The 57,671-nt window shown below is 36.1% G+C and carries 53 protein-coding genes (2 of these 53 cut by a window edge); 33 read left to right on the top strand and 20 right to left on the bottom strand.

Going from position 1 to position 57,671, the window contains the following annotated elements; genetic code table 11:
- The 3 genes from dacB to ruvA form a co-directional block, all read left to right on the top strand.
- Positions 1 to 1,265: the 3' portion of a D-alanyl-D-alanine carboxypeptidase/D-alanyl-D-alanine-endopeptidase gene (gene dacB / locus G5B32_RS02890; RefSeq protein ID WP_165290054.1), read on the top strand. Its footprint begins 157 nt before the window's first position; the window shows 1,265 of its 1,422 coding nt (coding positions 158–1,422); its start codon lies off the left edge, out of view; it ends in the stop codon at positions 1,263 to 1,265.
- A 73-nt stretch (positions 1,266 to 1,338) separates the two neighbouring features.
- Positions 1,339 to 3,612 carry an NADP-dependent malic enzyme gene (locus G5B32_RS02885; RefSeq protein WP_165290053.1) on the top strand — a complete coding sequence of 758 codons (2,274 nt, stop codon included), beginning with the start codon at positions 1,339 to 1,341 and terminating at the stop codon, positions 3,610 to 3,612.
- A gap of 2 nt (positions 3,613 to 3,614) precedes the next feature.
- Positions 3,615 to 4,199 carry a Holliday junction branch migration protein RuvA gene (ruvA, locus tag G5B32_RS02880; RefSeq protein WP_165290052.1) on the top strand — a complete coding sequence of 195 codons (585 nt, stop codon included), beginning with the start codon at positions 3,615 to 3,617 and terminating at the stop codon, positions 4,197 to 4,199.
- 57 nt (positions 4,200 to 4,256) lie between these two features.
- On the opposite strand, the gene G5B32_RS17595 is transcribed toward ruvA, so the two are convergent.
- Positions 4,257 to 4,598, bottom strand: coding sequence for an RICIN domain-containing protein (locus tag G5B32_RS17595; RefSeq protein ID WP_410528456.1), 342 nt, complete (start codon positions 4,596 to 4,598; stop codon positions 4,257 to 4,259).
- On the bottom strand, positions 4,598 to 5,188 hold the full coding sequence (locus tag G5B32_RS02870) for a hypothetical protein (protein ID WP_165290051.1): 591 nt from the start codon (positions 5,186 to 5,188) through the stop codon (positions 4,598 to 4,600). The genes G5B32_RS17595 and G5B32_RS02870 overlap by 1 nt, the downstream gene beginning before the upstream one ends.
- A 307-nt stretch (positions 5,189 to 5,495) precedes the next feature.
- Between G5B32_RS02870 and sprA the strand changes: the two genes are divergently transcribed.
- The 3 genes from sprA (at position 5,496) to G5B32_RS02855 (ending at position 13,858) form a co-directional block, all read left to right on the top strand.
- On the top strand, positions 5,496 to 12,470 hold the full coding sequence (gene sprA / locus G5B32_RS02865; RefSeq protein ID WP_317166076.1) for a cell surface protein SprA: 6,975 nt from the start codon (positions 5,496 to 5,498) through the stop codon (positions 12,468 to 12,470).
- 66 nt (positions 12,471 to 12,536) lie between these two features.
- Positions 12,537 to 13,007 (top strand): GAF domain-containing protein, encoded by a 471-nt coding sequence (locus tag G5B32_RS02860; RefSeq protein ID WP_165290049.1) that lies wholly within the window; start codon positions 12,537 to 12,539, stop codon positions 13,005 to 13,007.
- Positions 13,008 to 13,042: 35 nt separating this feature from the next.
- On the top strand, positions 13,043 to 13,858 hold the full coding sequence (locus G5B32_RS02855; protein ID WP_165290048.1) for a hypothetical protein: 816 nt from the start codon (positions 13,043 to 13,045) through the stop codon (positions 13,856 to 13,858).
- Here the strand turns inward: G5B32_RS02855 and G5B32_RS02850 are convergent.
- From G5B32_RS02850 to G5B32_RS02800, 11 genes are all read right to left on the bottom strand, one after another.
- Positions 13,855 to 14,754 carry a WD40 repeat domain-containing protein gene (locus G5B32_RS02850; protein ID WP_165290047.1) on the bottom strand — a complete coding sequence of 300 codons (900 nt, stop codon included), beginning with the start codon at positions 14,752 to 14,754 and terminating at the stop codon, positions 13,855 to 13,857. The genes G5B32_RS02855 and G5B32_RS02850 overlap by 4 nt on opposite strands.
- Before the next feature lie 67 nt (positions 14,755 to 14,821).
- A complete protein-coding gene (gene hisIE, locus G5B32_RS02845; RefSeq protein WP_165290046.1) occupies positions 14,822 to 15,406 on the bottom strand; it encodes a bifunctional phosphoribosyl-AMP cyclohydrolase/phosphoribosyl-ATP diphosphatase HisIE in 585 nt (194 codons plus the stop codon).
- 122 nt (positions 15,407 to 15,528) lie between these two features.
- Positions 15,529 to 16,281, bottom strand: coding sequence for an imidazole glycerol phosphate synthase subunit HisF (hisF, locus tag G5B32_RS02840; protein ID WP_165290045.1), 753 nt, complete (start codon positions 16,279 to 16,281; stop codon positions 15,529 to 15,531).
- Position 16,282: 1 nt separating this feature from the next.
- A complete protein-coding gene (locus tag G5B32_RS02835) occupies positions 16,283 to 17,035 on the bottom strand; it encodes a HisA/HisF-related TIM barrel protein (RefSeq protein WP_165290044.1) in 753 nt (250 codons plus the stop codon).
- Positions 17,036 to 17,053: 18 nt separating this feature from the next.
- Positions 17,054 to 17,644, bottom strand: a complete 591-nt coding sequence (gene hisH / locus G5B32_RS02830) for an imidazole glycerol phosphate synthase subunit HisH (RefSeq protein WP_165290043.1) — start codon at positions 17,642 to 17,644, stop codon at positions 17,054 to 17,056.
- Between the two features lie 83 nt (positions 17,645 to 17,727).
- Positions 17,728 to 18,867 carry a bifunctional histidinol-phosphatase/imidazoleglycerol-phosphate dehydratase HisB gene (gene hisB, locus G5B32_RS02825; RefSeq protein WP_165290042.1) on the bottom strand — a complete coding sequence of 380 codons (1,140 nt, stop codon included), beginning with the start codon at positions 18,865 to 18,867 and terminating at the stop codon, positions 17,728 to 17,730.
- A gap of 6 nt (positions 18,868 to 18,873) precedes the next feature.
- Positions 18,874 to 19,926, bottom strand: a complete 1,053-nt coding sequence (gene hisC / locus G5B32_RS02820) for a histidinol-phosphate transaminase (protein ID WP_165290041.1) — start codon at positions 19,924 to 19,926, stop codon at positions 18,874 to 18,876.
- A 54-nt stretch (positions 19,927 to 19,980) separates the two neighbouring features.
- Positions 19,981 to 20,892, bottom strand: a complete 912-nt coding sequence (locus tag G5B32_RS02815; RefSeq protein ID WP_165290040.1) for a ribonuclease Z — start codon at positions 20,890 to 20,892, stop codon at positions 19,981 to 19,983.
- Between the two features lie 7 nt (positions 20,893 to 20,899).
- The gene (locus G5B32_RS02810) at positions 20,900 to 21,271 is read right to left on the bottom strand and encodes an STAS domain-containing protein (protein ID WP_165290039.1); all 372 of its coding nucleotides are present in this window, start codon (positions 21,269 to 21,271) and stop codon (positions 20,900 to 20,902) included.
- Positions 21,272 to 21,289: 18 nt separating this feature from the next.
- Positions 21,290 to 22,234 (bottom strand): phosphoribosylaminoimidazolesuccinocarboxamide synthase, encoded by a 945-nt coding sequence (locus tag G5B32_RS02805; protein ID WP_165290038.1) that lies wholly within the window; start codon positions 22,232 to 22,234, stop codon positions 21,290 to 21,292.
- Positions 22,235 to 22,270: 36 nt separating this feature from the next.
- Positions 22,271 to 23,248 (bottom strand): PhoH family protein, encoded by a 978-nt coding sequence (locus tag G5B32_RS02800; RefSeq protein WP_165290037.1) that lies wholly within the window; start codon positions 23,246 to 23,248, stop codon positions 22,271 to 22,273.
- Between the two features lie 251 nt (positions 23,249 to 23,499).
- Here G5B32_RS02800 and G5B32_RS02795 point away from each other — a divergent pair, with 251 nt between their 5' ends.
- Positions 23,500 to 24,282, top strand: coding sequence for an S-adenosyl-l-methionine hydroxide adenosyltransferase family protein (locus tag G5B32_RS02795; RefSeq protein ID WP_165290036.1), 783 nt, complete (start codon positions 23,500 to 23,502; stop codon positions 24,280 to 24,282).
- Here the strand turns inward: G5B32_RS02795 and G5B32_RS02790 are convergent, their stop codons facing one another.
- On the bottom strand, positions 24,283 to 24,909 hold the full coding sequence (locus tag G5B32_RS02790; RefSeq protein ID WP_165290035.1) for a hypothetical protein: 627 nt from the start codon (positions 24,907 to 24,909) through the stop codon (positions 24,283 to 24,285).
- Between the two features lies 1 nt (position 24,910).
- On the bottom strand, positions 24,911 to 26,158 hold the full coding sequence (locus tag G5B32_RS02785) for an LVIVD repeat-containing protein (RefSeq protein WP_165290034.1): 1,248 nt from the start codon (positions 26,156 to 26,158) through the stop codon (positions 24,911 to 24,913).
- Positions 26,159 to 26,276: 118 nt separating this feature from the next.
- On the opposite strand from G5B32_RS02785, the gene G5B32_RS02780 reads away from it, so the two are divergent.
- The 15 genes from G5B32_RS02780 (at position 26,277) to G5B32_RS02710 (ending at position 40,206) form a co-directional block, all read left to right on the top strand.
- Positions 26,277 to 26,822 carry a hypothetical protein gene (locus tag G5B32_RS02780; RefSeq protein WP_165290033.1) on the top strand — a complete coding sequence of 182 codons (546 nt, stop codon included), beginning with the start codon at positions 26,277 to 26,279 and terminating at the stop codon, positions 26,820 to 26,822.
- 61 nt (positions 26,823 to 26,883) lie between these two features.
- The gene (locus tag G5B32_RS02775; protein WP_165290032.1) at positions 26,884 to 28,722 is read left to right on the top strand and encodes an ABC transporter ATP-binding protein; all 1,839 of its coding nucleotides are present in this window, start codon (positions 26,884 to 26,886) and stop codon (positions 28,720 to 28,722) included.
- A 101-nt stretch (positions 28,723 to 28,823) separates the two neighbouring features.
- Positions 28,824 to 29,198, top strand: coding sequence for a YtxH domain-containing protein (locus G5B32_RS02770; RefSeq protein WP_165290031.1), 375 nt, complete (start codon positions 28,824 to 28,826; stop codon positions 29,196 to 29,198).
- Between the two features lie 48 nt (positions 29,199 to 29,246).
- Positions 29,247 to 29,909 carry a heme exporter protein CcmB gene (locus tag G5B32_RS02765; protein ID WP_165290030.1) on the top strand — a complete coding sequence of 221 codons (663 nt, stop codon included), beginning with the start codon at positions 29,247 to 29,249 and terminating at the stop codon, positions 29,907 to 29,909.
- A gap of 15 nt (positions 29,910 to 29,924) precedes the next feature.
- Entirely contained in the window at positions 29,925 to 30,590 is a 666-nt protein-coding gene (gene ccsA / locus G5B32_RS02760) for a cytochrome c biogenesis protein (protein WP_165290029.1), read from the top strand.
- An 8-nt stretch (positions 30,591 to 30,598) separates the two neighbouring features.
- Positions 30,599 to 30,802 carry a CcmD family protein gene (locus tag G5B32_RS02755; protein ID WP_165290028.1) on the top strand — a complete coding sequence of 68 codons (204 nt, stop codon included), beginning with the start codon at positions 30,599 to 30,601 and terminating at the stop codon, positions 30,800 to 30,802.
- A gap of 29 nt (positions 30,803 to 30,831) precedes the next feature.
- Positions 30,832 to 31,815 (top strand): DUF6427 family protein, encoded by a 984-nt coding sequence (locus G5B32_RS02750; RefSeq protein WP_165290027.1) that lies wholly within the window; start codon positions 30,832 to 30,834, stop codon positions 31,813 to 31,815.
- A gap of 197 nt (positions 31,816 to 32,012) precedes the next feature.
- A complete protein-coding gene (locus G5B32_RS02745; RefSeq protein WP_190301256.1) occupies positions 32,013 to 33,290 on the top strand; it encodes a hypothetical protein in 1,278 nt (425 codons plus the stop codon).
- The gene (gene lptC, locus G5B32_RS02740) at positions 33,283 to 33,894 is read left to right on the top strand and encodes an LPS export ABC transporter periplasmic protein LptC (protein WP_165290025.1); all 612 of its coding nucleotides are present in this window, start codon (positions 33,283 to 33,285) and stop codon (positions 33,892 to 33,894) included. Before G5B32_RS02745 ends, lptC begins: the two co-directional genes overlap by 8 nt.
- Before the next feature lie 151 nt (positions 33,895 to 34,045).
- Positions 34,046 to 36,148: a SurA N-terminal domain-containing protein gene (locus G5B32_RS02735; protein WP_165290024.1), complete on the top strand. Its 2,103-nt coding sequence runs from the start codon at positions 34,046 to 34,048 to the stop codon at positions 36,146 to 36,148.
- 63 nt (positions 36,149 to 36,211) lie between these two features.
- On the top strand, positions 36,212 to 36,730 hold the full coding sequence (locus G5B32_RS02730) for a DUF2480 family protein (RefSeq protein WP_165290023.1): 519 nt from the start codon (positions 36,212 to 36,214) through the stop codon (positions 36,728 to 36,730).
- Between the two features lie 30 nt (positions 36,731 to 36,760).
- Positions 36,761 to 37,552 (top strand): DUF3108 domain-containing protein, encoded by a 792-nt coding sequence (locus tag G5B32_RS02725; RefSeq protein ID WP_165290022.1) that lies wholly within the window; start codon positions 36,761 to 36,763, stop codon positions 37,550 to 37,552.
- Between the two features lie 8 nt (positions 37,553 to 37,560).
- Complete coding sequence (locus G5B32_RS02720) at positions 37,561 to 38,124, top strand: DUF3109 family protein (RefSeq protein WP_165290021.1); 564 nt, start codon at positions 37,561 to 37,563, stop codon at positions 38,122 to 38,124.
- 58 nt (positions 38,125 to 38,182) lie between these two features.
- A complete protein-coding gene (locus tag G5B32_RS02715; RefSeq protein WP_165290020.1) occupies positions 38,183 to 39,154 on the top strand; it encodes a polyprenyl synthetase family protein in 972 nt (323 codons plus the stop codon).
- A gap of 2 nt (positions 39,155 to 39,156) precedes the next feature.
- The gene (locus tag G5B32_RS02710) at positions 39,157 to 40,206 is read left to right on the top strand and encodes a TerC/Alx family metal homeostasis membrane protein (RefSeq protein ID WP_165290019.1); all 1,050 of its coding nucleotides are present in this window, start codon (positions 39,157 to 39,159) and stop codon (positions 40,204 to 40,206) included.
- 249 nt (positions 40,207 to 40,455) lie between these two features.
- Here the strand turns inward: G5B32_RS02710 and G5B32_RS02705 are convergent, their stop codons facing one another.
- The 3 genes from G5B32_RS02705 to tpx all read right to left on the bottom strand — a co-directional run bounded on the left by G5B32_RS02705 (position 40,456) and on the right by tpx (position 43,043).
- Positions 40,456 to 41,397: a hypothetical protein gene (locus G5B32_RS02705; protein ID WP_165290018.1), complete on the bottom strand. Its 942-nt coding sequence runs from the start codon at positions 41,395 to 41,397 to the stop codon at positions 40,456 to 40,458.
- 160 nt (positions 41,398 to 41,557) lie between these two features.
- On the bottom strand, positions 41,558 to 42,451 hold the full coding sequence (locus tag G5B32_RS02700; protein ID WP_165290017.1) for a hypothetical protein: 894 nt from the start codon (positions 42,449 to 42,451) through the stop codon (positions 41,558 to 41,560).
- A gap of 94 nt (positions 42,452 to 42,545) precedes the next feature.
- Complete coding sequence (gene tpx / locus G5B32_RS02695) at positions 42,546 to 43,043, bottom strand: thiol peroxidase (RefSeq protein ID WP_165290016.1); 498 nt, start codon at positions 43,041 to 43,043, stop codon at positions 42,546 to 42,548.
- Positions 43,044 to 43,173: 130 nt separating this feature from the next.
- Here tpx and G5B32_RS02690 point away from each other — a divergent pair, with 130 nt between their 5' ends.
- From G5B32_RS02690 to G5B32_RS02680, 3 genes are all read left to right on the top strand, one after another.
- Positions 43,174 to 44,394 (top strand): OmpP1/FadL family transporter, encoded by a 1,221-nt coding sequence (locus tag G5B32_RS02690; protein ID WP_165290015.1) that lies wholly within the window; start codon positions 43,174 to 43,176, stop codon positions 44,392 to 44,394.
- Positions 44,395 to 44,400: 6 nt separating this feature from the next.
- On the top strand, positions 44,401 to 45,711 hold the full coding sequence (locus tag G5B32_RS02685) for an SGNH/GDSL hydrolase family protein (RefSeq protein ID WP_165290014.1): 1,311 nt from the start codon (positions 44,401 to 44,403) through the stop codon (positions 45,709 to 45,711).
- 83 nt (positions 45,712 to 45,794) lie between these two features.
- Positions 45,795 to 46,211, top strand: coding sequence for an OsmC family protein (locus tag G5B32_RS02680; RefSeq protein ID WP_165290013.1), 417 nt, complete (start codon positions 45,795 to 45,797; stop codon positions 46,209 to 46,211).
- A gap of 13 nt (positions 46,212 to 46,224) precedes the next feature.
- On the opposite strand, the gene G5B32_RS02675 is transcribed toward G5B32_RS02680, so the two are convergent.
- Positions 46,225 to 47,277, bottom strand: coding sequence for a DUF2157 domain-containing protein (locus G5B32_RS02675; protein ID WP_165290012.1), 1,053 nt, complete (start codon positions 47,275 to 47,277; stop codon positions 46,225 to 46,227).
- A 142-nt stretch (positions 47,278 to 47,419) separates the two neighbouring features.
- On the opposite strand from G5B32_RS02675, the gene uvrA reads away from it, so the two are divergent.
- Positions 47,420 to 50,263, top strand: coding sequence for an excinuclease ABC subunit UvrA (uvrA, locus tag G5B32_RS02670; RefSeq protein WP_165290011.1), 2,844 nt, complete (start codon positions 47,420 to 47,422; stop codon positions 50,261 to 50,263).
- 39 nt (positions 50,264 to 50,302) lie between these two features.
- Here uvrA and G5B32_RS02665 read toward each other — a convergent pair whose 3' ends face one another.
- Positions 50,303 to 50,956, bottom strand: a complete 654-nt coding sequence (locus G5B32_RS02665) for a helix-turn-helix domain-containing protein (protein ID WP_165290010.1) — start codon at positions 50,954 to 50,956, stop codon at positions 50,303 to 50,305.
- Positions 50,957 to 51,049: 93 nt separating this feature from the next.
- Here G5B32_RS02665 and G5B32_RS02660 point away from each other — a divergent pair, with 93 nt between their 5' ends.
- The 7 genes from G5B32_RS02660 to G5B32_RS02630 all read left to right on the top strand — a co-directional run.
- Positions 51,050 to 51,439 carry a YbjN domain-containing protein gene (locus tag G5B32_RS02660; protein WP_165290009.1) on the top strand — a complete coding sequence of 130 codons (390 nt, stop codon included), beginning with the start codon at positions 51,050 to 51,052 and terminating at the stop codon, positions 51,437 to 51,439.
- A 9-nt stretch (positions 51,440 to 51,448) separates the two neighbouring features.
- Positions 51,449 to 52,141, top strand: a complete 693-nt coding sequence (locus G5B32_RS02655; RefSeq protein ID WP_165290008.1) for a PspA/IM30 family protein — start codon at positions 51,449 to 51,451, stop codon at positions 52,139 to 52,141.
- 4 nt (positions 52,142 to 52,145) lie between these two features.
- On the top strand, positions 52,146 to 52,397 hold the full coding sequence (locus G5B32_RS02650; protein WP_165290007.1) for a PLDc N-terminal domain-containing protein: 252 nt from the start codon (positions 52,146 to 52,148) through the stop codon (positions 52,395 to 52,397).
- A complete protein-coding gene (locus tag G5B32_RS02645; protein ID WP_165290006.1) occupies positions 52,394 to 52,588 on the top strand; it encodes a DUF4177 domain-containing protein in 195 nt (64 codons plus the stop codon). The genes G5B32_RS02650 and G5B32_RS02645 overlap by 4 nt, the downstream gene beginning before the upstream one ends.
- 12 nt (positions 52,589 to 52,600) lie before the next feature.
- A complete protein-coding gene (locus tag G5B32_RS02640) occupies positions 52,601 to 53,284 on the top strand; it encodes an OB-fold-containig protein (RefSeq protein WP_165290005.1) in 684 nt (227 codons plus the stop codon).
- Positions 53,285 to 53,307: 23 nt separating this feature from the next.
- Positions 53,308 to 55,425 carry a flotillin family protein gene (locus G5B32_RS02635; RefSeq protein WP_165290004.1) on the top strand — a complete coding sequence of 706 codons (2,118 nt, stop codon included), beginning with the start codon at positions 53,308 to 53,310 and terminating at the stop codon, positions 55,423 to 55,425.
- Between the two features lie 72 nt (positions 55,426 to 55,497).
- On the top strand, positions 55,498 to 57,671 hold the beginning of the coding sequence (locus tag G5B32_RS02630; protein WP_165290003.1) for a DNA repair ATPase. 2,671 nt of this gene lie beyond the right edge of the window; only the first 2,174 of its 4,845 coding nucleotides appear in the window; the start codon lies at positions 55,498 to 55,500; the stop codon falls past the right edge of the window.

Here is a 57,671-nt window from a genome sequence, read left to right as displayed (position 1 = left end):
ATAGCGAAACAGGGGAAACGCTTTTTGAAAAAAACACGACCGTAGGACTTCCAACAGCTTCGACCTTGAAAGTCATTACTTCTATTACGGCCTTAGATATTTTAGGAAAAGATTACACGTATAAAACGAAGCTGTATTATACTGGAGAAATTGATTCTGTCGGCATCTTGCATGGAGATATTGTAGTGCATGGTGAAGGAGATCCCACTTTAGGTAGTCATCGATATGCACACACCAAAGAAGATGTGATTTTAGCCAAATGGAAGAAAGCAATTATCGATGTTGGTATTACATCCGTTGATGGGCGTATTATAGCAGATGATAGTATGTACCAAGGCATAGATGTTCCAGGAGGGTGGATTTGGACAGATATGGGCAATTATTACGGTGCTGGTATTTCTTCGTTGAATTGGCGTGAAAATAGCAGCGGAATTAATTTTCAAGCGGGAAGAATTCAAGATGATGCCCCTATTTCGAATACCACATCGGATTTAAGTTATTTGAAACTGGTAAATCAAGTTAAAGTAGGCCGTCCCGGCTCAGGCGATAATGTATATGCTTATTCTGCACCATACAGTGAGAAAATTGTCATTAAAGGAACTTATGGTCAAAATTTGAAAAAAACAATTGAGATTTCTTTACCTGATCCAGCTTATGATTTAGCTTTTAATTTTCAAAAAGTTTTGGCAACGGATAGCATTGAAATCCTGCAAGGAATCACTACAGGCCAACGTATGGCTGAAGAAGGACAAAAAGTACCACAAGCTTCTAAAGAATTGGATACTCATGTATCGCCTCCTTTGCACGAAATAGTACATTGGTTCAATCAACGCAGTATCAACTTATATGGAGAAGCTTTATTAAGAAGCATTGCATTTATTAGCGGAGGCAAAACATCAACTTATGATGGCGCACAGTATGTAAAAAAATATTGGGAGCAAAAATTGAATCTCAAATCCAGTGAATTGGATATTGTGGATGGCTCCGGATTGTCTCCTCAAAACAATGTGACTACTAATGCTATGAACCAAATTATGCAATATGCACTCAAAAGACCTTGGTTTAGTGAATTCCAAAAAAGTCTGCCAACTTATAATGAAATGACCATGAAAAGTGGAACTATCAATGGAACTTTAGGCTATACTGGCTATCATACTGCTAAAGACGGCAAGAAATACACTTTTTCCTTATTAGTTTACAACTATGATGGTGGAGCTTCGCAAATGCGTCAACGCATGTTTACACTACTAAATACATTAAAATAATAGTGAATATTTTTCGTCCATATTAATATATAATAATACTTTTGTGGATTAAGTAGATTACAAAAAATAAATTATGAGCAATATTAACAGAAAAAAGGATGCCCTAAATTATCATGCAATGGGTCGTCCTGGGAAAATTGCAGTCGTTCCAACAAAACCGTACAACTCACAGAGAGACTTATCATTAGCGTATTCACCAGGTGTGGCAGAGCCTTGTTTGGCTATTGCAGCCAACCCCGAAGATGCATACAAATATACCACTAAGGGAAATCTTGTGGCAGTAATCAGTAATGGTACTGCTGTTTTAGGACTTGGGGATATCGGCGCACAAGCCGGAAAACCTGTAATGGAAGGAAAAGGTCTTTTATTTAAAATTTTTGCGGACATTGATGTTTTTGATATTGAATTAGACACAAAAAATGTGGATGAATTTGTCAATATCGTCAAAGCATTAGAACCGACTTTTGGTGGTATCAATTTAGAAGATATTAAAGCACCAGAATGTTTCGAGATTGAAAGACGTCTGAAAGCTGAAATGAATATTCCTGTTATGCACGATGACCAACATGGTACAGCTATTATTTCAGGTGCAGCATTGATAAACGCTTGTGAATTGCAAGGCAAAAATATCGCTGACGTGAAAATCGTTGTTAACGGTGCTGGTGCTGCGGCTATTTCCTGTACAGCGATGTACGTGGCAGTAGGCGCACGCAAAGAAAATATCGTCATGTTGGATAGTAAAGGTGTAATCCGAAAGGATAGAGAAAATCTTGATCCAACAAAAGCAGAATGGGCTACAGATAGAGATATTTATACTTTAGCGGATGCCGTAAACAATGCTGACGTATTTATAGGTTTATCCGCTGCGGATGTTCTGACACCTGAAATGTTGAAAACAATGGCACCAAAACCTATAGTATTAGCGATGGCTAATCCAAACCCAGAAATTGCGTATGATTTGGCCGTTGCGACTCGTGACGATATCATTATGGGTACAGGACGTTCAGATTATCCAAACCAAGTAAATAACGTATTAGGGTTCCCATACATCTTCCGTGGAGCATTAGATGTCCGTGCAACAGCTATCAACGAGGAAATGAAAATTGCTGCGGTGAAAGCCATAGCTGAATTAGCAAAAGAACCTGTTCCTGAAGAGGTAAATCAAGCGTACAACACTAGCAATTTACGTTTCGGCACGGACTACGTTATACCAAAACCTACAGACCCTCGCTTGATTACGGAAGTTTCTATGGCCGTTGCCAAGGCTGCTGTAGAATCAGGTGTAGCACGCAAAACCATTGAAAACTGGAATGTCTATAAAGATGAATTACGTAAACGTCTAGGAAAGGATGATGGTATTATGCGTCATCTTTCTGCAGTAGCAAAAAACAATCCTAAACGTGTGGTTTTTGCAGAAGCAGATAATTACAAAACTCTCCGTGCTGCTCAGATCGTGAAAGAAGAAGGCATCGCTATTCCTATTTTGTTGGGAAATAAAGAAAAAATCACTTCTTTGATTGAAGAATATGCCTTCGAATTAGACAACGTTACCATCATTGATCCACGTAAAGAAGTAGATAGTCCTCGTTTCAACGAATATGTGGAAAACCTGTATAAAAAACGTCAACGTCGTGGTTTATCCAAATTTGATGCTACACATCTTATCACAAACCGCAACTATTATGCAGCAAGTATGGTGGAATTTGGTGATGCGGACACATTGATTTCAGGTTTGACACGCAACTATGCTTCTACAATTAAACCAGCTTTACAAGTTATTGGTGCAAAACCGGGTAGTCGTATTGCTGGTATGTATATGATGTTGACTGAAAAAGGACCTTTATTCTTTGGTGATACTACCGTGAATGAAAACCCAACAGCTGAAGAGTTAGCAGATATTACGGTTTTAATTGAGAAAACGGTACGTCGTTTCAACGTGAAACCTCGTGTGGCCTTATTGTCGTATTCTAACTTTGGATCAAACGATGGCCCTACTTCAATCAAAACTCGTGAAGCGGTAAAATTATTACACCAAAATCATCCTGACTTAGTAGTAGATGGCGAGTTGCAAGCGAACTTTGCATTGAATAGTGAATTGTTGAAATCTAACTTCCCTTTCAGCACATTGAATGGACAAGCGGCGAATACACTTATTTTCCCGAATCTAGAATCAGGTAACATTGCTTATAAAATGTTGCAAGAAGTGGGTAATGCAGAAGCTGTCGGTCCTATTTTATTGGGAATGAACAAGCCAGTACACGTATTGCAATTAGACAGCTCGGTACGCGAAATTGTGAATATGGTAACAATCGCTGTTGTGGATGCGCAATCACACGAAAAACAATAAAAATGTACGATTATTTTAACGGTAAATTGGTATTCAAAGCCCCTACGCATGTTATTCTTGAAGTAGGAGGAATTGGATACCATATACATATTTCATTAACAACGTATTCGCTGATCAAAGATCAGGAGAACTCCAAGTTGTTTATTTCTTTTCAAGTAAGAGAAGATTCGCATACATTATATGGCTTTGCGACAGAAGGTGAACGTCATTTGTTTAACCATTTGATTTCCGTTTCTGGAATTGGTCCGAATACGGGGCGGATGATGCTTTCTTCGAGTACTCCGGAAGAGATACAATCTGCAATCGTTAATGGTCAGGTGGCTATGATCCAAAAAATCAAAGGTATTGGCCCCAAGACAGCACAACGTGTTATCCTGGAACTTCAGGATAAATTGAAAAAACAAGGTGATGATGCTTTATTGCCTTTACCAATTGCAAAACAATCTGTGCCAGAAGAAGCTTTAACAGCTTTAGTTATGCTTGGCTTTGCCAAAAATCAAGTCGAAAAAGTATTGGCTTCTATTGTTCAAACTAGCGAATCACTTTCCGTAGAACAAATTATCAAATTGGCTTTGAAAAAGCTATAAAATACAAAAGGGGGAAATTTTCCCCCTTTCTTTTCACACACCTGATACAAACTTAAATTATAGTTTGACTAATCTCCATTTTTGTGCATTACCCGTATTGGCATTATAAATTTGAATTTTAGTACCATCTGTAAAAGCTCCTTGGTTGACATCCAAATTGGAAGTTAATTTATGCGCTGGGCTTAACGTATAATACCCATTTCCTACATTGGTTATTTTCCATTTTTGTGCATTTGTACCGTTATCGCTATATATCTGTACTTGCGTACCATTGGCTGTTCCAGCATTCGAGACATCTAAACATTTTGTAGGAGCAACAAGAGGTTGAAGCTTATAAAAACCGTTTCCTACGCTGGTGATTTTCCATCTTTGGGCACTTGAGCCATTCGTAGCGGATATTAATTGATAGGTAGATCCTGATTCGATATCCGTAGTGGGCGTTGGATTGTAGTACCATTATCAAAACTTGTATTTTGTCCATAAAGAATATTTGAGGCACCCGATAAATAAGAAGCAATATTAGTAGAACGCAAATCATAATAAAGAAATACACCGTAGCCATCTGTTTTTGTTCTGTTGGCAAAACTTGTCAGTGTTGAACTAGAGGTGGAATTCACATCAATAGCAGCGGCACCTAACCTTGATTTATCCAGACCAGGAATATTTGGTGCCGAATAAGTACTATAATACGGATTCCAAGCATAATCTACTTTTGGGCCAACTGTTACCCCGTTAAAAGAAAGGCGAGAAGCTGATGGACCAATATTATAAAACGAAATGATTTTGTCTGGCATTAAATCCCTTAATGCGGTAACCAAATACACAAAAGAAGAAGAATTAGGTTGATCAGTACCATTTGCACCATAGTTAGCATATTCATTATCTAAGTCTACCCCATCCAAATCCTTCTGACAGCCTACTTGGATAATAGTGGCTAAAGCGACTCCAAAAATTGCAGTCCATCTTTGAATTGTGCCTCGAACTTTCATAACACATTAATTTGGTTTATAAACTAGATTTATTAAGATAATTTGGTTATCATAAAAAGAAATAAACATCAGTTCCATAATTTCCCATCATAAAACCCAACTAAAACGTTTTATCTGTTTAATCAAACTTAAACAAAAGTTTATTAAGAAACAAATTCTTTGTTAATTATTTTTCTTTAAAGAATATTTTAGATAATCATAAATTAACATAGAAAACTACTAAATCTATTATAACAGATCACTTTGTTATTCTTAAAAGAAATCGTATACTTATAAGTAATTAAAAAATCAATTGTAAAGTCCTTAATTGGCATTAGCCTTGGCGAATCGTAGATTCTATTTTCTTCTCTTATTAGTATGCTTGCTGTGCTTACAAAGCAAGGGGCAAACATTTTTGTCTTTAGGAGATACACTGCGCTATTCTTTACCGCTATCTAAAGTTCATATATTGCCAACCCCTTTTACCTTTTTCAAAAAATCCCAATCTCAAACTCCTTCATATCTAACATACAGTTACAATCCTAAGCATCAGCTTTTTCATATACAAAATAACGCACCATCCATTTTTAGTTACCCACAATACCTTAAACGTATGGAATATAATGCGTTAGCGACTAAAATAGCCATACAGAATTATTGGGCTAGTACCTCTGCCTCTCAAACAAAATCCGATACTTCCTCTGGATTTATCAAACCTATAACTATTAATAGTCCTGCTTTTGAGCGAATTTTTGGGGGCAATAAAATCGAAATCACGCCAAAAGGGAGTGTGGATATTTCATTGATGGCACAACGCAACAAAAATGATAATCCTCTACTCAACGAGCGTCATCGTAAATTATGGGGCTTAGATTTTGACCAAAATTTCAACCTCCATCTGAATGGAAAGATTGGCGAACGTGGAAACGTACTAGCAAATTTTAGTTCAGAAGCTGAATTTGACTTTGAGAATCAAATTAAATTCGATTACATCGGTAAGCCTGATGACATTTTACAAAGATTAGAAATTGGAAATGTAAATTTCATCACGCGCTCTCAATTAATGGGAAATGCAGAAGCACTTTTTGGAATCAAGACGCAATTGCAAGTAGGAAAAGTAAATTTTACGGGAGTACTCTCACAAAAACGTTCGGATAGCCATGAAATCATTATTTCAAACGGGAAAGCTAAGAGAGAATTAAATCTTTCATTAAGCAGATACGATGCAAATCAGCATTATTTTTTAGCCCAGTATTTTAGAGAAAATTACAACAAAAGCTTACAAACTGCACCTATAATTAATTCTCCTGTGCAAATTACAACCATAGAAGTTTGGATAAGTAATCGTACAAATAAAGTGGAAGGCGCAAGAGATATTGTAGCGTTTCTGGATTTGGCGGAGAAAAATCCGTTCAACAATAACATTATGGGGAATGCAAATGCTCTTTTCCCTAACTCTGTTTCGGGAAATCAAAGTGGAACGCCCTTAGCAAACAATCTAACCGAACTTCTAGGAGAAAATGGGCGATATTCAAACAGTTCTTTCTTATCCTCTTTTTTTGGTAATAATGGAGCTACAGATAACTATGCGAGACTTCAAACTGCGCAAAAACTCCTGGAAGGACAAGATTATATAGTCCATCGGCAATTAGGCTATATTTCTTTGAATTTTCCGTTGAATGAGGATCAGGTTTTAGCAGTAGCCTATCGTTTCACAGCGAATGGTAAAGAATATCAAGTTGGAGATTTATCAACAGATATTCCTTTTGATGCTGCGAATCCCAAAGCTTTATATACCAAACTACTAAAGAACGAAGTAGTGAAAACCAATCTTCCCATTTGGGATTTGATGATGAAAAATATTTATTCTTTGGGTGGAAACAACTTCAGCGAACAGGATATACAACTTCAGATTGTTCGTACCGAAACACAGAACAGCACTAAAAACCCACTTCTGCAAGAAGGAAATAGCACGGCAAACAAGTCTTGGCTAGAATTGACAGGATTGGACAAATTAAACAGCAACAATAATTCAGGTCCTGATGGAATATTAGATTTTATTTCAGGAATCACAATAGATAATATACGAGGAAAACTCATATTTCCATCGATAGAACCCTTTGGCAAGGACTTAGAGGATCAATTTTTAGCTTCAGAACAAGCATTAAAACAAAAATATTCCTTTCCAGAATTATATTTACAGACTCAAGCAGATGCCGTACAACTATTTCCAAACAAAGACCGCTATAGTCTTAGAGGTTCAATTCAATCGAACAGTAGTGCAGAATATCAGTTAGGAATTTTTGATATAAGTCCTAATTCCGTCAAGGTATATGCAGGAGGCTTACAGCTACAAGAAAACTCGGATTATGCATTAGACTATGAATCTGGTACTTTGCGCATTTTAAATGAGGCTCTTCTATTAAGCAGTGGTGATTTGCGCGTAAAAATAGAAGACAATGGTATTTTTGGGTCGCAGCAAAAAACTTTTATAGGAGCACGTTTAGAATACAATGTCCATGATAAACTGGCATTGGGAACAACTTTTATGCGATTGAGCGAAAGACCTTATTCCGAAAAAGTACAGATTGGTGCAGAATCTATTGCCAATATGATGATGGGTGCAGATATACATTATGCTACGAGTTCAAAATGGTTAACACGCATTTTGGATAAATTACCTTTTTACAAGACCAATGAAGAATCAACAATTAGTTTGTATGGAGAAATCGCGCATTCCAAACCTGGATATGCCAAAGCGTTGAACGCTGGAAATGAGCGCAAAGGAATAGCCTATTTAGATGATTTTGAGAATAATTTTAGCTTTATAAACATTAAAAATCAACAAGGCTGGCAAATTTCGGCTACTCCCCAATTATTTCAAGAACATGTATTAAGCAATGATTTAGCTTATGGATACAACAGAGCTCATTTAGCTTTTTATAATATCGATCCTATTTTCTATCAATCTTCCTCCTTAAATCCCAATGTGGATGTACAGTTTTTGACAGATCATCGTACGCGTCGCGTCACCGAACAGGAAGTTTTTCCATTCAAGGAAATCAAGACTGGTATAGATGCTTTTCTTCCTACTCTGGATTTGGCTTATTACCCCATGTTGCGTGGTCCTTATAATTATAGTACTTATCTCCTTGATGCAGAAGGAAAATTACTTCAACCGCGTACCCGATGGGCTGGTATATTCAAAAAACTTGAACAAACTGATTTTGAAACCCACAATATTGAATATCTGGATATTTGGATGATGGACCCGACGTTGACTAATCCAAATAAAGACGGAGGTGATTTGTACATCAACTTAGGCAACTTGTCGGAAGATATTCTCAAAGATGGAAGAAAATCGTTAGAAAATGCAATCCCAGCTCATGGAGACAAAACAGGTCTTGATAAAACGGTGTGGGGATATGCAGCACGTTTGCAACCTATCAACTCAGTTTTTGAAAATACGGATGCAAGCAGAAAAACCCAAGATGTAGGTCTCGATGGACTATCCAACGAAGAAGAAGTCCAATTTCATCGTGATTTTTTGAATCAGATGCGAAGTCTTTTAAGCCCACAGGCTTTCGAGAAATTAGCAAAAGATCCTTCGAGTGATGATTATACCTATTATCGTGGCAATCATTTTGATCGAAGCCAGGGTATTTTAGCGCGTTATCAACATATTAACGGCACAGAAGGCAATTCCAAAACGCAAAACCAATCTGTAGAAGCTTATGGCGTAGAAAATGCAGCGCGTACCCTCCTACCTGATGCGGAAGACATCAGTCGTGACAATACGATGAACGAACCCGACAATTATTACGAATATAAAATCTCCTTACGTCCTCAAGATATGTATATAGGAAATAATTATATCGTGGATGAACAAACTTCCCAAACTATTGTCTTAAACAAAAAAATGGATGTAAAATGGTACAAACTAAGAATTCCCATTCGAGATTTTGAAAAGAAATACGGAAATATCAATGATTTTAAATCCATCCGATTTGTGCGGCTTTTTCTCACCAACTTTACCGATACGGCTATAATACGTCTTGCACAAATGCAGTTTGTAAGAAGTGATTGGCGACAATACAATCTTGAAAATACTCCCCAAAGAGTTATCGCTGACCCAAACCTAGGGCTCAATCCTCCTGCTGACCACTCCAAAATAGAAGTTGCACATGTCAATATTGAAGAAAACGGAAAAAGAACACCTATTCCCTATGTGTTACCTCCAACCATTAATCGACAAGTGGATTACAGCAACAACAATTTGGATGTGCAGTTGAACGAACAGTCACTTAGCTTAACCATTAAAAATCTAAAAGATGGCTATGGGCGGGCAACTTTCAAAAATGCTTCTTACGACCTTAGACCTTATGGCAATATAGAATTTTTCGTCCATGCTGAAGGTGAAACTTTACGCGATGACGAGGCCTTCACTTTTATTCGACTGGGCACGGACGACCAACATCATTACTATCAATACGAAGCTCCGCTAAAAGTAACACCAGCTGGAAGCTCCGCTCCGCAAGTTATTTGGCCTTCAGAAAACAATATTATTGTTAATTTAAATAGCCTTCTTGATGCCAAAATGGCTCGAGATAATGCCTTTAAAGATGGAATTCCTTGGCCATTGGATGTTCCTTATGAGTATAATGACGGAGTGAATACAATTACTATCAAAGGCGTACCAGATTTGTCCAAAATTCGTTTTTATATGTTGGGCATTAAAAATCCACTAAAGTCTAAAAACTCTGCTAATCCATTAGACGATGGAAGAGAAATTTCAGGTGAATTTTGGTTCAATGAATTACGGGTAACAGATTTTGAAGATAAAAGTCGTTGGGCTGCAACGGGGCAGTTGCACGTGAAACTAGCCGATTTAGGTAATATTTCCGTATCGGGAACCAAAATGTCGTCAGGCTTCGGGGATATTTCTCAACGCATTTCCGAACAAGATAGAACTGAACGTATTTCCATGGACTTTATGGCGAATGCAGAATTGGGGAAATTCATTCATCCGAAACATGCGATTTCGATTCCGCTCTATTTCAACTTTTCTAAACAAATCGGCACACCAGAATACAACCCATTTCAAGGGGATATTTTACTTAGCAAAAGTTTGGAGAGCCTTTCTGAAAGCAGTAAAGACTCTTTATTACGACGTATTCAAGATTATACACAACGTAAGCATTTTAGTATCATAAATGCAAGAAAGGTTTCTCATCTCGCAGAGAAAACTTTAAAACCATGGAATGTCGAGAATTTTTCGCTTTCCTATTTGTACAATGAATACGCTCATCGTGATTTGTACACCGAATCTAAATTGCAAAAAACCTATAAAGGCTCCTTGGATTATACGTTTAATAATCCCAACAGCACATTTAAAGAACCTTTTAAAAAGAGCAAATTATTCCAATCCTTCAATTATAATTTAATGCCTGCATTGTTGAGTTTTCGAATGGATGTGAATAGAATTTATCATGAAAACACTTTTCGGGACAATGCGAATAACAACGTCTTGCCGACATATTATAACAAAAACTTCAACACCTACCGTATTTATGGTATCAGTTGGGATCTGACCAAATCATTGCGACTGGATTTTAATGCGACGAATTATGCCATTATTGATGAGCCACATGGCCGATTAGACGGAGCGCGCAAAGATACACTTTGGAACAATTTCTGGCGTTTGGGACGAAATATGGATTACAACCATATGCTCAACTTCACTTACACATTGCCAATTCATAAAATTCCTTACCTACAATGGATAAATATCACCACACGGTATGGTACGCAATTCAACTGGCAAAGTGAGCCTTTGAATCTATTGAAAAATGAAAACATCAATTTTGGCAACAGCATCCAAAACAATAGAACCATACAAGTCAATCCATCTCTCAACTTCAACACCCTCTATAGTAAATTCAGATTTTATAGAGATTATACAAAGCCAACAGACCATAGCTTTACATCGTTTCTGGTGAGGATACTCACCGGAATTCGAACTATCAATGCAGCTTATACCAAAATTGAAGGAACTTATTTGCCTGGTTATCTTCCGAATTCCAATATACTAGGTTACAGCTTCCAGCAGAATGCGCCAGGACTAGATTTTATTTTGGGTTCGCAAGTGGATATTTTACGAAGAGCTAAAGACAATCAATGGTTGACTACTGACACGTTACAAAATGGAATATTTACGAAATCATATTCGGAAAATCTATCCGCTATAGCACATACCGAACCTATAAAAGGGTTAAGGATAGATATTACATTTTCGCGTATTTCAAACAGAAATAGTACTCTGCCTTTTCAGTCATTCGATACACAGAACTTTTACGAAACAGGCAGTTATTCCGTCTCGCAAGTAGCTTTCAAAACATCCTTCAAAAATACAGCGATCTTATTTCAAGATTTTGAAAACAATAAATTGACAGTCTCCGAATTATTAGGTACCTACAACCCTAATTCAACGGGTCGAGATGCACAATATTTTTGGGATGGATATAATGAAAATCAACAGGATGTCATTCTTAATGCTTTCTTAAAAACGTATTTGCATAAGGATTTTGTCCTGGATAAAACTAACAAACCAACATTTCCTTTGCAAAATTGGCGAATAAACTATTCGGCTTTAGCTCAACTATTAGGCATTGAAGATATCATTCGTTCTATCAATTTGAATCACCATTACCAATCGCAATACAGTATATCGAATTATTACACGAATCTGCAATATAATCGGGAAGAAAATTTTCCTTATGTGCGAGACAGAAATAATAATTTTATTCCAGCACAACAATACAGCCAAGTGACCTTGACCAACCGCTTCCTGCCTTTGATTGGTGTGGATATGCGTTTTGATAATAATATGAGTATCACGACGGAATACCGCAAATCTAGAGACATCGCGCTGAGCTTAGAAAACAGCCAACTTTCTATGTTGGAAGAAAAATCCTATATCGCTGGACTGGGCTATAGAAAATTAAATACCCGCTTGCCTTTTGGTCTTTTTGCACACCGCAATTGGAAAAACGACATAAACCTCCGAATGGATTTTGCATTGAACGACAGAAAAGTCTTGATGTATCGTACAGGAGTTGATTATGACGAAGTAACTGGTGGAAACAAAAATATCACGTTCAATCCTTCTATTGATTATACCATCAACAGGTTTTACAATGTACGTTTATTTTACAATTCCAACGCTGTGCGCCCTTATACTTCCCAAACTTTTGCCACTTCTTATACGTATTTTGGCTTCACGTTCAAATTATTATTCCAATAATTACGCACAAATTATTTTCTACTACTAAGCTTAGTGTATATTTGTTGCTACTTATAAAAAACATGTATGGCGGAAGACTTAAAAATCATTTCAGGAGATAGAGAAGAACAATACAAAAGTTTAGTACCTCAAATCAAAGCATTATTAACTGGAGAAACGGATTTGATTGCTAATCTTGCAAATATTGCCGCAGCACTAAAAGAGCAGTTTAACTTCTTTTGGGTAGGATTTTATTTAGTGAAGGAAAATGAATTAGTGTTAGGTCCATTTCAAGGGCCTGTTGCTTGTACTCGTATTGCTTACAACAGAGGAGTATGTGGCACTTCATGGGCACAAGAAGAAACACTAATTGTTCCAAATGTAGAGGAATTTCCAGGACATATTGCGTGCAGTTCGCTTTCTAAATCTGAAATAGTTATTCCTTTTTATCTAGGTGAAAATTTAATGGGGGTATTGGATGTGGATAGTGAGTTATTAAATTATTTTGATAAAATAGACGAAAAATATCTTAAAGAAATATTAAATTTACTAAGCTAACTAACTATTGACAGAATAGACGATTATTTACCTAAATGAAAAGTGCGAAACAAATAGCTTTTCTAAACTTATTATTTATTGTTATTAATTGCTTTTGGATTATAATAATAGATGATAAGAAAGTATATGGATTATCCATTTATGAAACCTTTTCGACGAATTGGTCCTACCTTACTCCGCATATTTCGACTTTCAACATTTGGAAGGTGATTACTATTGGCTTGGTTCTGACAGCTGTTTTCTATTGTATTTTATTAAAAAGAGAAAGTGAAGAAGATGCTCCCTTAGCACAACAAATCGAAAAGTCTGGAAATTGGATGATAATAAACCAATTATTCTTGGGTATGAGTATGGTATTTAAAGTGAATAATTATTTGTTAATCGCGTATTTATGCAGTTTAGTGACATATTATTCGCTCGTGAAATTAAATATGATATTCAGAATACGAGATGTTGATAATCCTACGTATATACATATTTTCACCAGAACTTCATTGGGCTTGTATAGCGGATGGTTTGTTTATTTATTAGGATTTAATGGAATCCCCACTTTAAATAAAATTTTAAGATTACCAGCCGACCACGACATCCTATTCTATCTTGCGCTAATTTTTATCCTAACCAGTTTTGGTTTTATTTGGTATAAAGCCATGCTTTGTAAACTACCAGCTATTTTGGTTGGATATACTACAGGTATTTTAGGATCTTATTATTACAATATGCAAAGCGAAACCTCCAACCTTAATCATACCATGATGCGATATACTTTTGTCCTGATATTATTTTGGTCAATTTTTACTGTGGTCTACTTAATCTATAAAAAACGAAAATTCTATTTAATGCAAGATTAGAAAGTAAGTTTCCACACCTTTACCAACTTATCGTCTCCAGCAGTACATAAAAGTTGTAACGAACTATTATATACAGCAGAATTAATGGATAAATGATGAGAATCTATACCTCTATCTCTAGAAATATTTTTCTGCAATTTAAATTCAGTATCCCAAACTTTGATAGTCTTATCACGACTTACTGTAGCAAAAATTGATTCACCTAACGGAATTATTCCATATACTGTAAACATATGCGGCGTCACTTCGGCTACTTTTGATAAATCAGTAACAGAAGTCTTATACATCTTGGCATCACGACCTCCTGAAATCAAGAAACCATCTACAAAAGCTAAACTTGTTACGGATTGCGTATGAATTGGAGCAGAATTAATTTTATGATAATCACGAGTATCAAATAAATGAATATAGCCATTCTTATCACCTACCGCTAGAGTCTGATTCTTTTCATCCAAAGCTAAACTACGAACTGTTGTATTTGATACTTTGAATGAATACAATAATTCAAAATTATCTAAATTCCACACGTAAGCTTTTCCATATTCATCGATTGCTAGCAACTCATTTTTGGTAAGAATAGCTTTAACTACAAAAGCCGCGCCTTTTTCAACTGCTAATTTCGCAACTAATTCAGGTTCAGATTTCCGAATAACCAAGATACCACCTGTTCGTAAAGTTGCGACTAACAAATCTTTCTCTGGAATAAAACATAAGTTATAAACAGAAGATGGTACTGTACACAAAACACGTTTGAACTTCATAGTATTCAAATCCCATTCAACAATTCCCTTATCATTACCTGCTGAATACAACAAACCATTTTGCTCATCAACAGCCAATGTATAAATAGGATTCTGATGTCCAATCAACGTGTTTTCTAATGTAACTTCTACCATATATATAAAATAAAAAGTGCCGTACGAAGATACGGCACTTTTATAAGAATATCATCTTAAGAATGTCTTACTGATGTCTACTTTCTAAATTTTTAGCGACAGTCTCTAACGAAAGACCTTTTGCACGTAATAATACAATTAAGTGAAACAGCAAATCTGACGCTTCATTAATCAAATCAGTTTCTGTTTCAGCTAAAGCAGCAATAACAGTCTCCACACCTTCTTCCCCTACTTTCTGTGCGATCTTATTAAGACCTTTTTTGCGTAAGCGATTTACATAAGAATCTTCCGAAGGAAATTCAAAACGATTGTTCACAATACGTTCTAATTCCAACAAAAAGTTTTGATTATATTCTGTATTAAAACAACTGCGTGAACCGGTATGACAAGTAGGACCTACAGGCTCTGCTTTGATTAAAATAGTGTCTTGGTCACAGTCGATATGATAGCTTTTTACCAATAAAAAGTTACCACTCTCCTCACCTTTTGTCCACAATCTATTCTTCGTTCTGGAGAAATATGTAACTTTCTTTTCTTGTTGTGTCTTTTGCCAAGCCTCTTCATTCATATAGCCTAACATCAACACTTCTAATGTTTGAAAATCTTGGACAATTACTGGAACTAGTCCATTTCCTTTTTCAAAATCTATCATAGCTTTCTTTATTTTGCTGCCCTATATCTAAAAGGACTAAATCTATATCAACGTCATTTCGATAAGGAGAAATCTGTTATTAGATATCTCACTACACTTCGTTTCATTCGAAATAACGAATATTACCTAACAACAATACCGTTTTTACGTAATGTTTCTTTCAAGTCTGGAATCAATATCTCACCGTAGTGGAATACTGAAGCCGCCAAAGCAGCATCCACATTCGCTTGTTGGAATGTATCCACAAAATGTTGTTGATTTCCAGCACCACCTGAAGCAATCAATGGAATGTTAATCGTATCATTGATTTTCTTTAACAAACCATTATCAAAACCATTCTTAGTACCATCATGGTCCATCGAAGTCAATAAGATTTCGCCTGCACCACGACTCTCGGCTTCTTTAATCCAATTTTCTGTTTCGATGTCTGTTTTATCACGACCTCCGCGTAGGTGCACATAATTTTTCCCATCTACCAAGCGTGTATCCACCGCAACAACTACGAATTGTGTTCCGAAAGCTTTTGCCAAATCATCAATCAATTGCGGATTGCGAACTGCAGCCGAATTAATCGAAATTTTATCCGCACCACTATTTAACAAGATTTCAGCATCACGCATTTCGTTGATACCGCCACCAATTGTAAAAGGAATATTAACCTGACGAGCTACTGCTTTGACCAAGTCAATAGTAGTTTTACGCTTTTCGTGTGTCGCTGTAATATCCAAAAACACCAATTCATCAGCGCCTTGTTCCGAATATTGCCAAGCCAACTCCACTGGATCCCCCGCATCACGCAAGTCGACGAAGTTCACGCCTTTTACGGTACGGCCATCTTTGACATCCAAACAAAGAATGATACGTTTTGCTAGCATCTTAGAATTTAATTAATGCTTTCAAATTCCAATCTTTAATCTCTTCAATCGTGATTTTGTTTTCGTAAATCGCTTTACCAACCACTACTGATTCGATGCGCCCCAAATCGTTCAATTCTTCGATATCTTTCATCGAAGAAATACCTCCTGAAGCGATTAATTTGATAATTGGCGAGTGATCTAACAATTTTTTGTACAGCTCAACACCAGCGCCACCTAATTTTCCGTCTTTAGAAATATCAGTACACAAGAAACGGAAGAATCCTAATGCCAAACATTTATCAATATACTCAACCAATTTGATTGGTGAACTTTCTAGCCAACCTGAATATTTAATAACCTCATCTAATACATCAATCGCAATAACGATGTGATCTGCGTATTTGACAGGACCTTGATTTAAGGTTGCTAATTCTTCCAAGAAAGAAGGATTAGTAATCGCTTGCGTACCCACGATAACACGGTAAACACCTGCATCTACCAATTCTTTTACTTTCTCGATACTGCGTACACCACCACCATATTGTACCTTCATATCCGTTTTTTGGATAATTTCAAAAAGGTATTCTTGGTTGGAGAAATCGCCTTTAGCACCGTTCAAATCAATAATATGTACCATTTCAGTACCATTAGCATAGTAATTTTTGATTTGTTCTTCTAAAGAGATATCGTAAGTCGTCACGTCTTGGTAATTTCCTTCTCTAAGACGTACTACCTTCTTGTCTAAAACATCAATCGCTGGAATGATATACATAGTAATATTTTTATTTAATTAAAATTTAGAAAAATTTAATAACAACTGCTCGCCAAACTTACCCGATTTCTCTGGGTGAAATTGTACGCCATAAAAGTTATTTTTTTGAAATGCTGCCGCAAAATCCAAATCATACGAACATGTTGCCGCAACAGTCGATTCTTCGCGCTCTATAAAATAAGAGTGAACAAAGTAAAAGTAGCTATTATCTGGAATATCCGTAAAAAGTGGACTGTTGTTTTCTTCGCGAACACTGTTCCAACCCATATGCGGAACTTTAGCTCCTATACGTTTGTCAAAGTGTAACGTTTTAACAGGGAAAATGTTCAGCATATCTGCATTCCCTTCTTCCGAGAAAGAAGTCATCAGCTGCATGCCCACACAAATACCCAATACAGGTTTTTGTAATGCCAAAATGGTATCCACCAAGCCTGTATCCTGCAACTTTTTCATTGCAGCACCAGCATGTCCCACACCTGGAATAATAATGTGGCTATATTTTTCGAAGTCTTCTTGGGTATTAATCATTCCATGCTCTACTTGGATTCTATCCAACGCCGCCGTCAATGAAAATATATTCCCTGCTCCGTAATTTACAATTCCAATCATATTTATGAAGTAGTGAGTATTGCGTATTGCGTATCAAGACTAAATTGGCTAAGTACGCAATTCTCAGTACTCAATTCTCAATACTATAAAACTCCCTTCGTACTTGGCAACTGCATATTGTCTGCGTCGCGGCGTACAGCTTTTTTGATTGACTTCGCAAAAGCTTTGAAAATCGCTTCTATCTTGTGGTGCTCGTTATCGCCTTCTGCTTTGATATTCAAATTTGATTTCGAAGCATCAGAGAATGATTTGAAGAAATGGAAAAACATTTCTGTCGGCATATCTCCGATTTTTTCACGTTTGAATTCCGCATCCCACACAATCCAGTTACGTCCACCGAAGTCTAAAGCTACCTGCGCTAGACAATCGTCCATTGGCAAGGTATAAGAATAACGTTCAATTCCACGTTTATCGCCTAAAACTTTCAAAAAGATTTCACCTAAAGCGATACCTGTATCTTCGATCGTATGATGCTCATCAATATGCAAATCACCTTTCGCTTTCACAGTTAGGTCAATAGCACCGTGACGTGCGATTTGGTCCAACATATGGTCGAAGAAAGGTAAACCTGTATCGATATCCGCTTTTCCCGAGCCATCCAAATTCAACTTGATATAAATATCAGTCTCATTTGTTTTGCGGTGGTGCTCGCCAGTACGTGTTCCTAATTTTAAGAATTCGTAAATCGCTTTCCAGTCCGAAGTTTCTAAAGCTATAAACTCCTCCGAAAATTCAACTCCTTCATGCTTACCCAACTCATCATTATTACGCAACCAGATAGCTTTAGCGTCTAAATTTTGAGCTAATTTCACATCATTTACGCGGTCACCGATGACGAATGATTCGGCCAAGTTATATTTTGTAGCATCAAAATATTCACCTAACATACCAATTCCTGGCTTACGTGTAGGTGCATTTTCATGCGGGAAAGTACGGTCAATATGTTCTTTGGCAAAAGTTACACCTTCACCAGCTAATGTTTCAATAATAAAATGATGTACTGGCCAAAAGTTCGCTTCAGGATGTGAGTCTGTACCCAAACCATCTTGATTCGACACCAATACTATTTCAAAATCCAGCTCCTTCGCAATACGCGGAAGATACTGCAATGCGCCTGGATAAAACTTCAATTTTGCAAAAGAATCTATTTGTTGGTCTTCGGGCTCTAAGATTAAAGTGCCATCACGGTCAATAAATAAAACTCTTTTAATCAAATCTGCCATGGTTAGTTATATATAAAATTGCTTGATAGCCTCTATTAATTTAACATTTTCGTCCGCTGTACCTACAGTGATTCGTAGACATCCTTCACACAACTCCACTTTCGAACGATCACGTACAATAATTCCTTTATTTACTAAGAAGTTATACAATTCACGTGGTTCTACCAATTTAGCCAAGATAAAGTTCGCATCAGAAGGTGTGATGTGGTGGATTTGCTCAATTGTTGCCAACGCTTCAACCAATTTTTCACGTTCTGCAACCGTATCTTTAATCCAAGTATTTACTTGTTCTACATTTCCCAAAGCTTCCAATACTAAGTCTTGTGTAGCTTGGTTGATATTATAAGGAGGTTTTATCTTATTAAATACAGCAATTATTTCTTTGCTGGCGAAAGCCATACCCAAACGTAATGCCGCTAATCCCCAAGCTTTTGACAAAGTCTGAAGAATAACCAAATTCGGAAATTCGTTCAATTCTTGTGTGAACGAACGTTGTTTTGAGAAATTGATATACGCTTCATCAATCACCACGATTCCGTCAAAATTCGTCAATACCGTTTCTATATCTTGGCGACGAATGCTATTTCCTGTTGGGTTATTTGGTGAACAGATGAAAATCAATTTTGTATTCGCATCAATTGCTGCCGCAATACCATCCAAATTCAACTGATAGTCTGGAGAAAGATTTACTTTACGAATCTCGACATCATTGATATTCGCAGAAACCTCATACATACCGTAAGTCGGCGGAACCAAAATCACATTGTCCACTCCTGGCTTACAAAAAGCTCTGTACAAAATATCAATAGCCTCATCGCTACCATTTCCTAAGAAAATATTGTCTGCTGGTACGCCTTTGATAGAAGAAAGTTTGCTTTTAACTTGATGCTGCAATGGGTCTGGATAGCGGTTGTAATGATGCGATAATGGTGAACCAAATGAATTTTCATTCGCATCCAACAATACCGACGCTTCTCCTTTGAACTCATCACGAGCGGAAGAATATGGGACCAATTTCTTGATGTTGTCCCGTAAAAGATTTTCTAAGTTAAAAGACATAATAAGAGCCTGTTAAAATTTTGGCGTAAAGATGGTGAAAAATCCACAAAAACGCTAGACATTATACCATTTTCCTTCTGAACTCAACTCTGTATTGACAAATTCTAATTTTGCCTCCTCAAGTAATGGAGTTAGTTCGCGGTAGCGGGCGGAGTAATGCCCAAGCAATAATTTTTTAGCTCCCACTTGTTTAGCGATTAGTGCAGCTTCTAAACAGGTGCTATGAAACGTTTCTATTGCACGTGGTAACATATCATGCATAAAAGTACTTTCATGATACAGTAAATCCACATTTTGAATGCTAGAAACATACGATTCGAATGCTCTTGTATCCGAACAGAATGCATAGCTGCGTGGTGCAGGTGCTGGTTTAGTTAATTCAGAAGCCTTATATACTGTTCCATCCAAATCCACACAGTCAATTCCTTTTTTTAACTGCTGAAAGAAAACAGTAGGCATATTGAGATGCTGGATTTTCTCACGGATCAACGAAGCGCTTCTTTGCGCCTCATCAAATCGGAATCCTGTGGTAGGAACTCGATGTTTCAAAGGAAATGAAGTAACACAAATCGTATTATTCTGAAAAATCAATTCTTCTTTTTCAGGATTAGTCGCATGAAAAATAAGATTGTATTGTAAGTATGTTTCCGAATGCTTCAGCTGAAGATTAATAATATCAATCAATGGCGCTGGACCATATAAATGAAGATCACTATAGCGACCGTGTAAGTTCATTGATGACAACAAACCTACTAATCCCAAATAGTGATCTCCATGTAAGTGACTGATGAAAATATGCGATATTTTATTGCTTTTTACACCATAACGGTGTAATTGCATTTGCGTACCCTCACCACAATCTATTAAGAATATCTGTTCATTGAAATTTATTATTTGGGCGGTTGGATGGCGTTCAAACATAGGTGTAGCCGAACTGTTCCCCAAAATCAAAACTTCAAATCTCATAAAATATTTATCCTCCTATTACGTCACGCTTAAGTTCATTCCCAAAAATCAAATCCTCCGCTGCGGCGATTGACTTCAGAATAGTAAAGTGTTGATCCAAACCTAAAGCTTTTAGCGTTTGCATCACTTGTGGATTAATATTTATAATGATAAAATCTCCACCAACAGCATGACACAAACGATGTGCTAAAAGTCCCATTCGGATACCCTCTTCGCTAATTTCCTTTACCAAATTAAGATCTAACACAATATTACGCTGTCCGGCGGTATTCCGCAACATGAACTCACCTTTTAAATAATTGGCAGCAACGCCATCAATAATTTCACGCAACGGTTCGATAACTACATATCGCTCGTGCTTATCAATTGTGTATCTCATAATGAAGTGTGTTGTTTTTTATAATTCCAATAATGCCTTATTGATATTACTTTCAACACGCGCTAATACTTCGCCATCAGCAGGATATTGGAATTTCTCACCTGTTATATGCTCATACAGCTCAATATAACGCTCAGAGATAGATTGAACAATTTCGTCAGTCATTTCAGGTACTTGTTGACCTTCTTTTCCTTGGAAACCATTCTCAATTAACCATTGACGCACAAACTCTTTAGAAAGTTGTTTTTGCGGTTCTCCATTGGCTTGTCTTTCCTCATATCCTTCTAGGTAGAAATAACGCGATGAATCTGGTGTATGAATTTCGTCCATTAAATAGATTTTTCCATCCTTCTTACCAAACTCATATTTCGTGTCTACTAATATCAGTCCTCTTTCTTTAGCAATTTCCGTACCTCTTTGGAATAATGCATGCGCAAATTTCTCTAATTGCTCGTAATCCTCTTGACTTACAACCCCTTGCGCGATAATATCTTCTTTTGAAATATCTTCGTCATGACCTACTGCAGCCTTAGTTGTTGGGGTAATAATAGGTTCTGGAAACTTATCGTTTTCTTTCAAACCTTCTGGTAAAGTTACACCACACAATTCGCGACCACCATCGCGGTAGATACGCCAAGCATGACCTGACATATAACCACGTATCACCATCTCCACTTTGAATGGTTCACACATATGACCTACTGTAGCCGAAGGATCTGGTACTGAAATCACCCAGTTTGGGAGAATATCTTCCGTAGCTTTTAAAAACTTAGCAGCAATTTGATTTAACACCTGCCCTTTGTAAGGAATTGGTCTAGGCAATACCACATCAAAAGCCGAAATACGGTCTGATGCGACCATTACCAAATACTCATTGTCAATCGTGTAAACATCTCTTACCTTACCTCTGTAAAAAGCAGTTTGTTTGTCAAACTGAAAATTAGTTTCTTTTATCGCACTCATCTTATTTAATATGACATCTTGTGATGTCTTGTATATTTATTTATTATTGTTCAAATCTCCGTAAGCTTCCAAAATACGTTTCACCAATTTGTGACGTACCACATCACTCCCTGTTAGGTGGACGATGTCAATCCCTTGGATGCCATCTAATATCTTCACAGCTGTGGCTAAACCAGATTGATTTTTCTTAGGTAAGTCGATCTGTGTCAAGTCACCTGTTACAATAAATTTGGCTGTAGGTCCCATACGCGTTAGAAACATTTTCAATTGCATATCGGTAGCATTTTGAGCCTCGTCTAAAATCACAAAACAGTTGTCCAGTGTACGGCCACGCATGAAAGCTAAAGGCGCAACTTCGATAGTTCTGTTTTCCAAATAACCTTTCAACTTTTCAGCAGGAATCATATCGTCAAGGGCATCGTACAAAGGTCTCAAATACGGATCCACTTTCTCTTTCAAATCTCCAGGCAAAAAGCCTAGATTCTCTCCTGCTTCCACAGCCGGACGAGTTAAGATAATACGTTTTATTTCCTTATTGCGCAAAGCACGAACAGCTAACGCTACTGCTGTATATGTTTTACCCGTACCTGCAGGACCAATAGCAAACAAAATATCATTCTTATTGATACTATCCACCATCTTACGTTGGTTTGGCGTACGCGCACGTACAATTAGCCCATTAGGACCATAGACGATGGGTTCACCTTTCAATGCTGCAGAAGCATCTGTCTTTTCTTTTTCAGCAACTGATTCCGCACTTGGTTTAACGCCCAAAAGTTCTTCTAATTGAATAGGCTCAAGATTGTGGTATTTAGAAACGTGATCTATAATGGTAGAGAATACAGTTTCAAAAGATTTCTGTTCATTATCTTCACCTAGCACCTTAAGTTCTGTACCCCTAGCTATCAAACGCAATTTTGGGAATCTTTCTTTAATAGACTCAAAATTCTCGTTTTGCGCACCCCAAAGCGAAGCTAAGTTGACGCCGTCCAAATTGATTATTAATTCACCCAAACTTTTATATTTTTAGTGTAATGGTTTCATAGTAAAGATAAATATCTTTGTTTACATCGATAAATGATTTTTATCTTACTAAACAAAAATACAAACTAATATTCTGACTCTCACTAATTCTAAAAAATATTCATTATTTTGAAGAAATATGAGGTATTAACATGGGTAGTTTTTATACCTTTGTAATCTGTTTTTAGAAAATATTAAGGAATAGCTATAGCGCGTCTCTCTTAGCGCACTAACAAACAAACATGAGTGTAATTACATTAACAACTGATCTTGGGTATCGCGATTTTTATCAAGCGGCACTTAAAGGAAGCATCATCTCTTTGCTTCCTGATGTCAGATTAATTGATATCACGCATGAAATCCCTTCATTTAATATTCAAAATGCGGCTTTTGTATTGCAAAATGCCTATCATTATTTCCCGAAAAACACCGTTCATCTTATCGGTATAGACACAGTATTTCAAGAAGGTAGTCGTTATATTGCCATGAAATACAACGGACATTATTTCGTAGGTGCCGATAATGGTATTTTCAGTATTATTTTGGGTGAAGACCAAGCAGAAGAATTGTATGAAATTGAAATCATGCAAGATCTTCGCTTCTTACATTTTCCTTTGGCCGATATATTAGTTAAAGCAGCTTGTCACATCGCTTCGGGAAAAGATATTGCCGAGCTGGGAACTAAAATTGATGCGCCTCTTCAAAAGGTAACCTTACTCCCTATTATAGAAGGAAATATTATCAAAGGTCACGTCTCCTATATTGATTCTTTTGGCAATGTAATCAGCAATATCAGTAAAGATTTGTTCAATCAAGTCCAAAAAGGACGTAATTTTATCTTGCACTTCAAGCGTAACGAGACCATCAACAAAATGAGCTGGCATTACAATGAAGTTTCCGAAGGTGAAAAGCTATGTCTTTTTGGAATATCCAACTTCCTAGAAATCGCTATCAACAAAGGTAACGCCAGCACTTTATTGGGACTTTATCCCGATGAAATGATTATGATTGAGTTTATATCTTAATTAAAACCCAAATCCCAGCATAACAGATAACCGATGCATATGATACTTATCATAAGAGTAGTTATCATATCCTTGTAGGAGTGAATTATCAGCATTCCACAATACAGGTGAATCTTCAGTCCACCGGTAGTTGTAATAATTATCTTCTTTTAAAACTTGGTATTTGTAACCAATTGCCAAACTAAAATATTCTTTATTTCGTTTGGATTTCCAATGTATCCCAAGTTGAGGAGAAGCGAGCGCACCTCCTTCATAAGATATTTTGGAGAGATTAGACACTTCTTTCTTATTCAAATTAATACCATACCCTAAATCAAAAGCTCCAAATAATGATGTCCTTTTTTCTGGTTTTAATATATATTTAGCTTGAATAAATATGGGTATTAACTTGAACGTTTTATCATCCACTTCATTGAACATATATTGCTCATAGCCACTTCCTATTCCAAAATAGGCACTTGGTGAAATATCATAAGAACTTATTCCTCTAAAGGAATACCCCAACTCTTTTGTAGCAACGCCGTAAGTTAAAATTCCACCTTCAAGCTGGGTTAAATATTTTTTTGTCTGTCCATAACCAGAACTAATCCCCATCAAGATCAGAATCAAATAAAGAGAAATGCGCATATTAATCTTGAATAGGTTTTACAGATATACAACTTAATAATTTCAAAGACTTTTTGTTCGAATAATCATATTGACACACACCCTTCTCTCCTATTATGATTAAGGATTTTGGACCTGGAATCACATCAGTGCTGTTTAATTGAGACAGATGCTCGATTGGCGAATAGCCAATATTGTTTACATCCGACGCCTCAAAACTTTTAAATCCATATTTACCTTCACAGATATACAATACATCTCCTGACAATCCTAAGCCATGAGGATTTTGCATTTGAAAAGTCTTCACTAATTTGGGGGCTTTCAAATCTTTAATATCTACTACTTCTAAAACATTTACAATGCCTGCGCAAACTGCACCTGTGCGCAACGTGACAAAAGCATAATCGTCATTTACCACGACAGGATCGCAAGCACGAACGTGCTCATATCTCGATAATTCTTTTGGTGCTGAAGCATCTTCGATATTATAAATATACATCCCTGAATTTGTTCCGATGAAAAGATTGTCTTTATAAGGAAAGATGGTTTCGATACCCCACCCCAACTTAATATTTTTCTTAAATGATGGTTTCGTTTTGTCCGAAACATCAAATAAGTTCATAGATGAATGATCTACAGCATACAAGTGTTCATTGGCTAAGGTAAATCTCGCCATCGAACCTCCTTGACCATAACTTCCTCCACCATCGGAATTGGAGTAATTCACTGTCTCTTTATAATAGTTTATATAAGGATTATAAGTCCGAAAGTATTCTCTACTCACTACCGTATCCACATACCTCACCACTACACTGTTCAATGTTTGATTTTCATAATCATATTGATAGACATTCTTGAAAACCTCTTCAATACGATTCAATAATGTTGGTTTTGTAGGATTAGATAAATCAAAGGCTAATAAATCTACATAGCTATCTGCATAAAGCACGTTGTCTTTTACAGCCATGTCCACATTTCCAGGAATATTCAAGAAAGCAACTGCGCTTGGATTGGAAGGGTTTACATTATTAAAAATATGAATCCCCTTCATTGGCTCATTTATGAATAAGTAATCCTTGAAAATATAGATTTTACCTGTTTGCTCGATAGCTTGCGGCTCGACTACTGATGTCATTTGAGTGCGAATAACCGACATCTTTTCAAAGACAGGCAAACGAGTTTTGAAATAAGTATTACTCTCCACTTTGTCGCAACCCAGCAATACGCTCATAGCAAGCCCAATAAATAAAAAAGATTTTATTAAATTCATAATCTGGTTGTTTAGTATATCTGTAAAACGATATACATTTTTGGATTGCTACAATCCAAAAAAAAAATTAAACTAAACCTAAACAGTCAAGTCTTAATCAAGAACAAAATCGTAACAAATGAAAAACTTGCTTTTTGCACTTTTAATTTTATTCACCACTACAACTTCTTTATTAGCTCAATCTCCTTTAGACAATTCCACTTCTTTCGAGGATCAACGCAAGCGTGTCAATAATCTACTAAATGCACGTAATCAGAAATTTGGAGAATATGATGTTTCACTTCAACAAAAGACTGGAATTTTTGGTCTCTTCAAATCCAAAAATGACATGCAGAAATCCATTGATATTTTAAAACAAATCGTCGTCACAGACAATAATATTTTCATAGAAACACGCAAACTTTTGGATCTAAAAGACAGTGAAAAAGAACGCTATGAGCAGCTGGCGAACGAATATGATCAGCAAGTCACAGCCTATATGAAAACAATCTCAAAATTGCAGGCTGAAAATGACAAGTTAAAAGATAAAATCAAATCATTGGAAGAAGAAGATCTCAATAGCAGCAAGTATATTTATGTATTTATTTTGATAATAGTTGCACTTATTTTGGGTTTACTATACCAATACAAGCAATTGAAATCGAAAAATGTGACGAAAGTCTGATGTCATCCATTGGGAATATATGTACATTTGTCGCCATTAAATAAGCATTGAGTTAACGAAAATGGCTAGACAAAGACTGAATAGTGGCAATACCCAAGCTGAAGAATTACCAAAACCAAAAATTAGCAAGGAACTAGTAAAAAAAGCTTTAGAAATTTTTACATACCTGAAGCCTTTTAAGTTCAAGTTTGCTATGGGGATGGTATTTTTGGTACTTTCAAGCTTGACAATGCTAACGTTTCCAGCTTTGCTAGGAGCCATGATCGATGCAGCTCAAGGAAAGCAAATCTATCCGTGGTTAGAGCCAAGCGTTTTTTACATTGGCGCTTTATCTTTGAGTATTTTATTATTCATGTCGATAATGTCTTTCTTTCGCATTCGACTATTTGTAGAAATTGCAGAGAAAGCTCTAGCCCACATCAGACGTGATTCTTACCTAAAACTTATAACTCTTCCTGTCGATTTTTTTGCAAATAGAAGAGTTGGGGAATTAAACAGCAGATTATCTTCTGATTTATCTCAAATCCAAGATACGTTAACAACGACTTTAGCTGAAATAATCAGACAAATGTTAAGCCTTTTGATCGGTGTGTTATTATTGGTTTGGGTTTCACCAAAATTGGCCTTAATGAATTTAAGTATATTACCAATTTTGGTAGTTACAGCAATTTTCTTCGGAAGATTTATTCGTAATCTATCACGCCAAACTCAAGATCAGTTAGCGGATTCCAATAGTATAGTACAAGAAACCTTATTAGGTATTTCCAATGTTAAAGCGTTTGTAAATGAATTTTATGAAGCACAACGATACAGCAAAAAATTAGATAATGTGGTGAAGCTAGCTATTAAAGGTGCTACTTTCAGAGGCTTGTTCGCTTCATTTATCATCTTCTGTATTTTCGGTGCTGTAATCGCGGTAATTTGGTATGGTGCATCCTTAGTCTCTACTGGCGAAATAACAGTAGGTGATTTAACCACTTACATTTTGTATTCCATGTTTGTAGCTGGTTCTATGGGAAGCTTCCCAGAATTATATGCTGGTATTCAAAAAGCATTGGGAGCAAGTGAACGTGTGATTGAGATTTTGAATGAGAAGACCGAAAACATCATCGTTAACGAGGATAACAAAGACATCATTAAACCTATTGCGGGTAAGTTGACATTTTCTTCTGTACAATTTGCTTATCCATCTAGACCTGATATTAATATTCTAAAAGACATTTCATTTATAGCTAATGCGGGAGATAAGATAGCAATTGTGGGGCCTAGTGGCGCTGGTAAATCTACTATTGCCTCTTTAATCTTACAATTCTATAATCCTACGAAAGGCCAAATCTTATACGATGATTTGGACGCTTCCCAATATTCATTAACCGATATTCGTAATCAAGTGGCTATCGTACCTCAAGATGTCCTCTTATTTGGAGGAACTATTCGTGAAAACATCAATTACGGCCGTCTGGATGCCAATCCTGAAAGTATTATTGAAGCTGCAAAACGCGCGAATGCACACGACTTCATTATGGGTTTTCCAGAAGGATATGATACTATTGTAGGCGAACGTGGGGTAAAATTATCTGGCGGACAACGTCAACGCATTGCTATAGCAAGAGCTTTATTAAAAGATCCTTCCATTTTAATCTTAGATGAGGCTACTTCTGCCTTAGATTCAGAATCCGAAAGATTAGTTCAAGAAGCTTTAGAAGAGTTGATGAAAAATCGTACTTCTATTATCATCGCTCACCGACTATCTACCATTAAAAATGCAGACAACATCGTTGTAGTAGAAGACGGTGTAGTAGCAGAGTTTGGTAATCACGATGAATTATTAGCTAAAGGGTCAGGACTTTACCATCATTTATACACTTTACAATCCGCTAAACGCACAGTGGAAAGTTAAATAATGTTAATGCAATAATCTCAAAACTTTTTGGAATGATGCTTGTTTTATAAAGACACTAAATAGGTAGTCATTATATATACATTCAAAATTTCAATATTATGAAAAATAAAAACGGATTAGTAGCATTTGCATTATTAGGTCTTGCGGTGGGTACAGCTGCTTATTATTTATTAGCGACAGAAGACGGTAAAAAAACTTTAGATAAAGCAAATTGTGGCATCAAAGATTTAACGAAATCCCTAAAAGAGCTTTCCAAAAAAGAATCTAAAAAAGCTTCAAAATTGGCTGCAAGTGCAAAAGAAGAATTAGAAAATCTTAAATCAAAAGCGAAAGACGCAAGTAAAAGTGTATTAGACAAAGTATCTGACAAAGCTTCTTCATGGGCAAACAAAGCTTCAGATGCTGCGCAAGGATTAGCTAATCAAGCAGAAGATATTGCTGACAAAGCAAAATCAGATATTTCGAACGCTTAATCTAGCATTCAATCGGCTAATTTCAAATTATGTGTATCTTTGTAGCACATGAGTCTTTTGAAAGAAGTCAAAACTTTAGTCCATAAAGATCTTATCTTAGAATGGCGATCAAAACATGCTATCAATAGCATATTTCTATATGTAGTATCTACAGTTTTTGTTTGCTATCAAGCATTCAAAACTGTAGATAATGCTTTAATGTGGAATGCCCTTTTTTGGATTATTCTACTTTTTGCCTCTATTAATGCTATAAGTCGTTCTTTCGTCCAAGAAAGTCAATACCGACAATTGTATTATTATTCTATTACAGGCCCCAAAGCAATCATTCTTTCGAAAATTATTTATAACACTATTCTCATGGTGTTACTGTCTATTATTGCTTATTTCACCTATTCTGTAATCTTCAAAAACCCTGTTGGTGATGCCCTACTTTACTTTGTAGCGGTTTTGTTAGGAAGCATCAGTTTTGCTACAGTCTTTACGATGGTATCTGGCATTAGTTCTAAGACAGGCAATAATAGTACTATAATGGCGATTCTGGCTTTCCCTGTCATTATACCTTTACTAATAGTATTGATTAAGTTGTCGAACAATGCATTACAAGGATTAGATCGCGGAATTAGCTACGGTGAAATCGCGGTATTACTCGCAATTAATGTCATAACTATTACTATTTCTTTATTGTTATTTCCTTACCTTTGGAGGGATTAAAATTATTAGTAAATAATGAGAAAAAATTGGTGGAAAATCCTTGCGGCGTGTATGGTAAGTGCGTCTGTTGTCGCTGGTTTTATCGGTCCTGTACCCGAGCTTCACATTCTAAATGAATCCATTCGTAACGTTTATTTTCACGTGCCTATGTGGTTTACCATGTTGACACTGTATTTGATCTCTGTAATAAACAGTATCAAATATTTGAATAGTGGAGACATAAAACATGATATGCTTGCAGTCGAAGCTGTGAACACAGGAATTATTTTCTGTGCTTTCGGTCTTTTGACAGGTATGCAATGGGCAAATATTACCTGGGGAGAGCCATGGCCAAATGATCCGAAATTAAATGGTTCGGCTATCGCTACATTAATGTATTTGGCGTATTTGGTATTGAGAAATGCCTTGGATGAAGAACAAAAACGCGCTAAAATATCCGCTGTATACAACATCTTCGCCTTCCCTATAATGGTCGTATTGTTGTACATCTTGCCCAAATTAACAGATTCTTTGCATCCAGGAAATGGTGGCAACTCCACATTTGGAGACTTAGACATGGACAATTACATGCGTCCTGTATTTTACACAGCTGTAATTGGCTGGATATTGACTGGTTCATGGGTTTGTACATTACGTTACAGACTACGTCTATTAGAAAACAAAGCAAATAAAATTCAATAAATAGTAGAATGAAAAAAATTAGCCTTGCATTAGCATTCGTGCTATTCTCTATATGCACTTTTGCTCAAGACAACACGGTAGAAATGGCTACAGGATTGAGAAGTTCGGGAAAGATTTGGGTTGTAGTCGGCGTAATCTTGACAATTGTAATTGGTATGTATATTTATTTATTCACCATTGACAAAAAAGTAAAAAAATTGGAAGACAAATAGTCTTTCCAATTTTTTGATTTGCCAAAACTATGATTATCAATCAACACAGAAAATTCACCCCTATCAACATATTTTGGGTATGTGCCGTGGGAACTATACTGTGTTTGGGGGCTTTTTTTCATTTGCCTGCAGAACTCAAACCTTTCTTTCTAGAACCTGCTGTTGATAATCTCCTTAACATTGAATTTGGAAAAAATCTTGAACCTCAATCTAATGTGTTAATCACATTAGTCTTGACGTTGTTACAAGCTTTTCTCCTCAATAAAGTTATCAACCACTTCAATTTTTTAGGCAAACCTACTTTCTTAACAGCACTGATGTTTATGACATTAGTGAGTTTGTTTTTGCCGTTTTTGGTGCTATCTCCTACGTTGATTTGCAATTTCATCACTATATGGATGATGGGCAAATTATTCAATATGTATAAACAAGCTGATGTCAAAACGTTGATGTTTGATTTGGGTATGATTGTAGCTTTAGGAAGTCTGATTTACTTTCCATTCATCGTCATGCTGATGTTGTTATGGATAGCTTTAATCATATTCAGACCTTTTATATGGCGTGAATGGGTAACACCTATTTTGGGCTTTAGCGTGATCTATTTCTTATTGGGCGTGGCTTATTATTGGGTGGATCGATGGGATGAATTCTTGGAAATATTTAAGCCTTTCGTCAATTCCTTGCCTACTGGACTAAAGGTTGATTATCACGATTATTTTGTTGTTTTTCCTGTAGGAATTGCAATGTTATTGTTTCTTTTGGTCTTGAAAGATCAATATTTCAGAAGTATAGTTCATATCAGAAAAGCCTTTCAATTGTTGTTCTATATGCTACTTTTGATTATTGGATCATTTTACCTGAATAGCCAAATTACAATTAACCATTTTTTATTATGTGCGCCGCCGTTGGCTATTTATTTGGCCTATTATTTTGCCTACGCTAAAATAAAATGGCTTTATGAAAGTATTTACATTATAATCGTTGCAACAATTATTTATTTCCAATTTATGTAATGAATTAATATTTAAATGATTAACCTTTTTTAACAAAATAGACTCAGGTATTCATTTAAAAATAAATAGTTTTGTATCCAATAAAAGTTAGTATTATTATTGACCTAACAGTATAAAAGAATAGTCCAATATCGGATTTTAATAAATATATGTATAGACAGTCAAACATATTGAGTGCCAAAAAAGCGATAAAAGTTATGCTCGGAACAGCATTGTTGTTGTCGGGAACACAGACTTTCGCTCAAGAAACTACTTCGCATTCGCCCTATTCTAAATTTGGTATTGGGCAGATGCGCGAAGATTTGTTGCCACAAACACGTTCCATGGGTGGTATTTCTACTGCCGTAAGATATCAAGCTGGTTTGCCTATTCTGAACATCGCCAATCCTGCAAGTTATTCAGGATTGAACAGAACCATTTTGGACGCAGGTCTTTACGGAAATATCACGCAATTGAATAAAGGTACTGCGCAAGACAACACAGCGGACTTTGCCTTTTCACATTTTGGATTTGGTTTTGCTGTTGCACGTAATCATGGTATTGCGTTTGGATTGATGCCATACTCTGATCTGGGTTACAACATCACTGAAACTCGTACCATGGGAACAATCACTACCCGCCAATCAAAAGAAGGTGAAGGTGGTCTGAATAAAGCTTTTGTAGGTTATGGTTTTTCTCCTTTCAAAGGATTCAGTATCGGTGGTAACGCAGGTTTTCTATTTGGTGAATTAAAAGATAATCTTACTGTAAGTTTTCCTTACGATTATAATTCTTTAAATGCTAAGAGTCAAGTGACACGTTTGGTTCGTGGTTTAATCGTAGATTATGGTGCACAATATTCGTTTCCTGTTAGCAAAAAGCACAATATAACTTTAGGCTATTCCGGGTCGCTTAATAACACAGTAAAAGAGAATACTTCGCAGTTGATCACGCGTACGCAACCATCTTTGGATGAAGACTTCGAAAATGTAGCCTTAGATTCTCTTCCTCAAGTAGGCGATAGAACACGTAATATCAACCTTCCAATGAAACATAGCGTGGGTATTACAGTATCTAAAGGTTATGATTGGATGATTGGCGCAGATTTCAAATACGCAGATTGGACTGAATACCAAACTCGTGCCGGCGAAGCACCTCTAGGCAAAAACTACGGTGTTGCTTTAGGTGGTCAATGGAAACCAGATGCTAGTTCAAATAGATATTGGGATATCGTGGATTATAGATTAGGCGTAAGATATAATCAAGGACACATCACGACCAACAGTACACGTATAGATGATATGGCAGTAACAGTAGGTTTTGGTCTTCCTCTTCCTGAAACAAATTTTGGCCGTACTTCTTCTAGAATTAATATTTCGGCTGAATTTGGTCAACAAGGTACATTGAACAATAACTTAGTGCGTGAGCGCTATATCAATATTAGTGTAGGATTTAATATCAATGATCTTTGGTTCCAAAGAAGAAGCTATGATTAATAAATTCCGCAAACAAAATATGGCATCCCTATTCGCTTTGTGTGTAATAGGGATTTTGCTGTTTACGGCCTGTGAGAATGAGATGAAGGATATTAATGCGATTGAAAACATCAAAGCCGAAGAAGCTGTCGATTTATATAAAGATGTTAAAATCATATATAGCGATTCCGCAGTCGTAAAAGCACAGTTGACAGGTCCTGAAATGAAAATCTATCACGATACCACGCAAGGCAAGAACAACAATTACGAATTCGAGAAAGGCCTCCAAATTATTTTTTATGATGCTACTGGAAAAGAAACCCAAAGAATTCGTTCGGATTACGGAATTCAGCGTGCTTTACAAGGCATTACGGAGTTTCGCAAAAATGTGGTTATCAATATGGCTGATGGTTCTGTGATCAAATCTGAAGAGATTTTTTACGACGAAAACCAAAAGATATATTACAACTCTGTACCCATTACGATGGATTTTAAGGACGCTAGAGGTAGTATGCAAGCCACTTCTTTCCGTTCAGATACAGATTTTAAAAATATCCAAGGTGAAAATATGACAGGTTTTTATCTACCATCTAACAATAGCCAGCTACCTGCTTTTGGGCAATAAAATCTGGTATAACAAAAAACTAAAAAAGATGTTTTGAATTAGCATATATTTTATATGCTTTTTTTTTATAAAAATTGTATCTTGCGCCTTGTTTAAAAACAAAGTCAATTAAATAACTAAAGAACAAACACATAAATACAAATTACGGAATATGGGATTAATGGGTAATTTGCGTAACCGCGCGGGATTAGTAATCTTCGTTATCGGTTTAGCAATTGTTGCGTTTTTGCTAGGTGATGCTTTAAGATCAGGAGCACCATTTTGGGCTCAAAAGCAAAATGAAGTAGGGAACATCAATGGAAACAGTATCGATTACCAACATTTTAATGCGTTGGTAGAGCAAACTTCCAATCAGTATCAACAACAAATGGGAGGTGCTGAAACACCGCAAATCAAAAATTTTGCTGTTCAGCAAGTTTGGAATCAAATGGTTTCTCAAGAATTGTTGAATTCTGAAATTGAAAAAGTAGGTATTACATTAGGGAAAAAAGAATTGAATGATTTGATTTCTGGTCCAAATCCAGCACAACAAATCGTACAGGCTTTCACTAATCCTCAAACTGGTCAATTCGATAGAACTTATTTAGCTCAAGTAATTACTGAAGCAAAATCAAATCCTCAAATTGCTCAACAATGGGAAAGCATGTTAGAGCAAATCCGTTCACAAAGATTAGCTGAAAAATATTCCAATTTAGTAGGTTCATCTGTATACGTTACAGCATTAGAAGCACAAGATGAATACACAGCTAAAAATAAATTGGCTAATTTCAAATATGTTCTTTTGGATTACTCTTCTGTAAACGAGGCTGAAATCAAATTAACTGAAGCTGATTACAAAGAGTATTACGATAAAAACAAAAACTTATTCAGAAACGAAGAAGAAACTCGTGCTGTAGAATATATTTTGATCGATGCAAGACCTACGAAAAAAGATTCAGCGGCTACTCTCGCATCTATCCAATCATTAAAACAAGAATTAAGCGCTTCGAAAAATGATTCTTCATTCGTAACTATTAATTCGGACAACAAAGCGCCTGTTACTTACTACAAAAAAGGTCAATTAAGCGCAGCTTTAGATTCAGTGGTATTTAATGTACCTGTAGGTACTACAGTAGGCCCTTACGCTTCAAACGGTCACTATGAGATCGCAAAAGTAATAGATTCTAAATTCAGTGCTGATTCAGTAAAAGCAAGTCATATCTTGTTAAACGCAGCTGCTGAAGGTGGTGTTGAAAAAGCAAAAGCGAAAGCTGATTCGATCAAAGGCTTATTAGCAAAAGGCGAAAAATTCGAAACTTTAGCTATTGAATTTAGCCAGGATCAAGCAAGCAAAGTAAATGGTGGTGATTTAGGTACATTTACAAGAGGTCAAATGGTTGGTCCTTTTGAAGAAGCTGCTTTCAACAATAAACCTGGTGATGTTGTCGTAGTGGAATCTCAATTCGGTGTTCACGTATTGAAAATTGAAAAACATATCGGTAACTCTAAAATCGTTAAAGTTGCTGTAGTTGATAAAGCAATCGTAGCAGGTAAAGAAACTACAGATGCAGCTTATACAAAAGCAAACAACATCCTTTCGGAAATTAACAGCAAAAACTTTGCTGATGTTGCTAAAAAACATAATTTAACTGCAGAAAGATCTGTCCGCCTACGTGCTATGGACAATACGTTAAATGGTGTTGAAGTTCCTAGAGAATTAGTAAGATGGGTGTATGAATCAAAAGCTGGCGACGTAACAGACAAAATTTTTGAATCAAACGATCACTTTATCCTTACTAAAACTGTATCTGTAAGCCCTAAAGGTATCCAACCATTAGAAGCTATCAAATCAGAAATTCAATTGGGTGTAACAAACCTAGTGAAAGCGCGTATGTTGAAAGAAAAAATGAATAACGCGTTGAATGGTGCTACATCGATTGATCAAGTAGCTCAAAAATTGGGTAAATCTGCTATCAATGTTGAAAACATCGTATTAGCTAACCCAGTAATTCCTGGTGTTTCTTTCGAAAGCGCAGTAGTAGGTACTGTATTTGGTTTACAACCTAACAAACCTTCAAAAAGCATCGAGGGTACGCAAGGCGTTTACGCTGTTCAAGTTTCTAGCTTTGTAAATCCTAAAGAGATGGTAGAATCTGAACGCAAAGCACAACAAAAACAATTGTTGGCAGCGAAACAACAACGTTCATGGGGATCTATCTTTAAAGCGTTGATGGACAATGCTGATATTGATGACAATCGTATTAGATTTTATTAAGATATTATAATTATTTTTATAGCCGAACACCTAAGGTGTTCGGCTATTTTATTTTTAGAGAATATGGAAATTCAAGAAAACATTGTCAACAAGGTAGCTCAAAGTGGGTTGTTAACGATAGATTTGGCAAAGTATTCACCAAATCAGGAAGATATCATCGTATACGATATAAAAAATAATTTATTTCACGGACTTATATTACGTGAAAAAGATTTCCGTGATTTTGTAAAAGAACACGATTGGTCTCAATATCAAGATAAGCATATCGGAATCACGTGCTCCACTGACGCTATTGTACCGACATGGGCATATATGATTCTGTCGAACAAATTAACACCTTTTGCTAAATCCATTACTTTTGGAACAAAAGATGATGTAATTCGCGAACAATATACTTTAGCTATCAATGCTATTGATTATTCCCAATATCAGGATCAGCGTGTAGTAGTAAAAGGTTGTGGGGATATATTCATTCCCGAAAGTGCTTTCGTCACTTTTACTTCACGCCTTACTCATGTAGCCAAAAGCATCATGTACGGTGAACCGTGTTCTACTGTACCCGTATTCAAACGCAAAAGTTAAACTATTTGACTACCAGACTGTCCTATTTATATGAAAAAATTTTACGCAGCATTATTACTTCTTTTTACTGGTTTAACCCTTGGGTATAGCCAGACTTTGCCTTATCTTAAAGAACCAACATTCAAAGAAGGTGAAAAATTATCTTATAAACTGAAATACGGGATTCTTTCTGCCGCAAATGGCGTGCTTTCGGTTAACAAATCGAAATTACAATTCAGCAACAAGAATGTATTTCATTTAAGTGCTTATGGACAGACTTCTTCAGGTTTCTCAATTTTTTATACGGTAAAAAATAAATATGACAGTTATATTGATGGTTCGACCTACCAACCTTATTTGTACACGGAAGATATTCACGAGAACAGTTATACGCGTAAGGAATATGCAACTTTTGATCACCGGAATCATACGGTAAAAGGTGCTAAAGGAACTTTCAAAAGCCCTTCATCTCAATTATTTGATTTAGTTTCCGCCTATTATTTTGCAAGAAACCTGGATTTAGCTTCGCTCAAATCGGGTGACTCGTTCAAAATACCTTATTTCTTAAATGATGAAGTTGCTGAGTTGCGTGTGACTTATGTGGGAACCGAAAAAATCAAAACAGCATTAGGTACATTAGATTGTATCAAACTTAATCCAGAAATTAAGCCTGGACGTATTTTCAAAAAGGATAGTAAATTATATCTTTGGGTGACCAATGATGGAAACAGAATACCCGTAAAGGCACAGGTGGAAATCTTAATCGGCTCAGTAACAATGGAATTAACAAAAGCTGATGGTCTGAAGTACGAATTAGGGAAAAAAGTAAGTTATTCAAAATAAATAAATTAATGATTGAGGTTGGTAATGTACTTGTGCATGAAGATATTATAAACAATGATTTTGTTTGCAATATATCGAAATGTAAAGGTATTTGTTGTGTAGAAGGTGATGCTGGAGCACCACTAAGAGAGTCAGAAAAAGCGATACTTGAAGAGATTTATCCGAAAGTAAAACATTTGATGACAGAAAAAGGAATTGAAGCGGTAGAACAATACGGAACAAGTGTTATTGATGCTGATGGTGATCTAACGACTACCTGTGTTGACGGTAATAAGGAATGTGCTTACGTTACCTGGGAAAACGGAATAACAAAATGTGCTATTGAAAAAGCATATGAATTAGGGGATGTAAGTTGGAAAAAACCAATTTCTTGCCATCTCTATCCTATCCGTACTACACATTATCCCGAATTTGATGTACTACATTACGATCGTTGGCACATTTGTCATGACGCGTGTACCTTTGGCAAAGAACTTAAAGTACCCGTGTACAAATTCCTCAAAGATCCCTTAATACGCGAATATGGTGCGGAATGGTATGCTGAATTAGAAAAATCAGTTGAATCCATCTAGTGTAATTTTGCTATATTAGTTAACTATAATTGATGCTTATTGGTACGTACCATTTTTCATGCGAAGTTTAAAAGAAATACAAAAACCCATAGCCACAGAAATAGCTTCTTTCGAAAGAAAGTTTAAGCAATCTATGCAGAGTTCTGTGCCGCTATTGGATATTATAACTCAATATCTTTACAAACAAAAGGGCAAACAAATGCGTCCTATGTTTGTTTTTTTTGCGGCAGGCCTTTGTGGTACCATCAATGAGTCAACGTATCGTGGTGCTTCCTTAGTGGAGTTACTTCATACAGCATCTTTGGTTCATGATGATGTTGTGGATAATGCCAATGAACGTAGAGGCCTATTTTCGGTTAATGCGTTATGGAAAAATAAAGTAGCCGTGTTGGTGGGTGACTTTCTGTTGGCGAAAGGATTATTACTTTCCGTAAACAACAGCGAACTGAATCTCTTAAAGATAGTTTCTCACGCCGTAGAGCAAATGAGTGAAGGCGAGTTGCTACAAATTGAGAAAGCACGCAAATTGGACATTAAGGAAGAAATCTATTACGAAATTATCCGTAAAAAAACAGCTTCATTAATTGCATCATGCTGCGCGTCTGGAGCCTCCTCGGTTGGTGCCTCTGATGAAGTGGTCGAGAAAATGCGACTTTTCGGAGAAAAGGTAGGATTAGCTTTCCAGATTAAGGATGACTTATTTGATTTTGGATTGGATGATGTAGGAAAACCTGTTGGAAATGATATCAAAGAAAAGAAAATGACTTTGCCTTTGATTTTTGCATTAAACGAGACTAGTACATCACAAAAAAGAAACATTATCAAATTGGTCAAAAACCACAGCGATAATCCAGAGAAAGTAGCAGAAGTAATTCAATTTGTGAGAAGTAGTGGAGGCTTAGATTATGCTACAAATAAAATGTTGCAGTTTCAACAAGAAGCCTTTGCTATCTTGGATGAATTTCCGGATAATGAATATAAATTAGGCTTACAACAATTAGTAAAATTTACCACAGAACGTAATAAATAAAGATGAGTCACGAACTAATGTTTTTTGGAGGATTTATAATTTTTATTATCCTCATGCTCGCTATTGATTTAGGATTATTTAGCAAAAATGATAAACCCATCACCTTGAAAGCCGCTGCAATTATGTCCTTAATATGGGTTTTATTTGCACTGGGTTTTGGGGCAATTTTATATTTCTGGGGTAATGAATTGCACAATGTTCATGATCTCGCCCGTCTGAAAGAAGTCGTAGCCAAACATCTTCATGATGTGAAAATAACAGATGATGTAGTTGCGAGTATACAAGCCTATAACAAAAATTTGACGTTAGAATATCTTACAGGATATATTGTCGAGTATGCCCTATCTGTAGATAATATCTTTGTAATGGTGCTCCTATTTTCCTCATTTGGTATTCCAGAAAAATATTACCATAAGGTATTAGTATGGGGTATTATAGGCGCTATTTTGATGCGTTGTATATTTATCTTTGTTGGAGCTGCATTGATAGCTAAGTTTGGATGGATTCTATACGTTTTCGGAGCTTTCCTAGTATACACAGGTATCATGATGTATATCAACCGCAACCAAGAAGAAGAAGTAGATCCTCAGAATCATGCTGTAGTTAAATTCGCATCTAAATATTTCAAAGTAACACATAAACTCGAAAGTGGTAAGTTTTTCGTAATAGAGAATGGGGTGAAATATGTTACTCCTCTATTTTTAGTGTTATTAGTGATTGAGTTTACAGATTTAATTTTTGCTGTGGATTCTATTCCAGCGATTTTCTCCGTTACCAAAGACCCTTATATTGTCTTCTTTTCGAATATTTTTGCTGTATTAGGTTTGCGTTCTATGTTCTTCCTATTAGTAAATATTATAGACAAATTTCACCTTTTAAAGGTCGGATTAGCTTTCTTATTAGTTTTTATTGGCGCAAAAATGTTATTGCATAGCTACCTAAAAGAATGGGGTTTTACGACGTCGCACTCGCTAATTATTATCGTTGCGATCTTAGCTATTAGCGTTATTGCTTCATTGGTATTTCCGAAAAAAGCAAATTACGAATCTTAATAGAAATATAAATATTATACAAAAAGGCTTATGTAATAAAAACATAAGCCTTTTCTTATGTCTTAAGGCCTATAGCAATTTCTTTGTTTCTACATATCTGATGGTACTAATTAGATAAGATATATAAAGGAAAAGAATAGCAGCTGCTGGATATGGTTCGAAACGCAGATAGCCTTAAATAAAATGTCCCTCTCGTATATCAAGAAGGACATTCATATTAATAGTATAATGAAGTCTAAACTCCAAAAATTATTTGAGTACTACACTAGATCTACCCATAATAGCATTATCAGCATAGAGAAGAACCGTATAAGCACCTTTTTTCAATTTCGTCTGATCATTCCATAAGAATGTATATTCTTCTCCATTATTGGTAAAATTTATATGCTCTTTAAAAGTATACTGAAGTTTATCTCCATGAACATAGAATACATCATTACTGGCTGCTATTAAATTTCCTTGTGGGTCTATGACTCTAGCAAACACTTCTTTTCTACCTTTTTTAGCCAGTGGATTATCCACTATAGTAAATTTTATCTGTAATTTATCTGCTTTTTTTGCTCTATTCTCTATTTCCAAAGTTCCATTTTTCTTTTGCTCCACTCCATTAATCACAATATTGGAAACTTTTAGCGAGGAAGCAATCAGAACTTTCTCACTCAATACAGAATTATCGTTCGCCAACTTCTGCACTTTGTTCGTAGTTTCTTTAACTGTACCTTGCAGTTCTACATTCTCTTTTTTCAGTATTTCGTTCTGAAGCTTGAGATCGTCTACCTCCGTTAACAATTTTGATACATTACTTTTAAGTGACTCGAGTTGAGAATTGGCTAACTGAATTTGGCTATCTGAAACGTTGTTTTCTTCTAATGCACGACGTAAATCAGCTATCAATTGACGTGCCTTCAGTTGTTGATCTATTACTTCTTGTGGCAAACCTTGAATATTTTGACGATCGATATTATCCAATTCCGCTTCTATACGATCTATTTCTATTTGAAGTTTTTCCTTTTGAAGTGTTAAAGTATATAGTTTCTCACCTGAAGATTTATATTTTACATAGAAGTACACATTCGTAGCTAACAATGCGATAATAGCCACAATAAAAAAATAAATCTTCGATTTATCTTTATTGCTTTTTATCTCATTGTCCGATTTTGTGCTCGGAATATTTGCTACTTTACCTTCCATAATCCTGCCCCCAAATTAAACATAACTAGTAACATTATTGTATTTATTTTGTTTTTCGTAGATGCGTAATGATAACAAAAACTATTCCAATTTATTAGCTTTTATTTCTTTTTTTAAGCTTTTAACTCACTAAACCAATTTAGTAGGACAAAAGCCTCATTTACATATTGTTATAAATTTTCTTTTTAATTAACCTTTTGATTTTACCTTCTAATTCTGCAGATAAATTTGAATCTAAAGAGTTCAAATTCTGTCCCTTTAACTTTTCAAATAAACTTGAGTCATGTAAATCGTTGATTTTTAATACTGTATTACCCAAGCGTATCTTCTGACTCCCCAGGCCATGGAGTGACAAAATTTCTTCTTCATAATCCACAATAACTCCCCTCTCCTGCTCACCTTTACCGCAGAATTCTAACTCTGCACCCAACACTTCGAAATATATTTTTAAGAGATCTCTAAAAGTAATCCTGTTTGAGAAATTATCAGCATCCGAATTCGAATCAAGAATGTCTTTCACTATTTCATCTATAAACATATTCTTACCACCGACAAACCAAACAATATCTAAGGAATTTACCATCAACCTCTTCTCATTATTTTTAAAAAAAGAATTTAAGTAATCTATTATTTCTTCTATAAATGATAATTCACAATGATGAATTTTATTATAACAAATCTCAATTTGATTTTCAATTGCGAATCGTTTTATACCATGTATAAACTCTGCAAAAAGCGCATTATTCTCTTTAGTATTTGGTACCGTAAATATTGAATTTACACTCTTAAGTGTATTTAAAACATAAAATTTTTTAGAAAATTTTAAATCATTATTAGGTATAATATTGTTTATGCAACCATTTTTAATATCAAGAATTTCTAAATCATTATTACTCGATTGCCTGGTGGAAATTACATCAACTTCAGAGTTTGCCGTATCACCAATAACGGAAACATAATAACCTATAGAAAGCAATTTTTTAGCTAATAGTATACCATCCTTAAGGTAAGGATCAACGAGAATGAAATGTTTGGTAGGTTGATTTTCTAGCATACTGCAATATTATTTATTTTAAATAACATTACATATTGTAATACTAAGGATTTAGCGAAAATATCGCCCAATCCTTAGTAAAATGAGATTATTTTTATAAAACTGCTAATGCAGCTTCATAATTTGGTTCATCAACTATTTCTGAAACTTGCTCATGGTAAATAACTTTACCTGTCTCATCCACCACTACAACCGCTCTACTTAATAATCCTTCCAAAGGACCATCGGTAAAACGAACTCCGTAAGAATCTGAAAATGAGTAGTTTTTATATTCAGATAATGTAATCACATTTTGTAACCCCTCACCAGCGCAAAATCTTCCTTGCGCAAAAGGCAAATCTTTGGAAATACAAAGCACTACCGAATTAGGTAATGACGAAGCAATTTCATTGAATGCACGCACAGACGCAGCACATGTACCTGTATCTATACTTGGAAAAATATTTAAGATAATTCTTTTACCTTCGAAATCTTTTATTGACTTTTGCGACAAATCTGCTGACGTTAATGAAAAGTCTGGAGCTCGTTCTCCTACCTGAGGTAAAGAACCATTTGTACTTACAGGTGTTCCCTTAAATGTAACTTGACTCATGATGTTATATATATTTTGATTGTTAAGTTAATCATTTCAATTAATCAAAAAAAGACAAATAATTATTTTATTTATAAAAAAAAATACTATGTTAGCATACTAAATTCTAATTAAAAAAACCTCACGCAATATGAGAAAATTACTTTTTGCCCTTTTACTGGCAAGTCCAACACTAACGTTTGCTCAGGGTTCCCAAGTGAACACTCAGGGCATAAGAGCGCTAGGAATGTCTGGAGCTGGGTCTGCATTATTTGTTGATGAGACCAGTATCTTCTATAATCCTGGAGCACTCTCAAAAGCAGAAAATAATTCGATTTCGGTCGGTGCTTCTGCTGTCATGTTCAGATCAGCATTTAAAGAAGTAAATAGTGATGTCCAATACAACACTAAATTTCAAATAAGTCCGCCTTTTTCTTTATTCGCGTCTTTTGGCCCTAAGAATAGCTGGTGGAAAGCGGGTATTGGCGTATACACACCGTATGGTGGTGCTGTAGACTGGGGAACAGATTGGCCAGGCAGATTTGAATTAAATCATTTGGCATTGCGTGCTATCTATATTCAACCTACTATCAGTTTTAAATTGACTGAAAACTTCGGTATTGGCGGGGGCTTTGTATACAATGTAGGAACAGTTGACCTTTCGCGTTCACTACCCGTATTTGATCAAAATGGAAATGCAGGACGTGCTGAACTTACTGGAGTTGGAACAGGTATGGGATACAATGTTGGTGTGCACTATAACCTAGAAGATGATTTTGCGGTGTCATTAAGCTACCGATCCCACGTGAGAACAAAATTAGAAGATGGAGATGCTAAATTTACTGTACCAGCAGCTTTGGCTACGTCTTTTCCTGACACCAAATTCTCCGCTGAATTACCATTACCATCATCTTTCAATTTAGGAATAGCATTCCCAGTAGGAGAAAAAATGGACCTAGCTGCGGATGCTACATTAATAGGATACAGTATTTACAAAAAACTGGTTTTCGATTATGAAGATAATACTCCTGTGTTGAGCGACACGGAGCAAACTAAGAAATACGAAAATGCCTTTTCAGGAAAAGTAGGTCTTAATTACAATGCTTCAGAAAATTTAGATTTAAGAATTGGAGCAGGCTATGTCTATACACCTGTTCGCGCTCAATATGTATATGCGGAAACACCAGATAATAACCGTGTAATGGGCTCGGTAGGTTTCACGTACAATCTTTCTGACAAATTTGATCTTTCAGGAGCCTATACTTTCCAGCGTATTATTGAAAGAACCGTTACGAATGTAGAAACTGCATTAAGCGGAACATTTAAAACTAATATACACGCTCCAGGTATTTCTTTAACCTATAAATGGTAATAAACTATGAAAACGTTCAGAAAAAATATAAAACTATACTTCGGGCTTGCTTCCTTAGCTTTAATTGTATCATGTAAACCTGAAATCAGCAATGACTTTGAACCAACACAAAACGGGAATGTTGATTTTTCGAAATATATCTCGATAGGTAATTCATTGACAGCGGGATTTTCAGATGGGGGATTATATTTAGAAGTGCAAAAAACAGCCTTTCCAAATTTAATAGCAGAAAAATTTCGTTCACATGGTGGTGGAGAATTTAACACACCATTTTTCTCGGAAGCACAATCTAATGGCTCTGGCTATATTAGATTAAAAGAATTAGTTAACGGAAATCCCGTAACAGAATCTGTTACCGATAAATTGGCATATACTGGAGCTAATACCTTAGCGAAATACGAAGGTCCCGAAATCCATAACCTTGGTATACCAGGCATGAGAATCGATCATTCGGGAGTAGGACAAGTAAGTGCTGCAAACATGTATTTTAAACGTCTTATTGCAGATAACGAAGTGGGTACAAAGAATTACCAACAGTTTGTTGCGGGAAGAAATCACACCTTCTTTACTTTCTGGTTAGGAAACAATGATGTATTGGGTTATGCTTCGAATGGGGGCTATGAAGATCCTTTAGATCCAACTACCACATACACTTCGGAAGCGGTATTCAAAGCGGTTTATACGAACTTTATTAACCTTTTGACAGATAAAAACCAAAAAGGAGTGTTAGCGACAATTCCTGATGTTACTTCAGTTCCCTTCTTCACAACAGTTACAACAGCAAGAATAGAAGCTGGTGTAAAAGCATCAACAGGTGGAGCTTTTGAGAAAATTTACATTACCACAGCGAATGGTGTTCGTGCTGCTACAAGTGAAGATTTATTTACTTTGCGCTTCCCAACTGATACTTTAGGAAAAGCTGTTGTTTACGGAAATCCAATGACTGCGGGCTATGGCTTAATTCCTCAGAATCCTCTACATGACAAATTTGTGTTAGATAAAGATGAAATTGCTGACATTAAAGCTCGTGTTAATAATTTGAATGCATTTATTAAAAACCTTGCAAAAGACAAAAACTTAGCTGTTGCTGATGTTAATAGCTTATTGACTAAGTTGAAAACTGGAATAAACTATAACGGTGTAGGTGTTAGTTCAGCCTATGTTACAGGTAATGCCTTTTCACTAGATGGTATTCACTTGACTCCAATGGGAAATGCTATTATGGCAAATATGATAATAGAAGCTATAAATTCAAAATATGGCACTAAAGTAGGTAAAGTAGACGCTACGGGATTCCGAGGTGTAAAAATGCCTTAAGTCATAGCTTCGCTAAAAATAAGGGAAAAGGTCGCTTTTACAGCGACCTTTTCTTATTTTAGTAGTATTATAATTTACAAGATATGAAAGTAGCATTACAACGTATAAATAAAGCAGTACATTTCGAAGCTTCAAGTGAATTGTCTTCTGTAAAAGTAAATATTGATGGTTCTGAAGGTATCGGAGGAGAAGGTAAAGGTGTAAGACCAATGGAATTAGTATTGATGGCCTTAGGTTCTTGTAGTGTTTTTGACTTAACTACTATTCTTCAAAAACAACGTCAGGAAATTGAAGAAATTCAAGTAGAAGTGGAAGGAGATCGTAGAGAAGAGATTCCTAATATTTTCACTAAAATCCATATCAACTTCCTGATGAAAGGAAAAATTGATGAACTCAAAGCACAAAAAGCAGCAGAACTAGCTGTTAAAAAGTACTGTTCCGTACATGATATGTTAGCTGCCGGAGGAGTAGACATTACTTACAGCATTAAAATTAATTAACAACAAAGCTCTTCTATTCCGAAGAGCTTTGTTGCTTTTTCCAAATCTTCTCAGACCATCGTCCAACAACCCAAAAAGAAATAGCTAAAATTAAGAAGAAGATAGTTCGGTTTATATTATCCCAAAGATATTCCACGAAACGTGTATATAAATTGATCAAAAAGAATACAAAACCTATATCTCGAATAACAGTATCCTTCCTTTTCAATCCATATAGAGCTAACCCTAATGATAGCGCAATGGCTAGTAATCCCCAATATAAAATTTCGTATTGACGAATTTTTGTCCATGCTTCAAAATCACTGTAATTTCCAAAAATGGATAAACACCACAACGCTATCATCGTGTATAGTAATCCGATAATAATACTTGTAGATTTGAAAGGCTTCAGTGAAGCAAACTTAGGCTGCACAAAGATAGCCGCTGTCGTAAGTATAGCCCCAAAAATGGTAAAGCGTAAAGGATAATTCATTCCCCAAAATTTCCACCCCCAATCACTATGATAGGCTGTTTCAGTTGCAAACCATATTCCCAGAGCGACCAATGTAAAGATCCATATCAATTTGGAACTCAACTTGACAGATAAAACACCGTAAATTAATATCGATAAGAAGAAAAGTATACTGAAAAAATGATTTTCGCGATCCAAGACTTGTCCCAAAAAACCAATACAAGCCGCCGTAGAAAAGGATCCCGCGAGCATTAATGTTTCATTTGAAAAAGTTTTCTCAGGATAACGTTTCTTATTCCGAAAACCTAAGAAGTAAAAAGCGAAAGCTAATCCGGCAAAGAAAAAACAGAATATAACATTAGGCGTATCATAAAACTGCTGAATAAACTTTTCTAAAGCATTATCCGAAAACAAGGAAACCACCGAAAAAATTAAGGAGGCCAACGCAACCCAAAAGGCATAGCGCGCCAAAACTTTCCATTCGAAACTTCGCTCGTCTATAGTAGTTCTTAATTCCTGTACTTTCTGATCATCCAAACTTCCATTCGCTTTCCAAAAGTCTAGGGCTTGGTCCACTATTTCTTTTTCGTGACGACTTAAATCTAATTTTTTCAAGGCTAGCAATTTATACAAGCAACTTACAAAAATTATTCCATCATCATCTAAATATAATATTAGGTAATAACACCTACGCTACACGTATAAAGTCCGCGTAATAATCAGTAACTTTGCAAGTTCGTAAATTTTTAAGCTCAATATGTCAAAAACAAAAGCAGTCGATTTAGGTGATCAAAGTGAAGTAGAAGTATATGGTGCACGTGTACATAATTTAAAAAATATTGATGTTTCCTTTCCGCGAAATGAATTAGTGGTTATTACTGGGCTAAGTGGCTCAGGAAAGTCCTCTTTGGCTTTTGACACGATTTATGCCGAAGGTCAGCGCCGTTATATGGAAACATTTTCGGCCTACAGTAGACAGTTTCTGGGTGGATTGGAAAGACCTGATGTAGATAAAATCTCTGGACTAAGTCCTGTTATTTCTATTGAGCAAAAAACGACTAACAAAAACCCGCGTTCTACCGTAGGGACGATCACCGAGATTTACGACTTTTTACGACTGCTGTATGCGCGTGCGAGTGAAGCTTTTTCATACGCTACAGGTAAGAAAATGCAGCGTATGTCCGAAGAGCAGATTGTAGATCGGATCCTTACTGACTTTAAGGACGAAGGAATCAACATACTAGCTCCTGTGGTCAAAGGCCGTAAAGGACATTACCGCGAGCTTTTCGAACAGATACGCAAACAAGGTTATGCTAAAGTACGTGTAGACGGAGAAGTACTAGATTTAGTACCTAAAATGCAGGTCGACCGCTACAAAATTCACGATATAGAAATTGTCATCGATAGACTGAGAGCTACGGAAGATGATAAAAAACGTTTGTATACTTCGGTATTACAGGCAATGAAAGCTGCTAAAGGGATTATCAAAATTGCAAACCGCGAAAATACCAAAGAACAGTTTTTCAGTAAATATTTAATGGATGCGGAATCGGGTATTTCCTACGATGAACCGCAACCGAACACCTTTTCTTTCAACTCTCCTTATGGAGCCTGCCCTAAATGTGATGGATTAGGATATATTTTCGAGATTGATAAAAATATAGTTATTCCAGACAAAAAATTAAGTATTCAAAAAGGAGCAATTGTTCCTTTAGGCCCACTAAAAGAAAGCTGGAATAGCGCAATTATAAAAGCTGTAGCAAAGAAATTCGAAATTTCATTAACCAACCCGGTTGAAAAGCTGACAGACGAGCAAATTGATTTGATGCTTTTTGGCGCAGAAGAACCTGTAACATTAACGGTGTCTTACGGTTCGTATGGAGCTAGAGAATATAAAGTTTCTTTTTCGGGTATCTTCAAAATGTTGGAAGAACACAACGGCAAATATTCTGATGATGCACCTGCGTTGGAAGAATTCCGTACGCAAGTAGTTTGTCCAACTTGTCATGGTGATAAATTGCGCAAAGAATCCTTACACTTTAAAATTGCAGACAAAAATATTGCAGAATTAGCTGCAATGGATATTTCGGTATTAGCCAAATGGCTCGAAAATATCGAAGATAAAATGGACGAACGCCAAAAGACTATTGCTGTTGAAATCCTTAAAGAAATCAAAACACGCCTTGGGTTTCTGTTGGATGTAGGACTAAATTATCTAACATTGAACCGTTCTTCCAAAACTCTCTCAGGTGGTGAAGCGCAACGTATTCGATTAGCTACACAGATCGGTTCACAATTAGTAAACGTTCTTTATATCTTGGATGAACCAAGTATTGGTTTGCACCAGCGTGATAACGAAAGATTAATTAATTCTTTGAAAAATCTGCGTGATATAGGAAATTCTGTTTTAGTTGTGGAGCACGATAAAGACATGATTTTGCATGCTGATTATGTCATAGACATGGGACCTGCGGCTGGTATAAATGGAGGTACAGTTGTTGCCGAAGGCACACCTAAGCAAATTCTAAAAGCTGATTCTTTGACTGCGGAATATTTGAATGGTAAAAAGGAAGTTGCTATTCCTAAAGAACGTAGAAAAGGAAATGGTCATGTATTATCTCTAAAAGGAGCCAAAGGCAACAACCTTAAAAATGTTTCTGTTGACTTTCCTCTTGGAAAGTTAATCTTAGTAACAGGTGTTTCTGGATCCGGAAAATCCAGTTTGATTACAGGAACTTTGTACCCCATTCTGAATAAACACTTTTTCCGTGCCAAAGCAACACCAATGCCACACAAAAGCATTGAAGGATTAGAGCATATCGACAAAGTGATTGAGATTGACCAAAGTCCTATCGGAAGAACACCACGTTCGAATCCTTCGACTTACACAGGTGTTTTCTCGGATATTAGAACGCTATACGTTCAGCTTCCCGAAGCTAAAATTCGCGGATACAAACCTGGACAGTTCTCTTTCAATGTCAAAGGTGGACGTTGTGAAACTTGTCAAGGTGCAGGAATGAAGATCATTGAAATGAATTTCCTACCGGATGTTCAAGTACCTTGCGAATCATGTAATGGCAAACGCTATACCCGAGAAACGTTGGAAGTGCGCTATAAAGGAAAATCTATTTCAGATGTATTGGACATGAGTATCAATGAAGCGGTAGATTTCTTCGAACATATTCCATCGATTTACCGTAAGATTAAAACTTTGCAAGATGTTGGATTGGGCTATTTGACCTTAGGACAATCGTCCACTACCCTATCTGGTGGTGAAGCACAACGTGTCAAATTAGCAACAGAACTTTCGAAAAAAGATACTGGTAATACATTCTACATTCTTGATGAACCAACAACAGGATTACACTTTGAAGATGTAAACGTATTATTGGGCGTTATCAATCGTTTAGTCGAAAGAGGAAATACAGTATTAATAATTGAACACAACTTGGATGTAATTAAAACAGCCGATTGGATTATTGATATGGGACCAGAAGGTGGCCGTGAAGGTGGAAAATTACTTTTTGCAGGCACTCCAGAAGATTTAATCAAAGTCAAAAACTCCGAAACCGCTCAATTTTTAAAAGAAGAGATGAAATAAAGCAAAAGCTCCATTTGTGATTCAAATGGAGCTTTTTTTTTAAACCCTCGCAAACTTTGCATACAATTTCCAAAAGGACTGCTTATTTTCTTCGTTAAACACAGCTTCCTTCCAATCGTTCAATTTCAGTTTTATTTGCTTATCCGCAATTTCAAACTGTCCGAAGAACAAATCTTCATCTTGCATATAAAAACCGATTTTAGATTCCAATGTATGCAAAATATCGACTTCTACATGTTCGAAAAATAGCACCGCACCTTCTTCAAAAGGAAAATCGATTGGATTAGGAATTAAATCCGAATTTTCCACAGCAAGCATACTATGCTTATTATATACAGGAAAGTAAATATGCGGCAGTTCACTTATATCTACATTGGAAGATTTTTGTAAATATTCTCTATTTATAAAAGGAATATCCGTCAAGTTTTTAACATCCGCTCTGGTTGCTTCTGCTTCAAAATGGTCTTCGAAATTCAAAATTTCATTCACCGTAAGTTGCTGCTCCAACAATTCTGCCACAGGTATGCTAAAATATTTTGCAATCTGCAAAATAACCGAAATTTTAGGTTCGGCTCTAAATTCCTCATACGAAGAAATATTCCCTCTTGTTAAGTTAAATAAATCTGCAAAAGCCTGCTGACTTAGCCCTTTCACCTTTCTTAGCTTCTTAATATTATTTCCAATTTGACTCATTTTCAAAAAAAACGTAAAAATATTTTGCAAAAATATTTTGCATTTATTATCTTTATGCTAACAATATAAGCAAATATATAAATTAATTAGCCAATGAACTTCAAAACTGTTGAAAAATTTATTCTCGATTTGGATTATACCATAATCAGCAAGAATGGGAAAGAAGGTTTTTTTCTCATTGAAAACAATTTTGATGGCATTAAGAATCTGATTGTAGGGGTTACACCGCCGATTATCATTTTCGAACAACATCTATTTTCATTGCATACGGATAATCTGCACATCTTCAAATCTCTATTAATTAAGAATAGGGATATCATTCACGGTGCATTCGCGCTAACAGAAGATGGTAAGCGTGTAATTTTCAGATACACCCTGCAATTGCACAATCTGGATCAAAATGAATTTGATGCGGCTATTAATTCACTTTCGCTATTGCTGAGTGAGTATAACAAACAATTAATACAATTTTCAAAACAATAACATACCGTGATGAATATTTTCAAAAGACTTTTAAAAATAGGACAAGCTGAGATTCATGCTTTGGTTGACAAAATGGAAAACCCTATTCATTTAATTGAAAAAGGAATAGAAGAAATGAAGGAGCAGCTTTCGGAATTGACCGAAGCTTATATTTCAAACAGAGCACAGCTTATTAGAAGTGAAAATCTAGCTAAAAACAAATTGGCTGATGCTGGAACGTATGAAGAAAAGGCTTTGCTACTCTTGCAAAAAGCACAAAAGGAAGAGATAGAGGCTAAAAAAGCTGATCAGCTTGCACTGGAAGCACTTAGTATCAAGAAAAAATTGACAGAAGAGGCTGCAGAAATTTCAACAGAAAGTATAGTATATACAGATAAAATAAATTTGATCAATAATAAAATTGATGTATTAAAGTTCAATATCTCAAAATGGGAGAAAGAGCTAGCCACTTTGAAAGCTAAACAACGCATAAATCATGCTTCCGAATTCGCAAACAAGCAAATGGCAAACATTGACAACAACAGCACCATTGAACTTTTGGAAAAGATGAAATCCAAAATAGAACAACAGGAAGCGTACAATGATGCTTTTGAGGAACATACCCAGCAAAAAGCAGAACAAGAAATTGACTATTTGCTAAAGAGAGCTGACACACCTAAAGATGAATTGGAAGAATTAAAACGGAAACTCAATAATACATAACACAATGGAAAATTTATTATTCATAAATCTGGGAACTGCTGAAATTTTTATTCTAATCGTTATGGGATTTTTCACCTTGCTTCCTTTGATTTTCGCTATTGGCGCATTGTGGGATTTGCAAAAAAGAGATTTTACGTACAAAAGCACAGATAAAGTGTTGATTATACTTCTGATTCTTTTTGCACCCTTCATTGGAACATTAGTTTACATCTTATTAATACGAAATAATTATCCACCAAAAATCAGAATGACATGAAACGATTTGAATATAAAACATTAAAGATTGAGCCTAAGGGCTTTTGGGGTACAAAATTGGACGCTGATGAAATTGACAAAGTCCTCAATGAGTTAGGAAGACAAGGATGGGAACTGGTCAGCATGCAAGACCTTTCTGTGAGCGGCAGTTCATGGACATTCCATTATACTTTCAAAAGAGAAACCATTTAACAAATAAAAGCTATGACAGAAGTAATCAACATTTTATTCCATCCACTGCCAAATGCAATAATGACGCTTTTGACAGGCTTGTCGCTTGTATATTGGCTATTTACCATGCTATTGGGCGATGGTTTTGATTTTGGCGATGCAGATGTCGATGTAGATTTTGAGGGAGCTGACATTCAAGATGTTGAAAGTGATACAGATTTGAATGCAGAAGGGGAAGCAGAACCATCTTTTTTATCGAAAGCAATGGACTTTATCAATGTAGGTAAAGCACCTTTTATGGTGATTGTTACCTTATTCAAATTCATTGGCTGGATGATTACCATTGCTTCTTCCCTACTTTTTCAGTTAGGCAATTATGGTTGGAAATCGGTTTTTATCCTTATACCAATTTTTGTTTTGACATATTTCCTGATGCATTATGTGACGATTCCCGTTACCAAACTTTACCAAAAGGTAGGTTATACTGGCGAAGAAGCACATGAATTTTTAGGACGAATAGGCACCATGCGTTCGACGATAAAAGGAGAAAAATTAGGTTCAGCAGAAATTATTATCCAGAATGATGTGATCCGGTTGAATGTCAAAAGTGTGGATGGCAAGGAAATCCAGTATGGTGATGAAGTCCTTATTGTGAATGAAACGCAAGACAAGAAATACTATTACGTACAAAAGAATATTAACCTCAACAACTTTTAAAAAATATAAAACTTAAATAAAATATGACTACTAATCAATTATTATTAATCGACGGACTAACAGGCATAGTGCTTCTAGCAGTAGGTGTCATAGTCTTTATTATTGTAGCCTTTTTTGTAGTACTGAGTATGTTCTACAAAAAGATTCCTCAGGGAAAAGCTATAGTTCGTACGGGTGTAGGAGGCACTAAAGTTGCTTTCAACAAAGGTATGTACGTGGTTCCAGTATTCCACAAAATGGAAATTATGGATATTTCTGTTAAGAAAATCGAGATTAACAGAATGCAAGGAGATGGTTTAATTTGTAAGGACAATATCCGTGCAGATATCAAAGTAGCATTCTTCGTACGTGTCAACAAATCAGTAGATGATGTTATCAATGTAGCCCAAAATTTGGGTTGTGATCGTGCCAGTGAACCAGAAACGTTGAAGAATATTTTTGAATCGAAATTTTCCGAAGCGTTGAAAACAGTAGGTAAAAAATTCGATTTCATCGAATTGTACGAAGCGCGTCGTGAATTTCGTGATGAAATCCTAAATATCATCGGCACCGATTTGAACGGCTACATCTTGGATGACTGTGCGATTGACTATTTGGAGCAAACTGAATTAAAGTTCTTGAGCCCTGACAACATTTTAGATTCAGAAGGTATTAAAAAAATCACGGAATTGACGGCAAAACAAAATATGAATGCCAATCTTATTCGTCGTGAAGAAGAGAAGGTTATCAAAAAGCAAAATGTCGAAGCACGTGAAGCAATTTTGGAATTAGAACGACAATTGGCAGAAAAAGAAGAAAAGCAACGTCGTGAGATTGAAAACATCAAATCACGTGAAGAAGCTGAAATCGTTAAAGTACGTGAAGAAGAACGCTTAAAAGCAGAAACTGTTCGCATTTCTACAGAAGAAGCATTAGCAATTCAAGAAGAAAACAAGATGCGTCAGATCATCATCGCAGAGAAAAATAAACTCCGTACGGACGCTGTGGAAACAGAACGTGTGGAGAAAGACCGTGCTTTAGAAGCTACAGAGCGTGAGCGCATCGTAACATTGGCGCAAATCGACAAACAACGTTCGGTAGAAACGGAGCAAAAAACAATTCAGAATGTCATCAAAGAACGTGTACAATTAGAAAAAGGAGTTATCGAAGAGCAACAAGCTGTTAAAGATTTAGAAGTTTTTCGTGAAGTAGAGCGCAAGAAAAAAGCGGGTGTTATTGCGGCATCGCAAGAAGCCGAAGAGCGTTTAATCGCTACGGTGAAAGCGGCTGAAGCAGCGAAAATTGCAGCAGAACAGGAAGCCGAGAAAAAAGTAATCGATGCCGAAGCTGCTCGTAAAATAGCGGAGAAAAAAGCACAAGAGTTATTAATCGAAGCGGAAGCGAAGAAAGAAGCGTCTGCAAAAGAAGCAGAAGCTCGTAAAATCATTGCGGAAGCGAAAGCAAAAGAAGAAGCGGCAATCGGTTTATCTGAAGCTGAAGTGATGGTGGCAAAAGCAGAGGCAGAAGAAATACAAGGCACGAAAGAGGCTGCAGTTATTGAGAAAAAAGCAGAAGCCTTACGCAAAGAAGGTTTAGCTCAGGCAGAAGTTGTTCGTGAAAAAGCTTTAGCGGAAGCTAAAGGAATTGAAGAAAAAGCTTCGGCGATGAAACAACTGGATGGCGTAGGTAAAGAGCACGAAGAGTTCAAATTGCAATTGCAAAAAGAACGCGATGTGGAATTGGCACATATCAATATCCAAAAAGACATTGCTGGTGCACAGGCATCTGTGTTATCAGAAGCATTGAAATCAGCAAAAATTGACATTGTCGGCGGCGAAACATTGTTCTTCGAAAATATCGTTCGTCAAGTATCCAATGCCAAAGGTTTCGATAAATTGATTGATAATTCACAACACGCCACTGACATTAAAAATTCCTTGTTAGGTCCTCATGGAAAAGGTGATTTAGCGGAGAAAGTACGTTCCTTAGCGGATAAGTATGGTATTTCAACTAATGACATTAAGAACTTAACGGTTTCAGCTGCTTTAATCAAATTGCAACAAGCAGCTTCGGCAGAAGAAAACGAAGAAGATAAAGGCTTTATTAATTCATTATTCGGTATAGCCAAAAATTTAGGTATTTCGAATAAAAAGTTAATTTAAAAAAGAGAGCATTAGTAATCCTGACAAGTCAGGATTACTACACTATTATAAAAGCCTCAAAAACTCATATCCATGCAAGAAAACAAAGAGGTACCTATAAAACAAGATTCGCTAGATACAGGCTCGTACGAAATCATTCGCAAACGCCTATTGACACAACGCGATAATTTGTCCAAGCGTGTAGGAGCGCTCAATTCAGCGCGTAAAGAAGTTTTTAATTCTACAAGCTTTGTGTTGAAAGCCAATCAACGCATTACCACCGAAAACAACTGTGTGGCGCGTGGCATTATAGCACTTGACAACATTTGTATTTTCGGATATAACGTACATTTTGGTCTTCGTACCGAGATTAAATTGGAGGATGTTTTTAGTATATATAAGTTTGAAGACAACCACTTCATTCCACAATCGCTAGAACTAATCAACGATTCTAATTTCGTTACCGATTACCAAAATCTTTATAAATACTACCGAGATTCTATCTTTTCAAAATTCCGCAGAACAGAAAATTATCTTTACATGATTTTCCAAACGTCTAAAAATGCGGAAGACAGAAAAGCTTTCAAGTGGCTAATTAAAGGGGATAAACTTATTTATCAAGACGACAGAAGCATTCATGAAGTTAAATTGCCGCTGCAGCATGAGTTTTCGTGGACCAAAACCACTTTAGAAGATCGCCGTTTAGGGAAATTTCCGCATATATCCATTTTAGACAAAGTCTTTATTGAAGCTTTACACGGGGATATCACCTTCAAAATAGAAGATAACACAGATTCTGGCAAAGGAATTTATGCGGAAAAAGTAGCTAATACCGACCAACAATTGGATGATGCAGATTACTATTATGCTGATTTAGGGAATTTGATTGCCGTACGCATTAAGCCATATCAAGAAGAATTTAGGGCCTATATTTTCAATCAACGTACTAAAGAGGTTGTTAACCTCAAATCGTTGAATGAGTCGGCTATTTTGCTACCTGACAATCAAGGTGTCATCTTTTCGAATGGATATTATCTTCAAAATGGAACTTACAAAGTTTTTGATAATACCTTCGAAAATGTAAGTTTCCTACGCAGAATAGCTTCGCCAAATGGCGAAGATTTCTTGTATATCTTTACGCAATCGGAAAGTAACACCTACATTCTGATGTCGTACAACATCATCCAGCAAACGGTAGAAACACCTATTATATGTAACGGTTTTACGGTATTTGATGATGGCTCGCTGATTTATTTCCGTACGGAAGCCGAGGCTACACGTCATCATCAGGTACAAATATGGCAAACGCCATATATGGTTGTGCTACAGGAAAATTTGGAGCGTAGAGACGACCCTTTATACAAAGTCGGCAACAAGCAGATTGTACAAGCGATGGCTGAAGTACAAGAAGTCGTGCAATTAGTCAATAAGGAAGATAGTTACGAAGGTTTGTATGAGGATATTCTTCGTAAAACGAATGGGATTTTAGATAGCTACTTTTGGATTCATGATGCCGCTTTAAAAAATTTAGGCGAGCCCCTAAGACAGATTGCGGAAGTGGCTAACACTGCGATTGATGAATTCGTGAAAGTACAAGCTTTGCGCAAACATGCGCTTGATGTAGTAGCAAAAACCCACCAAAAGTTAGATCAACTGGTCTTTAATATTAACAGTACCACTGTTGAAAAGCTGGATCAATTGGTTCATCAATTGGCGGATTCGCGCAAACTCCAGGGCGAAATCATAGACCTGAAAAATGTAAAATACACGGAAGATGCACAAATAGCGCTACTTTCGGAACAAATAGAAAAGATTTCTTCCGACCTGTCAGAAAAGACAGTTGCTTTCCTTTTGAAGGATGAAGCACTACTACCCTATGAGCAACGTGTCATTGAGCAAAAGAAAAATGTTGAGGAAATTACCAAAGCTTTTGATGCAAAAGAAGTTGAAACAAACAATACAGCCATTTCTTCCGAACTGGAATTGTTGATTGATATTCTAAACAGCTTAAAAATCGATGATGTCACACAGACGACCAAAATCATTGAGAAAATATCGTTGATATTTTCATCACTGAATGAAGTTCGTGCACAACTGACGCGCAAATTAAGCTCGCTAAGAAGCAAAGAAGCTATTGCAGAATTTTCGGCACAATTGACTTTGCTCGAGCAATCCGTTACAAACTATTTAGAACTTTCGACTTCTGCTGATAAGGTTGATGAATATTATACCAAAATCGTCGCTCAACTGGAAGAGTTGGATAGCAA

Source organism: Sphingobacterium sp. SGL-16, from assembly GCF_011043515.1.
GTDB classification, from domain to species: Bacteria; Bacteroidota; Bacteroidia; order Sphingobacteriales; family Sphingobacteriaceae; genus Sphingobacterium; species Sphingobacterium litopenaei.
The sequence above is the reverse complement of the archived record's forward strand: the minus strand, read 5'-3'. Positions and strand labels throughout refer to the sequence as shown.

What these genes read in the sequence shown, in the direction of transcription:
- G5B32_RS02780 (WP_165290033.1), top strand. Translation starts at nt 26,277, where the DNA reads ATGAAAAACTTGCTTTTTGCACTTTTAATTTTATTCACCACTACAACT.
- G5B32_RS02885 (WP_165290053.1), top strand. Translation starts at nt 1,339, where the DNA reads ATGAGCAATATTAACAGAAAAAAGGATGCCCTAAATTATCATGCAATG.
- G5B32_RS02655 (WP_165290008.1), top strand. Translation starts at nt 51,449, where the DNA reads ATGAATATTTTCAAAAGACTTTTAAAAATAGGACAAGCTGAGATTCAT.
- G5B32_RS02850 (WP_165290047.1), bottom strand. Translation starts at nt 14,754, where the DNA reads ATGGTAGAAGTTACATTAGAAAACACGTTGATTGGACATCAGAATCCT.
- G5B32_RS02690 (WP_165290015.1), top strand. Translation starts at nt 43,174, where the DNA reads ATGAGAAAATTACTTTTTGCCCTTTTACTGGCAAGTCCAACACTAACG.
- G5B32_RS02815 (WP_165290040.1), bottom strand. Translation starts at nt 20,892, where the DNA reads ATGAGATTTGAAGTTTTGATTTTGGGGAACAGTTCGGCTACACCTATG.
- G5B32_RS02805 (WP_165290038.1), bottom strand. Translation starts at nt 22,234, where the DNA reads ATGAGTGCGATAAAAGAAACTAATTTTCAGTTTGACAAACAAACTGCT.
- ccsA (WP_165290029.1), top strand. Translation starts at nt 29,925, where the DNA reads ATGAGAAAAAATTGGTGGAAAATCCTTGCGGCGTGTATGGTAAGTGCG.
- hisF (WP_165290045.1), bottom strand. Translation starts at nt 16,281, where the DNA reads ATGCTAGCAAAACGTATCATTCTTTGTTTGGATGTCAAAGATGGCCGT.
- G5B32_RS02785 (WP_165290034.1), bottom strand. Translation starts at nt 26,158, where the DNA reads ATGAATTTAATAAAATCTTTTTTATTTATTGGGCTTGCTATGAGCGTA.
- G5B32_RS02870 (WP_165290051.1), bottom strand. Translation starts at nt 5,188, where the DNA reads ATGAAAGTTCGAGGCACAATTCAAAGATGGACTGCAATTTTTGGAGTC.
- G5B32_RS02700 (WP_165290017.1), bottom strand. Translation starts at nt 42,451, where the DNA reads ATGCTAGAAAATCAACCTACCAAACATTTCATTCTCGTTGATCCTTAC.
- G5B32_RS02860 (WP_165290049.1), top strand. Translation starts at nt 12,537, where the DNA reads ATGGCGGAAGACTTAAAAATCATTTCAGGAGATAGAGAAGAACAATAC.
- ruvA (WP_165290052.1), top strand. Translation starts at nt 3,615, where the DNA reads ATGTACGATTATTTTAACGGTAAATTGGTATTCAAAGCCCCTACGCAT.
- hisB (WP_165290042.1), bottom strand. Translation starts at nt 18,867, where the DNA reads ATGGCAGATTTGATTAAAAGAGTTTTATTTATTGACCGTGATGGCACT.
- G5B32_RS02660 (WP_165290009.1), top strand. Translation starts at nt 51,050, where the DNA reads ATGAACTTCAAAACTGTTGAAAAATTTATTCTCGATTTGGATTATACC.
- G5B32_RS02795 (WP_165290036.1), top strand. Translation starts at nt 23,500, where the DNA reads ATGAGTGTAATTACATTAACAACTGATCTTGGGTATCGCGATTTTTAT.
- G5B32_RS02835 (WP_165290044.1), bottom strand. Translation starts at nt 17,035, where the DNA reads ATGTATATCATTCCAGCGATTGATGTTTTAGACAAGAAGGTAGTACGT.
- G5B32_RS02650 (WP_165290007.1), top strand. Translation starts at nt 52,146, where the DNA reads ATGGAAAATTTATTATTCATAAATCTGGGAACTGCTGAAATTTTTATT.
- hisIE (WP_165290046.1), bottom strand. Translation starts at nt 15,406, where the DNA reads ATGATAGATTTTGAAAAAGGAAATGGACTAGTTCCAGTAATTGTCCAA.
- hisH (WP_165290043.1), bottom strand. Translation starts at nt 17,644, where the DNA reads ATGATTGGAATTGTAAATTACGGAGCAGGGAATATATTTTCATTGACG.
- tpx (WP_165290016.1), bottom strand. Translation starts at nt 43,043, where the DNA reads ATGAGTCAAGTTACATTTAAGGGAACACCTGTAAGTACAAATGGTTCT.
- G5B32_RS02635 (WP_165290004.1), top strand. Translation starts at nt 53,308, where the DNA reads ATGACTACTAATCAATTATTATTAATCGACGGACTAACAGGCATAGTG.
- G5B32_RS02730 (WP_165290023.1), top strand. Translation starts at nt 36,212, where the DNA reads ATGGAAATTCAAGAAAACATTGTCAACAAGGTAGCTCAAAGTGGGTTG.
- G5B32_RS02640 (WP_165290005.1), top strand. Translation starts at nt 52,601, where the DNA reads ATGACAGAAGTAATCAACATTTTATTCCATCCACTGCCAAATGCAATA.
- G5B32_RS02855 (WP_165290048.1), top strand. Translation starts at nt 13,043, where the DNA reads ATGAAAAGTGCGAAACAAATAGCTTTTCTAAACTTATTATTTATTGTT.
- G5B32_RS02775 (WP_165290032.1), top strand. Translation starts at nt 26,884, where the DNA reads ATGGCTAGACAAAGACTGAATAGTGGCAATACCCAAGCTGAAGAATTA.
- G5B32_RS02735 (WP_165290024.1), top strand. Translation starts at nt 34,046, where the DNA reads ATGGGATTAATGGGTAATTTGCGTAACCGCGCGGGATTAGTAATCTTC.
- G5B32_RS02705 (WP_165290018.1), bottom strand. Translation starts at nt 41,397, where the DNA reads ATGGAAGGTAAAGTAGCAAATATTCCGAGCACAAAATCGGACAATGAG.
- lptC (WP_165290025.1), top strand. Translation starts at nt 33,283, where the DNA reads ATGATTAATAAATTCCGCAAACAAAATATGGCATCCCTATTCGCTTTG.
- G5B32_RS02750 (WP_165290027.1), top strand. Translation starts at nt 30,832, where the DNA reads ATGATTATCAATCAACACAGAAAATTCACCCCTATCAACATATTTTGG.
- G5B32_RS02770 (WP_165290031.1), top strand. Translation starts at nt 28,824, where the DNA reads ATGAAAAATAAAAACGGATTAGTAGCATTTGCATTATTAGGTCTTGCG.
- G5B32_RS02765 (WP_165290030.1), top strand. Translation starts at nt 29,247, where the DNA reads ATGAGTCTTTTGAAAGAAGTCAAAACTTTAGTCCATAAAGATCTTATC.
- G5B32_RS02755 (WP_165290028.1), top strand. Translation starts at nt 30,599, where the DNA reads ATGAAAAAAATTAGCCTTGCATTAGCATTCGTGCTATTCTCTATATGC.
- uvrA (WP_165290011.1), top strand. Translation starts at nt 47,420, where the DNA reads ATGTCAAAAACAAAAGCAGTCGATTTAGGTGATCAAAGTGAAGTAGAA.
- G5B32_RS02790 (WP_165290035.1), bottom strand. Translation starts at nt 24,909, where the DNA reads ATGCGCATTTCTCTTTATTTGATTCTGATCTTGATGGGGATTAGTTCT.
- G5B32_RS02710 (WP_165290019.1), top strand. Translation starts at nt 39,157, where the DNA reads ATGAGTCACGAACTAATGTTTTTTGGAGGATTTATAATTTTTATTATC.
- G5B32_RS02645 (WP_165290006.1), top strand. Translation starts at nt 52,394, where the DNA reads ATGAAACGATTTGAATATAAAACATTAAAGATTGAGCCTAAGGGCTTT.
- G5B32_RS02810 (WP_165290039.1), bottom strand. Translation starts at nt 21,271, where the DNA reads ATGAGATACACAATTGATAAGCACGAGCGATATGTAGTTATCGAACCG.
- G5B32_RS02745 (WP_190301256.1), top strand. Translation starts at nt 32,013, where the DNA reads ATGCTCGGAACAGCATTGTTGTTGTCGGGAACACAGACTTTCGCTCAA.
- G5B32_RS02725 (WP_165290022.1), top strand. Translation starts at nt 36,761, where the DNA reads ATGAAAAAATTTTACGCAGCATTATTACTTCTTTTTACTGGTTTAACC.
- G5B32_RS02680 (WP_165290013.1), top strand. Translation starts at nt 45,795, where the DNA reads ATGAAAGTAGCATTACAACGTATAAATAAAGCAGTACATTTCGAAGCT.
- G5B32_RS02685 (WP_165290014.1), top strand. Translation starts at nt 44,401, where the DNA reads ATGAAAACGTTCAGAAAAAATATAAAACTATACTTCGGGCTTGCTTCC.
- G5B32_RS02715 (WP_165290020.1), top strand. Translation starts at nt 38,183, where the DNA reads ATGCGAAGTTTAAAAGAAATACAAAAACCCATAGCCACAGAAATAGCT.
- G5B32_RS02720 (WP_165290021.1), top strand. Translation starts at nt 37,561, where the DNA reads ATGATTGAGGTTGGTAATGTACTTGTGCATGAAGATATTATAAACAAT.
- G5B32_RS02665 (WP_165290010.1), bottom strand. Translation starts at nt 50,956, where the DNA reads ATGAGTCAAATTGGAAATAATATTAAGAAGCTAAGAAAGGTGAAAGGG.
- hisC (WP_165290041.1), bottom strand. Translation starts at nt 19,926, where the DNA reads ATGTCTTTTAACTTAGAAAATCTTTTACGGGACAACATCAAGAAATTG.